Annotated in this window: 51 protein-coding genes and 1 riboswitch (1 of these 52 running past the window's edge); of the genes, 34 read left to right on the top strand and 17 right to left on the bottom strand. The window is 37.0% G+C overall.

The annotated features are described in order from the left end of the window. Both BK580_RS11080 and BK580_RS11085 read right to left on the bottom strand, forming a co-directional pair. On the bottom strand, positions 1–1,039 hold the 5' portion of the coding sequence (locus BK580_RS11080; RefSeq protein ID WP_078380381.1) for an ABC-F family ATP-binding cassette domain-containing protein. The gene continues 581 nt to the left of window position 1, outside the view; 1,039 of the gene's 1,620 nt are visible here — the first part of the coding sequence; its start codon is at positions 1,037–1,039; its stop codon lies beyond the left edge, outside the window. A 126-nt stretch (positions 1,040–1,165) separates the two neighbouring features. Next, positions 1,166–1,627 carry a cupredoxin domain-containing protein gene (locus tag BK580_RS11085; RefSeq protein ID WP_078380382.1) on the bottom strand — a complete coding sequence of 154 codons (462 nt, stop codon included), beginning with the start codon at positions 1,625–1,627 and terminating at the stop codon, positions 1,166–1,168. A gap of 153 nt (positions 1,628–1,780) precedes the next feature. On the opposite strand from BK580_RS11085, the gene BK580_RS11090 reads away from it, so the two are divergent. Further along, positions 1,781–2,605, top strand: a complete 825-nt coding sequence (locus BK580_RS11090; protein ID WP_078380383.1) for a DUF2935 domain-containing protein — start codon at positions 1,781–1,783, stop codon at positions 2,603–2,605. A gap of 101 nt (positions 2,606–2,706) precedes the next feature. On the opposite strand, the gene BK580_RS11095 is transcribed toward BK580_RS11090, so the two are convergent. Then, positions 2,707–3,036 carry a DUF779 domain-containing protein gene (locus BK580_RS11095; RefSeq protein WP_078380384.1) on the bottom strand — a complete coding sequence of 110 codons (330 nt, stop codon included), beginning with the start codon at positions 3,034–3,036 and terminating at the stop codon, positions 2,707–2,709. A 1-nt stretch (position 3,037) separates the two neighbouring features. After that, the gene (gene adh, locus BK580_RS11100; RefSeq protein ID WP_078380385.1) at positions 3,038–4,558 is read right to left on the bottom strand and encodes an aldehyde dehydrogenase; all 1,521 of its coding nucleotides are present in this window, start codon (positions 4,556–4,558) and stop codon (positions 3,038–3,040) included. A gap of 306 nt (positions 4,559–4,864) precedes the next feature. Between adh and recQ the strand changes: the two genes are divergently transcribed. Further along, entirely contained in the window at positions 4,865–7,003 is a 2,139-nt protein-coding gene (gene recQ / locus BK580_RS11105; RefSeq protein WP_078380386.1) for a DNA helicase RecQ, read from the top strand. Positions 7,004–7,099: 96 nt separating this feature from the next. Next, the gene (locus tag BK580_RS11110) at positions 7,100–7,366 is read left to right on the top strand and encodes a hypothetical protein (protein WP_235864034.1); all 267 of its coding nucleotides are present in this window, start codon (positions 7,100–7,102) and stop codon (positions 7,364–7,366) included. A 154-nt stretch (positions 7,367–7,520) separates the two neighbouring features. On the opposite strand, the gene BK580_RS11115 is transcribed toward BK580_RS11110, so the two are convergent. Next, positions 7,521–9,056 carry a hypothetical protein gene (locus tag BK580_RS11115; protein ID WP_078380388.1) on the bottom strand — a complete coding sequence of 512 codons (1,536 nt, stop codon included), beginning with the start codon at positions 9,054–9,056 and terminating at the stop codon, positions 7,521–7,523. Between the two features lie 235 nt (positions 9,057–9,291). On the opposite strand from BK580_RS11115, the gene msrA reads away from it, so the two are divergent. Genes msrA through BK580_RS11130 form a run of 3 tightly spaced genes read left to right on the top strand, consistent with a single transcriptional unit; the run spans position 9,292 to position 11,481 of the window. Next, positions 9,292–9,837 (top strand): peptide-methionine (S)-S-oxide reductase MsrA, encoded by a 546-nt coding sequence (msrA, locus tag BK580_RS11120; RefSeq protein ID WP_078380389.1) that lies wholly within the window; start codon positions 9,292–9,294, stop codon positions 9,835–9,837. A gap of 51 nt (positions 9,838–9,888) precedes the next feature. Then, positions 9,889–11,076, top strand: a complete 1,188-nt coding sequence (locus tag BK580_RS11125) for a DHH family phosphoesterase (protein ID WP_078382740.1) — start codon at positions 9,889–9,891, stop codon at positions 11,074–11,076. 21 nt (positions 11,077–11,097) lie between these two features. Next, the gene (locus BK580_RS11130) at positions 11,098–11,481 is read left to right on the top strand and encodes a VOC family protein (RefSeq protein ID WP_078380390.1); all 384 of its coding nucleotides are present in this window, start codon (positions 11,098–11,100) and stop codon (positions 11,479–11,481) included. A gap of 258 nt (positions 11,482–11,739) precedes the next feature. On the opposite strand, the gene BK580_RS11135 is transcribed toward BK580_RS11130, so the two are convergent. Together BK580_RS11135 and BK580_RS11140 are read right to left on the bottom strand one after the other, a co-directional pair. After that, positions 11,740–12,807, bottom strand: coding sequence for a DUF3900 domain-containing protein (locus tag BK580_RS11135; RefSeq protein ID WP_078380391.1), 1,068 nt, complete (start codon positions 12,805–12,807; stop codon positions 11,740–11,742). Positions 12,808–12,936: 129 nt separating this feature from the next. Then, the gene (locus BK580_RS11140; RefSeq protein ID WP_078380392.1) at positions 12,937–14,172 is read right to left on the bottom strand and encodes an MFS transporter; all 1,236 of its coding nucleotides are present in this window, start codon (positions 14,170–14,172) and stop codon (positions 12,937–12,939) included. A gap of 147 nt (positions 14,173–14,319) precedes the next feature. On the opposite strand from BK580_RS11140, the gene ltaE reads away from it, so the two are divergent. Beyond that, on the top strand, positions 14,320–15,360 hold the full coding sequence (gene ltaE / locus BK580_RS11145; RefSeq protein WP_078380393.1) for a low-specificity L-threonine aldolase: 1,041 nt from the start codon (positions 14,320–14,322) through the stop codon (positions 15,358–15,360). 147 nt (positions 15,361–15,507) lie between these two features. Here ltaE and BK580_RS11150 read toward each other — a convergent pair whose 3' ends face one another. The 6 genes from BK580_RS11150 to BK580_RS11175 all read right to left on the bottom strand — a co-directional run bounded on the left by BK580_RS11150 (position 15,508) and on the right by BK580_RS11175 (position 23,234). After that, the gene (locus tag BK580_RS11150) at positions 15,508–17,145 is read right to left on the bottom strand and encodes an AMP-binding protein (protein ID WP_078380394.1); all 1,638 of its coding nucleotides are present in this window, start codon (positions 17,143–17,145) and stop codon (positions 15,508–15,510) included. A 95-nt stretch (positions 17,146–17,240) separates the two neighbouring features. After that, positions 17,241–18,029 carry a hypothetical protein gene (locus tag BK580_RS11155; protein WP_078380395.1) on the bottom strand — a complete coding sequence of 263 codons (789 nt, stop codon included), beginning with the start codon at positions 18,027–18,029 and terminating at the stop codon, positions 17,241–17,243. Between the two features lie 307 nt (positions 18,030–18,336). Next, the gene (locus BK580_RS11160; RefSeq protein ID WP_078382741.1) at positions 18,337–20,499 is read right to left on the bottom strand and encodes an MMPL family transporter; all 2,163 of its coding nucleotides are present in this window, start codon (positions 20,497–20,499) and stop codon (positions 18,337–18,339) included. A gap of 727 nt (positions 20,500–21,226) precedes the next feature. After that, the gene (locus BK580_RS11165) at positions 21,227–21,706 is read right to left on the bottom strand and encodes a spore coat protein (protein ID WP_078380396.1); all 480 of its coding nucleotides are present in this window, start codon (positions 21,704–21,706) and stop codon (positions 21,227–21,229) included. Between the two features lie 26 nt (positions 21,707–21,732). Continuing rightward, positions 21,733–21,936: a hypothetical protein gene (locus BK580_RS11170; protein WP_078380397.1), complete on the bottom strand. Its 204-nt coding sequence runs from the start codon at positions 21,934–21,936 to the stop codon at positions 21,733–21,735. A gap of 314 nt (positions 21,937–22,250) precedes the next feature. Next, a complete protein-coding gene (locus BK580_RS11175) occupies positions 22,251–23,234 on the bottom strand; it encodes a Gfo/Idh/MocA family protein (protein ID WP_078380398.1) in 984 nt (327 codons plus the stop codon). Positions 23,235–23,605: 371 nt separating this feature from the next. On the opposite strand from BK580_RS11175, the gene BK580_RS11180 reads away from it, so the two are divergent. The 18 genes from BK580_RS11180 (at position 23,606) to BK580_RS11265 (ending at position 45,273) form a co-directional block, all read left to right on the top strand. After that, on the top strand, positions 23,606–24,742 hold the full coding sequence (locus BK580_RS11180; RefSeq protein ID WP_078380399.1) for a M20 family metallopeptidase: 1,137 nt from the start codon (positions 23,606–23,608) through the stop codon (positions 24,740–24,742). A gap of 110 nt (positions 24,743–24,852) precedes the next feature. Continuing rightward, positions 24,853–25,893: an N-acetyl-gamma-glutamyl-phosphate reductase gene (gene argC / locus BK580_RS11185; protein ID WP_078380400.1), complete on the top strand. Its 1,041-nt coding sequence runs from the start codon at positions 24,853–24,855 to the stop codon at positions 25,891–25,893. Between the two features lie 16 nt (positions 25,894–25,909). Beyond that, positions 25,910–27,151 carry a bifunctional glutamate N-acetyltransferase/amino-acid acetyltransferase ArgJ gene (argJ, locus tag BK580_RS11190; protein WP_078380401.1) on the top strand — a complete coding sequence of 414 codons (1,242 nt, stop codon included), beginning with the start codon at positions 25,910–25,912 and terminating at the stop codon, positions 27,149–27,151. 14 nt (positions 27,152–27,165) lie between these two features. Continuing rightward, on the top strand, positions 27,166–27,960 hold the full coding sequence (argB, locus tag BK580_RS11195; RefSeq protein WP_078380402.1) for an acetylglutamate kinase: 795 nt from the start codon (positions 27,166–27,168) through the stop codon (positions 27,958–27,960). A gap of 25 nt (positions 27,961–27,985) precedes the next feature. Further along, positions 27,986–29,140 (top strand): aspartate aminotransferase family protein, encoded by a 1,155-nt coding sequence (locus BK580_RS11200; RefSeq protein WP_078382742.1) that lies wholly within the window; start codon positions 27,986–27,988, stop codon positions 29,138–29,140. Between the two features lie 2 nt (positions 29,141–29,142). Continuing rightward, positions 29,143–30,219, top strand: coding sequence for a carbamoyl phosphate synthase small subunit (locus BK580_RS11205; RefSeq protein WP_078380403.1), 1,077 nt, complete (start codon positions 29,143–29,145; stop codon positions 30,217–30,219). After that, entirely contained in the window at positions 30,206–33,436 is a 3,231-nt protein-coding gene (gene carB / locus BK580_RS11210) for a carbamoyl-phosphate synthase (glutamine-hydrolyzing) large subunit (RefSeq protein ID WP_078380404.1), read from the top strand. The genes BK580_RS11205 and carB overlap by 14 nt, the downstream gene beginning before the upstream one ends. Further along, positions 33,421–34,395, top strand: coding sequence for an ornithine carbamoyltransferase (gene argF / locus BK580_RS11215; RefSeq protein WP_078380405.1), 975 nt, complete (start codon positions 33,421–33,423; stop codon positions 34,393–34,395). The genes carB and argF overlap by 16 nt, the downstream gene beginning before the upstream one ends. Before the next feature lie 67 nt (positions 34,396–34,462). Next, on the top strand, positions 34,463–35,677 hold the full coding sequence (locus BK580_RS11220) for an argininosuccinate synthase (protein WP_078380406.1): 1,215 nt from the start codon (positions 34,463–34,465) through the stop codon (positions 35,675–35,677). 31 nt (positions 35,678–35,708) lie between these two features. After that, the gene (gene argH / locus BK580_RS11225; RefSeq protein WP_078380407.1) at positions 35,709–37,079 is read left to right on the top strand and encodes an argininosuccinate lyase; all 1,371 of its coding nucleotides are present in this window, start codon (positions 35,709–35,711) and stop codon (positions 37,077–37,079) included. Between the two features lie 147 nt (positions 37,080–37,226). After that, positions 37,227–37,337, top strand: a riboswitch (SAM riboswitch). 427 nt (positions 37,338–37,764) lie between these two features. Next, positions 37,765–38,859 (top strand): iron-containing alcohol dehydrogenase family protein, encoded by a 1,095-nt coding sequence (locus BK580_RS11230; RefSeq protein ID WP_169864946.1) that lies wholly within the window; start codon positions 37,765–37,767, stop codon positions 38,857–38,859. Continuing rightward, complete coding sequence (locus BK580_RS11235; protein ID WP_078380409.1) at positions 38,859–39,668, top strand: MetQ/NlpA family ABC transporter substrate-binding protein; 810 nt, start codon at positions 38,859–38,861, stop codon at positions 39,666–39,668. The genes BK580_RS11230 and BK580_RS11235 overlap by 1 nt, the downstream gene beginning before the upstream one ends. Positions 39,669–39,795: 127 nt before the next feature. Continuing rightward, positions 39,796–40,836, top strand: coding sequence for a methionine ABC transporter ATP-binding protein (locus tag BK580_RS11240; RefSeq protein WP_078380410.1), 1,041 nt, complete (start codon positions 39,796–39,798; stop codon positions 40,834–40,836). After that, positions 40,808–41,482, top strand: a complete 675-nt coding sequence (locus BK580_RS11245; RefSeq protein ID WP_078380411.1) for a methionine ABC transporter permease — start codon at positions 40,808–40,810, stop codon at positions 41,480–41,482. The genes BK580_RS11240 and BK580_RS11245 overlap by 29 nt, the downstream gene beginning before the upstream one ends. A 64-nt stretch (positions 41,483–41,546) precedes the next feature. Beyond that, positions 41,547–42,068, top strand: a complete 522-nt coding sequence (locus BK580_RS11250; RefSeq protein ID WP_078380412.1) for a type 1 glutamine amidotransferase domain-containing protein — start codon at positions 41,547–41,549, stop codon at positions 42,066–42,068. A 68-nt stretch (positions 42,069–42,136) separates the two neighbouring features. Then, a complete protein-coding gene (locus BK580_RS11255) occupies positions 42,137–43,096 on the top strand; it encodes a Gfo/Idh/MocA family protein (RefSeq protein WP_078380413.1) in 960 nt (319 codons plus the stop codon). Positions 43,097–43,204: 108 nt separating this feature from the next. Next, positions 43,205–44,194 carry a CAP domain-containing protein gene (locus BK580_RS24110; protein WP_078380414.1) on the top strand — a complete coding sequence of 330 codons (990 nt, stop codon included), beginning with the start codon at positions 43,205–43,207 and terminating at the stop codon, positions 44,192–44,194. Between the two features lie 221 nt (positions 44,195–44,415). Beyond that, complete coding sequence (locus tag BK580_RS11265; RefSeq protein WP_078380415.1) at positions 44,416–45,273, top strand: YihY/virulence factor BrkB family protein; 858 nt, start codon at positions 44,416–44,418, stop codon at positions 45,271–45,273. A gap of 51 nt (positions 45,274–45,324) precedes the next feature. On the opposite strand, the gene BK580_RS11270 is transcribed toward BK580_RS11265, so the two are convergent. Both BK580_RS11270 and BK580_RS23595 read right to left on the bottom strand, forming a co-directional pair. Next, the gene (locus tag BK580_RS11270; RefSeq protein ID WP_078380416.1) at positions 45,325–45,645 is read right to left on the bottom strand and encodes a hypothetical protein; all 321 of its coding nucleotides are present in this window, start codon (positions 45,643–45,645) and stop codon (positions 45,325–45,327) included. Positions 45,646–45,920: 275 nt separating this feature from the next. Next, positions 45,921–46,091, bottom strand: a complete 171-nt coding sequence (locus BK580_RS23595) for a hypothetical protein (protein WP_169864949.1) — start codon at positions 46,089–46,091, stop codon at positions 45,921–45,923. Between the two features lie 245 nt (positions 46,092–46,336). On the opposite strand from BK580_RS23595, the gene BK580_RS11275 reads away from it, so the two are divergent. From BK580_RS11275 to BK580_RS11290, 4 genes are all read left to right on the top strand, one after another. Further along, positions 46,337–46,702, top strand: coding sequence for a hypothetical protein (locus BK580_RS11275; RefSeq protein WP_078380417.1), 366 nt, complete (start codon positions 46,337–46,339; stop codon positions 46,700–46,702). A gap of 234 nt (positions 46,703–46,936) precedes the next feature. Further along, a complete protein-coding gene (locus tag BK580_RS11280) occupies positions 46,937–47,326 on the top strand; it encodes a DoxX family protein (RefSeq protein ID WP_078380418.1) in 390 nt (129 codons plus the stop codon). 163 nt (positions 47,327–47,489) lie between these two features. Beyond that, positions 47,490–47,792 carry a hypothetical protein gene (locus tag BK580_RS11285; protein WP_078380419.1) on the top strand — a complete coding sequence of 101 codons (303 nt, stop codon included), beginning with the start codon at positions 47,490–47,492 and terminating at the stop codon, positions 47,790–47,792. 160 nt (positions 47,793–47,952) lie between these two features. Next, positions 47,953–50,199: an AAA domain-containing protein gene (locus tag BK580_RS11290; RefSeq protein ID WP_078380420.1), complete on the top strand. Its 2,247-nt coding sequence runs from the start codon at positions 47,953–47,955 to the stop codon at positions 50,197–50,199. Positions 50,200–50,342: 143 nt separating this feature from the next. On the opposite strand, the gene shc is transcribed toward BK580_RS11290, so the two are convergent. Then, positions 50,343–52,247: a squalene--hopene cyclase gene (shc, locus tag BK580_RS11295; protein ID WP_078380421.1), complete on the bottom strand. Its 1,905-nt coding sequence runs from the start codon at positions 52,245–52,247 to the stop codon at positions 50,343–50,345. A 188-nt stretch (positions 52,248–52,435) separates the two neighbouring features. On the opposite strand from shc, the gene BK580_RS11300 reads away from it, so the two are divergent. Beyond that, positions 52,436–53,143: a DsbA family oxidoreductase gene (locus BK580_RS11300; protein ID WP_078380422.1), complete on the top strand. Its 708-nt coding sequence runs from the start codon at positions 52,436–52,438 to the stop codon at positions 53,141–53,143. A gap of 140 nt (positions 53,144–53,283) precedes the next feature. Here the strand turns inward: BK580_RS11300 and BK580_RS11305 are convergent, their stop codons facing one another. Continuing rightward, positions 53,284–54,384, bottom strand: a complete 1,101-nt coding sequence (locus BK580_RS11305) for a citrate synthase/methylcitrate synthase (RefSeq protein ID WP_078380423.1) — start codon at positions 54,382–54,384, stop codon at positions 53,284–53,286. A gap of 303 nt (positions 54,385–54,687) precedes the next feature. On the opposite strand from BK580_RS11305, the gene BK580_RS11310 reads away from it, so the two are divergent. Genes BK580_RS11310 through BK580_RS11325 form a run of 4 tightly spaced genes read left to right on the top strand, consistent with a single transcriptional unit; the run spans position 54,688 to position 57,611 of the window. Continuing rightward, positions 54,688–55,566: a LysR family transcriptional regulator gene (locus BK580_RS11310; protein WP_078380424.1), complete on the top strand. Its 879-nt coding sequence runs from the start codon at positions 54,688–54,690 to the stop codon at positions 55,564–55,566. A gap of 60 nt (positions 55,567–55,626) precedes the next feature. Beyond that, positions 55,627–56,244, top strand: coding sequence for an NUDIX hydrolase (locus BK580_RS11315; RefSeq protein ID WP_078380425.1), 618 nt, complete (start codon positions 55,627–55,629; stop codon positions 56,242–56,244). Between the two features lie 27 nt (positions 56,245–56,271). After that, entirely contained in the window at positions 56,272–56,790 is a 519-nt protein-coding gene (locus BK580_RS11320; RefSeq protein ID WP_235864118.1) for an AAA family ATPase, read from the top strand. Between the two features lie 47 nt (positions 56,791–56,837). After that, positions 56,838–57,611 (top strand): NUDIX domain-containing protein, encoded by a 774-nt coding sequence (locus BK580_RS11325; protein ID WP_078380427.1) that lies wholly within the window; start codon positions 56,838–56,840, stop codon positions 57,609–57,611. Positions 57,612–57,671 lie beyond the last annotated feature (60 nt).

Here is a 57,671-nt window from a genome sequence, read left to right on the forward strand (position 1 = left end):
TATCGTCTTTGTTCATAATAAAGCTGACATTATTTAAAACTGTAACACCATCAATTGTCTTTGTTAGCCCTTCAACACGAAGTAAATCATTTCCGATTTCACGTTCTGGTGTGAAGTTAACATATGGGTATTTTCTAGAAGATGGTTTAATATCATCAATAGAAATTTTATCTAACAATTTCTTACGAGAAGTAGCCTGTTTTGATTTAGATGCATTGGCACTAAACCTTGCAATAAAGGCTTGTAAATCCTTGATTTTTTCTTCTTTTTTACGATTCGCATCTGATGCTAATCTAGAAGCAAGTTGACTAGACTCATACCAGAAGTCGTAGTTACCAACATAAATTTGGATTTTACTATAATCTAAGTCGGCAATATGTGTACAAACTTTATTTAAGAAGTGACGGTCATGGGATACAACTATAACGGTATTTTCAAAATTAATAAGGAATTCTTCTAGCCACTGAATAGCTTTTAAGTCCAAATGGTTCGTAGGCTCATCAAGTAATAGAACATCTGGTTTACCAAATAGTGCTTGAGCTAGTAAGACTTTAACTTTTTCTCCACCAGTTAGTTCAGACATTTTTTTATCATGAAGATCTACAGAAATCCCAAGACCTTTTAATAAAATTGCAGCTTCTGACTCTGCTTCCCAACCATTAAGTTCTGCGAATTCACCTTCTAATTCAGCAGCACGCATACCATCTTCATCCGAAAAATCTTCTTTCATATAGATGGCATCTTTTTCTTGCATTACTTGATAAAGGCGAGTATGACCCATAATTACAACCTTCATTACTTCATGCTCTTCATACTCAAAGTGGTTTTGCTTCAATATTGCCATACGTTCGCCTGGATTCATGTGTATGTCACCAGTTTGAGCTTCCACTTCACCAGATAGTATTTTTAGAAAAGTAGATTTACCAGCACCATTAGCTCCAATCAGACCATAACAGTTGCCAGGAATGAATTTTATATTAACATCTTCAAATAATTTTCGATCTCCAAAACGTAAACTTATATTTGTAACTGTTAGCATGTATGCATTTCCTCCAAAATTAATGTCGTTGAAATTATACCATTAATCTGAGGGCTTGCAAAAGGTTCATTTAAGAAGTTGCTTAAAATTGTTCAAAATAAAAAGCTAGGAACGAACCTAGCTCTCTTAATAAACATAAATATAAGCAATCATTGGTGGGGTTTTGTGATGACTGTGACTAGCATGATCGGAATGGGTGGTGCAGATTATTTGGTAGACACCAGGTTTATCAAAACGAGTATTAATTATCGTTTCTTCCCCTTTTTTAATTACGCCAGATATATCTGTTCCTTCAATGGTATAAGGATGTTCACTCCCATTTACTCCAATAATACTTATGGTAATATCCTTTCCTTTTGGTACCGTAATAGTACCTGGATCGAAACGGTATGCCTCAATTTCTGTCCCATCCGCTAAAGTAGTTTTAAATTCTGACGTTATCATATGATAAGTAAGTTTGTTTTCCTGTGTTGGTTTTCCTGTGGTTGGAATAATTCCAACATTTACAATGTACCAACCTCCTAAAGCAACGATAAAGCATAACATTACCGTTACAATCCAGCTTTTTTTCACAATAAAAAATCTCATTGAACAATCAGCTCCCCTTCATAGGCATGTCTATCTATTAATTTGTATGCGAAAAGAAGAGGAGGGTTGTCTGATTTATAAAAAAAACATCATATAATTTGGATGTTTTCTAGACAAATAGAAATAAATTACAAGCACTGGAATATATTTGGAATGAGTAGAAGGGGGGACGAAAATTTGAGCTATATCGAGGATGCTAGGTTTGAACAGCTTTTTTGGATGCAGGTTTTTGGAGATCATGCGCGCTTTTTTATAGATACATTAGCAGCTAAAGAAGAAGAAGACGTGAAAAAGGCTTTATACTTTAAGAAGGAATATGATAAGTGGTATGAAGCAAGTAAGCGGCTGACAGAAAGTAATGTCCAAGAACAACTGAAAGAAACGAAAAACCTCACCGATCAATTACGCGCTTTTAAACTTTCAATTATACGCAGACAATTAGAAGGGAAAATTAGTATCAATCTCCCACCGACCTTTATCAATCATATGGTAAATGAATTAGAAGAATATTTAAATGTCCACCAATATTTAGAAAAAGGCGAAAGTCCACCGATATTCCATGAGCTCCATCACCATCTAGTTTGGTTGTTAGATGCAGCAGGGCATGCACAAGGGATAAACGATAGTTTGGACATGGTTGAGCATAAAATAAAAATGAAATCCTTTGATTTTGTAAATGACTTCAAAGAGTTTTATGTCAAAGCAGTAGAGCTTGCGGGTTACTTACGAGCAAATGTGGAATCATTTCCTGCGTTAAATAGGATGAATAAAGAAGTGAAGTTAGAAATAGAACTTTTTATGGTTTTTTTAGATGAAATCAAAGAATTACAACTTACAGATCAATTATTAGGTACCTTCTCGGTCATTATGGCAGATCATATGGCAAGAGAAGAATGTTATTATTTAATGAAATTAGCACAATCTACGGCAACACATAAACCTGACTGCGATCCAACTCAACCTAGGATAGAGGGGTAAGAAGGTTCCCCAACCGATCAATTATTGGGCTACCTTGAAAATATAAGGTGCCCCCTTAAAACAAAAAAGGCAACCCACAATATAAGAGGGTTGCCTTCTTTTTATGTTGGAAACACTTTAGAACGAGTGAGAAATCTTACACCCTCAGGTCCTTCTAATGAAAACATTCCGCCTCTGCCCTGTACGACATCTATGATAAGCTGTGTATGCTTCCAGTACTCATATTGCTTTTTATTCATATAAAAAGGAGTACCACCGATTTCTCCTAAACATACATCAGAATCTCCAATTAAAAATTCATCTCGTGGATAGCACATTGGTGAACTACCGTCACAACATCCTCCAGACTGATGAAAGAGGAGGGGGCCGTGTTTAGAGACAAGTTTTTTAATGAGTTTAAGAGCTGACTCGGTTGCTAGTACTTTCTTCATTTTAAAAGAATCCTAATTTTTGAGGGCTATAACTTACTAGCATGTTTTTCGTTTGTTGATAATGAGACAACATCATCTTATGATTTTCGCGTCCAATTCCACTCATTTTATAGCCACCAAATGCTGCATTAGCAGGGTAGGCGTGGTAACAGTTAGTCCATACTCGTCCTGCCTCAATTTGACGTCCAAAGCGGTATGCTGTATTCACATCACGCGTCCAAACACCAGCGCCTAAACCATACAAGGAATTGTTGGCAATTTCTAACGCCTCTTCCGGAGTCTTAAAAGTCGTAACCGATACGACTGGGCCAAAGATTTCTTCTTGGAAAATTCGCATTTTATTATTGCCTTTGAAGACTGTTGGTTTTACATAATAACCATTCGCAAGATCTCCTGCAAGCATATTACGCTCTCCGCCAGCTAAAAGCTCTGCACCTTCTTCTTTCCCAATTTCTAAATAAGAAAGAATTTTCTCTAACTGCTCAGACGATGCTTGTGCACCAATCATTGTACTTGTATCAAGTGGGTTTCCTTGTTTAATCTGGGCAACGCGCTCTAATGCTCTTTCCATAAATTTATCATAAATAGACTCATGAATTAATGCGCGAGAAGGGCATGTACATACTTCTCCTTGATTAAGGGCAAACATAACAAACCCTTCAATTGCCTTATCGAAGAAATCATCATCGTGTGCAAGAACATCTTCAAAGAAAATGTTTGGAGATTTACCACCCAGTTCAAGTGTAACAGGGATAATATTTTGAGAAGCATATTGCATAATTAGACGGCCGGTAGTAGTCTCGCCAGTGAATGCAATTTTAGCAATTCGATCACTTGAAGCAAGGGGTTTACCTGCTTCTACGCCAAACCCATTAACAATATTTAAAACACCAGGTGGAAGCAAGTCGGCGATTAATTCCATTAAGACCATAATGGATGCAGGAGTTTGCTCCGCAGGTTTCAACACAACGCAATTTCCAGCTGCAAGGGCAGGAGCAAGCTTCCATGTCGCCATTAATAACGGGAAGTTCCAAGGAATAATTTGGCCAACGACACCAAGTGGCTCATGGAAATGATAGGCGATAGTGTCATTGTCAATTTCTCCTAATGAGCCTTCTTGTGCACGAATACACCCAGCAAAATAACGGAAATGATCAATGGCGAGTGGAAGATCAGCAGCCAATGTTTCTCGAACAGGTTTTCCGTTCTCCCAAGTTTCTGCCACTGCAAGCATTTCCAAATTTTCTTCCATTCTATCGGCAATTTTGTTTAATAGATTTGCTCTTTCAGCAACGGAAGTTTGCCCCCAAGCTACTCTTGCTTTATGTGCAGCATCAAGTGCTAATTCAATATCTTCAGAAGTAGATCTTGCAACTTCACAAAAAACTTGTCCAGTAATAGGAGTAACATTTTCAAAGTATTCTCCCTTTACAGGAGCAACCCATTCTCCACCAATGAAATTCTCATAACGACTCTTAAACGTAACTTTCGAATCTTTTTCACCTGGATTTGCGTAAATCATGGAAAACTCCCCCTAAAAATAACTAATAAGTATCGACTACCCACGTTATGTAAGCGTATACAATTTAATTTTAAAAAATATAGCAATCAGTAAGGTAGTAAACTTATTGTAAGGTAAATTTTAAACATTCTGAAATTAAAAAGCAAGTAAAAAGGGTTAATCGAAGGTGATAATAGGAGACTAGTTGAAGTTCCGTGTTAATTCAGGTAAAATGAGGGCGTACTAGCCACTTTTCTTCCTCGCGTCCTTTATCTACTAAAACAGAATTCTCCTTATTTTGAAAAAAATCCAAGAACGAGGTGTAACATGTACGAACAAGGCGTCCATTTATTACAACAATACTTTGGTTATCAAGATTTTAGACCTGGACAGAAAAAGATTATTTCTAGTATTCTAGCAAGACAAAATACTCTTGGGGTCATGCCTACTGGTGGAGGTAAATCGATTTGTTATCAAATACCTGCTCTTCTTATGGATGGTGTGAGCATTGTCATTTCACCCCTTATTTCCCTCATGAAAGATCAGGTAGATACACTACATAGCATGGGAATTAAGGCAACTTTTATAAATAGTTCACTTTCCCATAAGGAAGTCCAGGATCGCTTGAACAAAATAGAACAAGGTGAAATAAAGCTTGTTTACTTAGCTCCGGAGCGATTAGAATCTTATGACTTTATGAACCTTTTACAACACATCGATGTATCACTAATTGCGATTGACGAAGCGCATTGTATGTCACAATGGGGCCATGATTTTCGTCCGAGTTATCGAGAAGTCGGGTCTTTTATAAGAAAGATAGCAGGGAATCCTATTATCACAGCATTTACGGCAACTGCAACGGCAGAAGTCATTGAAGACATAAGAAGTATGTTGAATATTTCGGAGAGTAATACTCATGTCACCGGATTTGCAAGAGAGAACTTAACGTTTTCTGTACTAAGAGGCACGAACAAGGAGTCGTTTTTGTTACAATTTCTAAAGGCGAATAAAGAGGAATCTGGAATTATATATGCTTCCACTAGAAAAGAGGTAGATCAAATTCATGCTACCTTAACAAAAAAACACTACAAGGTCGGAAAGTATCATGCGGGTTTAGCAGAAGAGGAAAGAAAGCACTATCAGGAAGAATTTTTATTTGATCATCTAAAACTTATGGTAGCGACTAACGCGTTTGGGATGGGTATAGATAAATCGAATGTGAGATTTGTTATTCATTACAATATGCCAAAAAACGTTGAGTCCTATTATCAAGAGGCGGGAAGAGCTGGACGAGATGGAGAACAGAGTGAATGTATTCTATTATTTAATGCAAGAGATGTGCAAGTTCAAAAGTTTTTAATCGAGGAAAGTGTTCGCTCTCCCCAACGAAAAATGCAAGAATATCAAAAATTGCAAGCGATGATGGATTATTGTTATACACAACGCTGTTTGCAATCTTATATTGTGCATTATTTTGGGGAAGAAACAGAAATCAATTGTGGGAAATGTAGCAATTGCTCGCAAGATTTTGTTGAACGCGACATTACATTGGAGGCGCAAAAAATATTCTCTTGTATTCATAGAATGAACGAACGCTTTGGTGCAACTCTTGTAGCGAAGGTTTTAAAAGGCTCAAAGGATAAGAGAATACAGCAATTTCGATTTGATAAGTTACCTACTTACGGAATTATGAACACATATACAGAAAAGGATCTAGTAGACCTCATCAATAATCTTATTGCAGAAGGGTATCTTACACTTACAGAAGGGCAATACCCGATTGTTAAGATTGGAGCCCGTGCTGTACCTGTATTAAAAGGGCAAGAAAAGGTTCTCTTTAAACTGAAAAAAGAAGTAGAAGCTATCGTGGAAGATAATAATTTATTTGAAGTTCTAAGAGAGTTAAGAAGAGGAGTTGCATCAGAAGAAGCAGTACCACCTTATGTGATTTTTCCAGATAGTACTTTACGAGAAATGAGTAAACACTTCCCAATTGAAGAAGAAACGATGCTTGAAATTAAAGGTGTAGGGGTACATAAGTTTGAAAAATATGGTAAGGTCTTTTTAGAAGCAATAGTGAAGTACGTTGAGCAGAATAATGTAGAAATAAAGCCAGTTTTACAAGATACAACGGTTCGTGAAAAAAGAAGTTTGAAAGGTAATACAGGCGAACCTAGCCATCTTCAAACGTTGAAGCTATATAATGAAGGACTTACTACTAAAGAGATTGCAAAAGAACGAGAAATGAGTCTCATCACAGTTCAAAATCATCTATTTAAGTGTGCCGAAGAGGATGCAACGATGATTAATTTAGATGATTTTATTCCTAAAGAATATGAAAAGGAAATTATTCAAGCGGTGGAAGAGGTAGGAAATGAAAAGCTGAAGCCTATTAAAGAAGCATTACCTGAGAATGTGGACTATATGGCAATAAAGGCAGTAATGATAAAGCATGGTTTAAAATAGTCATGAGAGATTTATAAGATCAACGATGTTTTATCTTCCGACTAGAAGGGTATTTATAAAAGAATAATTATAAAACTTATTCAATAGGAGGATACCATGATGAATGTTCGTCCACTTAAATCATATTTATTAGTAGGTGCTGGTCTTACAAGCGTAGGCTTACTAGCATATAAGCCTAATAGAAATAAACTTCTAACCTTAACGAAAAAAATCAAAAATAAAATGATTCCATTGAAATACAGAAATACAAATTTACCATTAGAAAAAGCAGGTAATCCAGATCCTCAAGATATAGAAGATAACAATATGGTAAGTGAAGGTGCTATGTATTCTGTGAAATATTATAATAAGAAGATGCAGTAGAATAAAAGTATATATAAGAAAGAGGCTGTCCAGAAAAATCGTAAATTGACTTTCTGGCAACCTGGTTTTTTAAATAAATAGTAGGAGGGAAAAACGAATCGTTTTTCCCTCCTACTTCCATTTATAAGATTATTGAAGAAAGTGTTATAAAAACTTACATTCCAAAAATTGAGTATGCGACTCCTAATACACCAATAAACGCAAGTACATACACGGGCTTGATTGGCATTTCACCATTGTTTTCCATCGCTTTTCCGAACATAAAGAAAACTAATGGATGGACTAAAAATGGCATGGAAAAGATAAATGGAATTAATAAAGCTGCCTCACTGCCAAACATTTCACCCTGAATAGCTGCAAATAGACCGAAATGTGATATTGCAGATGATTGGGCCATAGCACTATACTCAAGGGACATTGTGCTTAAACTTAATAATGCTAAACCTCCAAATACTGCACACATTTGCCAACCAAAAGAGAATTGCATCAAAGCCTTTACTTCTTTTTTATCTTCTCCATTAGCTTTTCTTAAGTTAATTAAAGAAAGTACAGTTAATAGAACTCCGGCTCCTACAATAAGAAGAGATGGCCATACCCATAAACTCCCACGTTCAGCGCTAATAGCCAAAACAGAAAAGACAAAAATATGTCCGAAGAAAGGGATATTAATCATAATAGGAGCTCTCTTTGCAGCTGTAGAACCAAAGTCACCTGCTGTACAAGCACCAGTTAAGCCAGAATGAGATAAGGATCCTGCCATACCTGGCGCAAGATTCCTTGCATTGGCATTTTTAGCGAAGAACATTATTAGTGCTATACCGCCAAACATCCAAAATAATTGACCAAAAAAACCATAAGCTAAAACAGCGTTCATTCCAGTAATAGAAAAAGCATCTCCTATTCTTGAACCACCTATCATAAAATTTGCCGCTAATACAATTGGAATTCCGGCAAAAAGCAGGGCACGAATAGTAGGACCAAAAGTCCAGTTATAAAGAATAGCTCCAAGTCCTGCAGCAATCATCATTGCAAAAAATATTTGAGGTAGAGCTATTATAGGTTGAACAAGTTGCGCAATATGGTAAGAAAATACTAATACCAATGTAATTACAACCATTTCTATTAGTCCCTTACGAATATATTGGTGCTTGTTTTTAATTTGCGCTCGATTATCAATAAATAGAATTGCACCAACAATACCAACATAAGCAACAAGTGGATAATAACTACTAAAAACACTGTTATTATCTGACAACAGAAAACGAAATAATCCTTCAAGACCAAGCAATAAAAAGAATGCACGAACGATAAAAATGAACTGACTTCTACTTGTGCCTAGTATCGTTTCATCATCGGAAGGAACGATGATATCTTCGCTTTCTAAATCCTTGTTCCCAAGAATCTTTCTTAATTCCTGTCCACCAACAAAAAAGGAGACAGTTAAAGCAATAATTGTAGTTCTAGCCATTAAATCGACAAATGGAAACTCTACTAACCCAGGTGAAGAAACTCCAGTAGAGACTAATAGATACCCGAAAGATAAACCGAATATAACAATTATCAAGATTGGTGAAAACCTTGTCCCAGCTACTACGGTTCTAGATATTAAAACCATTGGAATGACAAAGAAAAGTAGTAACCAAAATTGGTTTAACAATTGCAAGTGTGTAATTTGTTCTAGTATTTCCATTATAATACTCCATTCGTTCAATTATTTTACCAAAAGATATCGTACAATACTCTAATGTGTTAGTAAACGTGTGTAAACGTAATCATTGAAATGTTTAATAATTAAGTTTATTTTTATATACTGTAATGTTATTATGTAAACTAAAATCATTACTACGCAAACTAATTGTAACAATTCTATTATTAGTGTAAAATTCCATCAAATACATATTCAGTTTTAGGAGAGGTGCGCTTTCATGTCTACAAAGAAAACAGAACGAGCTACTTTTGCAGGTGGGTGTTTTTGGTGCATGGTTAAACCGTTTGATGAAATGCCAGGTATTGAAAAAGTTGTTTCAGGATATACGGGAGGTAATATCACAAACCCTACTTATGAAATTATAAAAAAGGGTGATTCTGGACATTATGAAGCCGTGCAAATAGTATTTAATCCAGATGTATTTCCATATGAAAAATTATTAGAGCTATATTGGCCACAAATTGATCCTACCGATGATGGTGGACAATTCTTTGACAGAGGTACGCAATATAGAACAGCTATATTTTACCATAATGAGAACCAAAAAGAATTAGCGGAAAAATCTAAGGAGGAAGTTGTGTCAAGCGGTCGTTTTCAAAAGCCGATTGTCACAGAAATAAAACCAGCAGTAGATTTTTATCAAGCTGAAGATTACCATCAAGCCTTCTATAAAAAGAATCCTGAGAAATATAAACAAGAAAGAGTGGATTCAGGAAGAGATGCTCATATAAAAGAGCATTGGGGTGCAGAATATACTAAATAGAGAGGTCGATATCGTCGGCCTCTATTTCGTTGGGAAGAAAGGATGAAGGATTTGATTCATTTATTTACACATAATGATTTAGACGGCGTAGGCTGTGGTATTTTGGCCAAGCTGGCATTTAAGAATAAGGTGGATGTTAACTATAACTCGGTCGGGAGTTTAAATTACCAGGTTGCAGACCATTTAGAACATGCTAAAGTTCAAGATCAAATTTACATAACAGATTTATCAGTCCATGAAGAAAATGCCAAGAAACTAGATAGTCTCCATAAACAAGGTGGTAAAATCCAGTTTATTGACCATCACAAAACAGCTTTGCATTTAAATGGTTTTCCATGGGCAAAAGTAAAGGTGGAGTATGAAGATGGAAGATTAACAAGCGCAACATCTCTTTATTATGAATATTTAGTAGATAATCATTTCATCGAAGAAAATGATGCAATTCATGAATTTGTTGAATTAATTCGCCAGTATGATACTTGGGAATGGGATAAAAATCAAAATTTTAAAGCCAAAAGATTAAATGATTTATTGTATATGATGTCTATCGAAGAATTTGAAACCAGAATGCTCACTAAATTATCAACCACTGGAGATTTTTCATTTGATGATTTAGAAGATCAGTTATTAAATATGGAAGAAAAGAAGATGGTAAAGTATCTTCGTCGAAAAAAGCGAGAAATTATTCAAAAGCAAGTCGGCAAGTATTGGGCAGGAATTGTTTTTGCAGAATCATATTTGTCTGAACTTGGAAATGAATTAGGAAAAGAGAATCCACATCTTGATTATATTGCGATGATTAATATGGGAAATAGACGAATTAGTCTACGGACAATCCACAATAATGTCGACGTATCGGAGGTTGCTGGTAAATTTGAGGGTGGCGGACATGCAAAGGCCTCTGGGTGTAATTTAACACAAGAAGCTTACAAGTTATTTGTCGCGGAATCTTTCCCATTAGAGCCATTAAGAGAAGATGCGTCTAATAATGTTTTCAATATAAAAGAATCTCCAAATGGTGTGCTTTACGATTCCAAAAGCCTTGGGGTATTTTTCCTTGTTCCAACAGATAGTGGGAAGTGGCAAATTGAGAACAATGAAAAAATGAAAGATAAGCTTTTTTCATCCTTTACAGAAGTAGAAAAATACATAAAACGAACCCACGCCGCTTGGCTTGTTAAGGATGAGGAATATGTTTCTTTTTTAGCAGAAAACTTCCGAAAATTACGGACTAAATAAGCTTGAAGGGAGAGGGGTATAATGGCAGTCAAAAAACTTGAACATGTGGGGATTATGGTAAAGGATATAAAGAAGTCTATTACCTTTTATACAGAAATATTAGGTTTGTCATTAAAAGGAGAATTAGCTCATCCAAACGGAACGATAAAATTAGCTTTTTTAGGATTTCAACTGGAGGGCGAAACGGAAATCGAGTTAATCGAGGGCTATAATGATAACTTGCCGGCTGAAGGAAAGGTTCATCATCTTGCTTTAACCGTTGATGATGTAGTAGAAGAATATAAACGTCTTCAATTATTGGGAGTAACCTTTATCGAAAAAGAAATTACTACTCTCCCAAATGGTGCCAAATACATTTTCTTTACTGGTCCGGATGGAGAATGGATTGAGCTTTTCGAAAAATAATTAGGAGTAATTTAAGTGTTTATAAGTCTTTGTGGTGCTCTAAGTTTTCTTTTTTAAAGAGCCTCTAATCATATATGCATAAGTAAATCCTAAGCAAACAACACCAACTAGAGTGCATGTATACTTGACGATGTTCAGCCAATCCATGAAACCACCTCATTTAAAAGTTAGAGGTATTTTTCCTAATTACGAGTAAAATATACAAGAAATGGCGAAAGCGAAAAACCTCAGGACCATTTAATAATCCTGAGGTTATTTTTAGTATTTTCTTTCCAGTTTTTCTACAATCATTTTCAAATCACTCGGCTTAAGCATTTCAACCGGGGAGACATTTTTTTCGAATTGTAGAAAGTCACCTTCGAGTAGAACAACAAATCGGTTATTCACTTTCGCAATATGAACATTTTCACCGTAATCGGATAGAAGTGCTTTAATAGAGAGATGGTCTAGCTTGAATTTAAGCTCAATATCAGGCGTCTGCTCGATGATACTAGATGATGCCTCAATTACTTGTTCCTCTGACCAACGTTCCTGTAATTCTCTTTTAGGGCTTGTAGCCCAAGCTTCCATAGCTGATTCCACTTTTTCTCTTTCTTCACTATCATCATGATTCTGATAGGTTTCAGATAATTCTTGATGAACCATCCCCATCACCTGATTTTTGATAATCTCAGGCATCGATTCTCCATATTCCACATATTTCAAGAAATCCTCGAAATAGCGAGAATGTGAGGATTGATGAATTTTCAACTCTCCTTCTTCTACGATTCCTTCTTCGGGCATAAATGGATATTGAATCGATTTCATATTTTTTGTAGTAATCGCCATTTGCACATTATGAATTAACGTTTGCTCGTCAGTAATGGATGCTACCTTTTGCTCAAAGTCGCATTTTAATACAAAGACAAAGGGCTCATCGAAGTATTTATTTAGCTTTGCTCTGGCAATAATTAGTACACCACCCCGAACAGCGGTAGTATCTGTATAAGTGACCGCTATTTCCTCACTAGCCTTAGAAAACTCTTCAAGGGTTTGAGCGAATTTAATTCGATGAAACAAATTGTAATTCGGATTAGAACCAAGATCATATCCAGGCTCTACCGTAAAACGTCCTATCTTGGTTGGAACTTGTTCATTTTTTGGATGACGATCCACCTTGCGTTTGGATATTTTCATTAATTCTCCATCCAAAAAAGACTTTAAGGGACTTTCTTGGTATTGTTCTTCATCAAGTGTTGCCATTTGTTTGTATTTTTTGCTTGCATTATCTCCGCTTCCTTCTACTTCAATTACATAAAAGGACAGAGATTGAATATCAAAATCCACGAATAATCACCTAATTTATGTTTAATCTTTTTGAAAGGCTCTATTAAAAATACAGCCATATTTAACAGAGCTTTTTGAAATTACTTTACAAGTATAGGCAATAGCTTCGAATGGGTCAATTCTATAGTATTATTGGTTTATTTCTCTAAGCTTTTGGTCTGAAGGTAAGAAGAAGGTGAGTAGTCCAATCAACGGTAGTGCTACGGCAAACATAATCGTATTATTTAAGCCAATCCAATCGGCTAAAATCCCAAGAGCGACAGAACCAATCGCACCCATCCCAAATGCTAAACCAACAATTAAACCTGATACTAATCCAATTCTTCCAGGAACCAATTCTTGTGCATAGACAACTGTAACTGAAAAACTAGAAAGAATGATAAATCCAATAATCGCCATTAATACGTAGGATAGAATAGGACCAGAAAAAGGAAGTAGTAATGCGACAGGAGCAGAACCTAGCATACTAACTAGAATCATATTCCTTTTACCAAATCTGTCTGCTAAAGGACCCCCGAAGAAGGTACCAACGGCTCCAGCCCCTAAAAAGATAAAGATATAAATTTGTGACTCTGAAATGGAAATCCCATAATTTTGTATGAGATAGAAAGGATAGAAATTTGTCATTCCAGCATGAAACCAAGAACGTGCAAATACTAAAAAGATTAGTAAGCTGATAGAAAATAATACTAGATTTTTATTTTGTGTCTGCGTTTTAGTAGCTATGGCTTTCTTTTTAGATACTAGTTTTGATTTTGCAATTTCCACTTGCTCTTTGTACCATTTCGCAATATAAAATAATAGAAATATTCCTAAAGCTGCAACGAATGTAAACCAAATGGCGCCAAACTGTCCAAAAGGAATGAGCATATAAGCAGCTATTAATGGAGCTAACGCCTGACCAGAATTTCCGCCAACCTGATAAATGGATTGCGCTAATCCTCTACGGTTTCCAGCTGCCATATAGGCTACTCGTGACCCCTCAGGATGGAAGGTAGCGGAGCCAATACCTATAAACATAACAGAGACAATAATCACCCAATAAGAGGAAGCTACTGCCAAACCAATGATCCCAAAGAAGGAGAAGATAAGGCCCACAGGAAGAGCATATGGCGATGGCTTTTTATCTGTATATAGCCCAACTACTGGTTGAATGAGTGAGGAGGTCGCATTCAAAGCAAAACCAATTAGGCCGATTTGTGTGAATGTTAGTCCCATAGATTCCTGTAATACTGGAAATAAAGCCGGCACGATAGCTTGTATCGCGTCATTAAGTAGGTGGACTAAGCCTATGATAAAAAGAATCGAATAAACGGTTTTATTTTCTGGTTGCTCGGTCGCAACCTTTACTTTTTGTGCTAGCATATTTTTTCTCCCTTACTCAGAATTATGATTATAATATCATGGAAAGAAACCAATTTGTAACAAAAATTTACGGTATACGAAATAAATTGATAAATAACGTATAAATAAGATAGACTAAAATAAAAAATGATAGGGGAGATAAATAGAATGATAGATTTACGAAGTGATACAGTTACAAAGCCCACAGAAGAAATGAGAAGAGCGTCTTACGAGGCAGAAGTAGGGGACGATGTATATAGAGAAGATCCTTCTGTAAGGAAGCTTGAAGAAAAGGCAGCAGAAATTTTAGGAAAAGAAGCAGCTTTGTTTGTAACAAGTGGTACTCAAGGAAATCAAATTGCGGTATTGACGCATTGTCGCCCTGGAAATGAAATTCTATTAGAATCCGATTCTCATATCTTTTACTACGAATCTGGGGCAGTAGCGGCACTAGCAGGGGTGCAAACAAGAACGATAAAAGGGGATAAGGGCCAAATGAATCCAGCAGATGTGTTTGCAGCTATTAGGCCAGAGGATCAGCACTTTCCAGAAACGGGACTGATTTGTATTGAAAACACGCATAATCGTGCAGGTGGTGCTGTCGTTCAAGTCGCCAATATGAGAGAAATCTATCATCATGCCAACGCTCATTCGATCCCAGTTCATGTAGATGGAGCAAGATTATTTAATGCTGCAGTAAGTGCAAACTGTTCGGTTCAAGATTTTACCAAGTACAGTGATACTGTGCAAATATGTTTATCGAAAGGACTTGGAGCTCCAATAGGCTCGATTCTAGCAGGTTCAGAAGATTTCATTAGAAGAGCAAGAAAATGGAGAAAACGCTTAGGTGGGGGATTAAGACAAGTTGGTATTATTGCAGCACCAGGGCTTGTTGCTTTGACGAAAATGACTGAAAGACTTGCAGAAGATCACGAGAACGCTCAATACTTAGCGAAGTCTATCAGAGAAATAGAAGGTTTATCTATCCTAAATTCAGTTGATACAAACATTGTTGTAGTAGAGGTAGCAGATCTAGGTTGTACCGCTGATCAATTTGTAGAAGCACTAAAACAAAAAGGCGTACTTGCAGTAACCTTTGGTCCAACGTTAGTGCGGTTAACGACACATTATGATGTAACAAAAGCAAACATTACAACAGCAATTCAAGCAATAAATGAACTAACGAAAGAAGTAATAGGGGTAAACTAGTGACTTGTCTTCATTAGGTTAGGGATGGGTGTTGATATTAGTAGGATTTATTTACCAATTGGTGCCAGGCGCTTTTCTCCAGTAAATAACAAGACCCCTTCTACAATGAAGGGGTCACATTTTATGCATGCACGATGTAAAAAGTCTTTATTTCACCAATTCTTTAACCGCATATTCCTTTAACTTGAATTTCTGTATCTTACCAGAAGCTGTCATTGGGTATTCCTCGACAATTTCTACATAGAATGGAATTTTAAAGCGTGCTATTTTCCCCGTACAATATTCTTTGACTTCTACAGCTGATAAAACTTCACCAGGCTTTACTTTAATAAATGCCGCAACCTGTTCACCAAGCCTCTCATCAGGAACACCGACTATTTGAACATCAAAGATTTTAGGATGACTATATAAAAATTCTTCAATTTCTCTTGGATAAATATTTTCTCCACCACGAATTATCATGTCTTTCAATCTGCCTGTAATCACTAAATAGCCTTCTTCATCCATGGTGGCAAGATCACCAGTATGAAGCCATGCTTCTCCATCGAGCGCAGTAGCAGTTTGTTCATCCATCTTATAATACCCTTTCATCACATGGTAACCTCTTGTACAAAGCTCCCCTTGAACCCCATTAGGAACAGTTTCTCCAGTAGTTGGGTCAATGATTTTCACTTCCACATTTTCCAGCACTTTTCCAACAGTTGTAACTCTACGCTCAATGCTATCATCAGGACGAGTTTGTGTGATGACTGGCGAGGATTCAGTCTGTCCGTAAGCAATGGTAATCTCGGAAGCTCCCATATCATAGACAACCTTCTTCATCACCTCAGTTGGGCAAGTGGAACCTGCCATGATTCCTGTGCGCAAACTAGATAAATCATAATCATTAAAAGAAGGGTGATTTAGTTCTGCAATAAACATCGTAGGTACACCGTAAAGAGCAGTGCATTTTTCTTGTTCTATTGCTTTTAAAACGAGGGTAGGATCAAAGATAACTAGCGGTACCATTGTGGCACCTGTAGCGACGGCAGCAAGTGTGCCCATCACGCAACCAAAACAATGGAAAAAAGGAACAGGAATACAAATCTTGTCTTGCGAAGTTATTTGCTGACATTCTGCTACATTAATAGCATTATTGATAATATTTGAATGAGTAAGCATTACACCTTTTGGAAAGCCAGTGGTACCTGAAGTATACTGCATATTAATTACTTCATCTGGATTCAAAGTATCTTGTCGTTCTTTTAAAGCTTCATCAGATACCGATGAACCTAATCGTACTAAGTGATTCCAGTTAAACATCCCGGTTTTTTGCTCATCACCTAGGTAAACAATATTTTTTAACTTAGGAAAGCGTGCAGACGATAAATGTCCAGGTGCTTGTTCCGTTAATTCTGGACATAATCCATATAGCATATCAAGATAGCTTACGCCCTTAAACTCGTCCATCAATAAAAGAGTGGTAGAATCCGATTGACGTAATAAATAATCTAGTTCTTGAGACTGGTAGCTTGTATTTACTGTAACTAAAACAGCTCCAATTTTTGCGCTAGCGTATTGAGTAATCACCCACTCTGGCTTGTTGGAAGCCCAAACTGCTATATGATCACCTTTTTGAATACCTAAACTCATCAATCCTTTAGCTACAGTGTTACATATTTCTTGAAATTCCCTATATGTATAACGCAATTCATTCTCCACATAGACAACTGCTTCCTTGTCAGGATATTGTTTAGTGGTTTCATCAAGAAGATCACCAATTGTTTTATGTACCAAGTTTGCCATTTTTGCTACCTCCTAAATAAGCTGATAACTAAATATTAGTACGAATCTTCAGAAAAATCAAATGAAGAAGAAAGATTAGCTGCTATTTGCAACAGCTAATCTTTCTTCACTTCCTCATTTTCTGAGTGTTTTTTATCTACATTAATCGGAAATTTATGAACGACTCGTTCTTTACTGCTGAAAATAGTGCTGAAATAGTGCAGTGTTTGCTTATACTTTGTTTCAATAGATTGGATAGCAGATTCGAGTTTTTCTATCATCATACTACGTAGGCTATCCAGTTGTTTCGCCATTTGCTGCGAATTCACATCTTGCTTATCCATTCTTTCCATTACCGTTTTGTGGAACATGTCTTGTACTTCTAATTTATCGTTAATTTGTTGGTAAAAAGTTTCTTGTTCTTTCATTTTATTTTGAATATCAAGATAAAGTTTTTCGTAATCCTCGAGCTTATTGTGTATTTTTCTTGTTAAATCTTCTTGAAAAGATAGTTGATCAATGGTTGCTTGACTCATTAGTTTTTCTTCTTCTAAAATTCTGCTAACCTCTTCGCTAATGGTCTCTAAGTTATTTAACCGATGAATTACTTCCTTATTATTCAACTCATTTAATTGTACTTCGCCTCTAAATTGTTCATTTATCATTTCCTGGTCTTGCAATTTACTCAATAGGTGCAAATATTGGGTATGCTGCTCAGAACTAGCATCCTCCAATTTATCATTTATAGAGGTTACAGAATCTGAAAGAGCATGATTTGTTTGCTCTTGTATGGTTAAAAATTCTGCGAGATAATTTTTTTTCAGCATCGTTTGGTTAGTTGTTGTCATAGTAGAAGGGTCCAGGTAGATCTTGGGCTGAGGATGAATTTGTTTAGGTTCTGTCATGCTGCTACCACTCCTTAATATTGTAAAGCGGAAAGAGAAAGGGATAATGTATCATATGACAAAATAGCGGAATTGCTCTTTTTTAGATTGACTACCTGAAAAAGTATGGTTACCTGTGAAACTCCCTGATGATTTCCGTGCTAGGTGTTCGCTTCCCGTAATCAATATTTTGTAACATAGATAGCCCTTAAGTTATTAGTTAATATATGTAACAGTTTAGTAGCGGTATTGTTTGTCTTATTCCTTGAATTGAAAAAAGAAAGGGGAGTAAGAATCTATTGTAAGATTTTTACTCCCCTAGAACAACTTAATCTCTTGAAGCTTTAGTTATTTTTGTTTTTCCAAAAAACCACCAGTTCCAATCACCTAGAAGTTTCATAAAGGCAGGAACGAGTATCATCCGAACAATAGTTGCATCAATGAAAATTGCAAGCGCAATACCAACTCCTAATTGTTTGACAGGCATTACATCTGTAAAGGCAAATGCCCCAGTTACTACAATCATGATGGCAGCAGCAGATGTAATAATTTTACTTGTTACGGTTAAACCTTCTAGTGTAGCAGAATCATTATCACCGCTCTGTAAATAATTCTCATGAATTCGGGAAATAAGAAACACTTCATAATCCATACTTAACGAAAACACAATAGAGAAAACAAAGATAGGGAGGATAAGAGCTAAAGAAACGGGTTCCATCCCCAAATGGCCTTCTTGGAAGATCCAAACTACTATTCCGAAAGTTGCTGCTAAACTTAAAATGTTCATCAATATAGCTTTTATAGGTATTAACAGAGATTTAAAAGCTGCAAGTAAAATAAAGAATGTAGTTAACACAATAAACGCAAATCCATAAGGAGCCTTCTTGATGATTTCATCAAAAATCTCCTGTTCAAACTTAGGTGTTCCACCGATATGCAATGTCAAATCCGTATAGTTGGTTTCCCAATGTTTCACCCAACTCTGAGCAGCTTTTTCAGATTCGAAGTAAACATGAAAAAGCATCATATTAGAAGTTGTGAAATTATCCAATAACGGCATTAATGATGCCTTTGCTTCAGGTTGTTGGAGTGATTGATAGAACATTTCTGCACTTTCGAGTCCTGATAGGGAAAAGGGAGATTCAATCATTGTCACGTCATCAGATTTAGCGATTTCCTCCGTCAACGCTTCAGCTTGTAATAGATTTTCTTCTTTTAATATATCATCTTCTATCTCCATGATAATCACTGCTTTTACATCATCACTTTTATTCTCTTCCACAAAGTTTTCTGCAAATGTATCATAAGCTACTCGTGATTCATAGGAAAGGGGTAAGGCATCGATACCCGGCACTGTTAAATTCATATCTTTTACAGGAATAAGTGCACTTATTAAAAGAATAAGTGTCACAATAGCCATAATTACCGGTCGTTTCATTACAAAGGATGCAAAATTCCTCCATAGGGAAGACCTTTCTTTGGATACTTTTATGATGGAATAACGGTTAATGTTTTTGCCGATAAGTGAAAGCATGGCTGGTAGGAACGTAATAGCAGATAAAACAGAGACGAACACAACTGTCATTCCACCTAAAGCAACATTTCGAAAAATATCTATTTCGATAAACATTAGTCCTAATAACCCAATAAATACGCATAATCCAGAAAATATAATCGATCTTCCGGCTGTTAAAACCGTGACTTCAATAGCTTCTTTAATGGAACGCTTTTGAACTTCTTCTCTAAATCTGTCAATAAACAATAAAGCAAAGTCAATACTTAAAGCCAGACCAATCATCGGTACTATATTTAATATGAAAATCGTTAAATTCATTTGGTGGCTAAAGAAGTACATAATCCCCATGGTAGAAACGATCGAAACAATTCCAATTAGTAATGGTATTCCTGCGGCAATCAAACTCCCAAAGGCTAGTAATAAGATAATAAGTGCAATAGGTAAAGCTATCATTTCAGCTTTAGCTAAATCTTTTTGGCTAGCTACATTTAAATCTTCTTCGATTACAGGTCCACCCGTCATCGAAACTGTTAACCCATCTTCATTAGATAATGCTGAAGAGAGTTGTTCTAATTCTTTTCCGATATTTTCAGGATGCTCGTGGTAGGAAAGGATTCCATAAGCCAGATTATCACGCATCATGTTATCCTGAATAAAGGGGCTAATAATCGTACTCGCAGTACTTACGGTTTCTAATCTTTCAAAAGTAGCAGTTATGTATGATTCAAAGGATTCCATTGTCACTTCTGGCTCTTTCTCAAAAAGAACAATGATAGAAGATTGATCTTGCTTAAATTCCTCTGCTAATATGGCTTGCGTCTTTTGATAACTTCCATCAAATTCAAAACCGTTACCACTAAGTACAGATGGCAGTTTAGAAGCAAAGTATCCAAAAAATATAATAAAAATACACCATGCCACCACTACCCATTTTCTTTTCTCATAAATGAATCCACCAAAACCTCTCAATAACATCTCCTCCGAAATATGTATTAACACTAAACTAAAAATCCCCAATAAAAAACATTCCTGATTTTTCCATAGAATTGACCTAACTTCATAATTAACAATAAACTCTTTTCTTAATGGTAAGCCGCCCATACAAACAAAATTTGCAAATTTGCACCTTGGATAAGGAAAAAGTGAAGCGTCAAATATCCCCGTCTCCCCTGTAGATTGTAGTGCAAGGCGTGAGACTCCTGCGGGAATGCGAGTCGAAGGGAGACCCCGCAGGCGCTTTATCGCCGAGGAGGCTCCCGAGGCCGCCCGCGGAAAGCGATCGCCTGGCACGGAAATCTACAGGGCGTTCAAAGGGGTCACTTTATATTTTAAGGATAGCCAATCTAAAAGTTAATGAAAGATAGACTCAACTAAAAGTAAATATACGCTTAACATTATCATATCATCACTTAATATTGTATATAAAGAATACGCCTTTAATTCAAAGTATATTAAGTAGAAATTCATAATATAAGAAAAAGAAGAAGACTATAATTAAATGTCTTCTCCTTTTAATGCAGCTATTCACGGTGTGGTGGGCGTAACGTGTATTTCTTAAAAATGAAAGTGCTCGAATTTTGAAAAATTCCTATATGGAAGACCATTGGCGGTGGTCTTCGTTAAAATTAAGAAGGTGTGAGAAGGGCCTTAATCTTGGCTATGCAGGTGGCGGTAGAAAGGCTTTACGTTCCCAAAAGAAGTGTTACAGAATGTCTACTCTAACAACTAAAGCTAATAGAATTTGAAGAAGTAATTGAATGTTGATGACTAAATCAGTGTCTGTAGTTGTAACTCTTACACCACATGAGTTCTGAATATACGTTTGTTGGCGATTTACTTGTACAGTTTTTGATGATTGTAACAACTCTTGCGTTATTAGTTCTGCTTTTGAACTGTCAGCGATAGAGACACTAATTACTAAAACAATTGCCGCTTGAATTGCTGCCTGTAAAGATACTGCTATTTTTGTATCTGTTGTTGTTACTTCAACATCTTTTGAATCTTTAATTACGATCTGCTCATATGATTGTTGGATCATTTTGTTTACTTGAGCTGAATCTTGATAAACAGCACTGTCATCTAATGGATGTCTTCCACTAGGATCAAGTGCACTCCAGTTGCTTCCACAACCGCTGTTGCATGAACCTCTACTTCCGAATAACCAGTTATCAACTTGACTCATTTATAAATTCCCCCATTTTATCCCTTTTATTTTTTTTCTTGTTTTTGAAGCTTTTGAAAAGATTCCTGTAAATCCAGAACTAATTTTTTTAATTGTGATTTCTGCTCATTTGTGAAATTATCATTGCTAAGCTTAACATTGTGCTTTCTTAGTAAGTTATCTAATAAAAGATTTGTGCTAGTTTGAGAGAGCTTCGAAATCTCATCTTGCATATCATTACGATCTACCATTTACACACCTCCTTTTCCTTCCTCACAACATTCTATGTAAAAGTGAGAGAAGAGAGTGGACAAACAGCCTCTATCAAATGACCATTTTTCACTATTTTTAATAGAATGGGTGGAAAGAATAGAGAAACATCCATTTAATAGATGGGAATAGAATGGAAGCTTGTGGTGGGGAAGAAGTATTGATTTTTGGTAGAATCAACCGATATCGATAGCTAACAAAAAAACGCTAACCTCCTATTTGAGATTAGCGTTTTTTGACCAGTCTGATTATTGTTAAGTTTAGGTAATGTTTAGCTGCGCAGCCTCTGTCTTACTTATTGATCTGCAGGATAAACTAACCCGATTTGCTTTCTTATTTCATCCAATATCGTATGTGTTATTAGTGAGTGTTTATGTGAGTTTGCAGTGGATTCGAATTGGCCATTTTGTACAAGATTCATAAATTCCGCTGCTTCATAATACATAGAAGCGTGATTTTGTTCCACTGAAATATCTTCAATCGTTCCATCCTTATACAGAATTTGTACCTTTTCAGGAGTATGGATCTTATCAATGATAATCGTTCCATCTTCACCTTGAATTTCAGTTGATGTATAGGAGTTTGCTATTTTTGAGTGCGTTACAACCGCATCCATTTTATTGTATTGGAAAAGAACACTACCTTGGCCATCCACACCAGATTCTAACATAATAGCATTTCCCTTTATCGTATTAGGAGCCCCAAATAGTACGACCATTGGATAGATCGTATATATACCGATATCCATGAGAGAGCCATTCGAAAATTCAGGTTTGAATGCATTAAGTACAATACCTTCTTTGTATTTATCATAACGAGAGGAATATTGACAATAGCTTGCAATATATCTTCTAACTTCACCAATTTTATGTAAATTTTCTTGGATAGATATAAAGTTTGGCAATAAGGTCGATTTTAATGCTTCCATCAAAACAACATTATGTTTTTTAGCCACATCTACCATTTCTTGAAGGTCTTTTGCATTGGAAGTTATTGGTTTTTCACATAATACATGCTTGCCATTTTTCATGCAAAGAATGGCTTGTTCTTTATGTAATGAATTAGGAGTAGCGATGTAAACAGCTTCAAAATCTTTACTTGCTGCAAATGCTTCAAGATTTGTCTCGATATGTTCAACATTAAATTTTCTTGCAAATTCACTAGCCCGCTCTTCTGTTCGAGAATAGACTGTTGTGAGCGAAAATCCTTTAATCTCTTGTGCGGCTTCAATAAATCGTTCCGTTATCCAGTTGGTTCCAATAATACCGAATTTCAATATGGACGTCCCCTTTATCTAAATGATTGTTTTCATTATTATAGCAAAAAAAATAAAAAAAGAAGACACCTACAATAGGTGTCTTCCTTGCGTATTGAGGCGATAATCTGCATGACCACATTCATGCATTGCTTAAAAAGCGTGAAAATCGACTTACACAATTCAGCTCATCGCTCAATTACTATAACATAAGCGACATTATATTACAACAAAAAATTATAAATTAATCCTATTAATTCTAGCTAAAACAAGTGACAAATCTATAAAAAAAGTAAAAAATAAGAAATTCTCCTAATAATAAAGGTATAATGTATAAAGAGTTATGATAGTTACAACCATCAGAGTGATGATGAAATATGTCAGGAGAGAGTAAGATGCGTAAGTTTTTAACCGAAAATCAACAAGAAATGCTGCAACTATTAGAAAGGATTGTGAATGTTGATAGTGGCTCTTTTATTAAAGAAGGCGTGGATAAAGTAGGCTCTATTTTAATGAAAGAATATCGAGCTCTTGGTTTTTCCATTCAAGAAATACAAGAACAAGAATACGGAAATCATTTAATCATCCAACATCCACAAGCTAAAAATCCCCAAATCATTATTATTGCCCACATGGATACAGTATTTCCAGCAGGTACGGTGAAAGATCGTCCATTTAAAATGGTCGGCAACCGCGCATATGGACCAGGTGTTATTGATATGAAGGCAAGTCAGATTACTTTACTTTATGCAATGAAAGCTTTAATTAAAAGTCATACAAAAGCATACAGAAACGTAGTAATCGTTTTGAATAGTGACGAAGAAATTGGTTCGCCAACATCAAAAGATCTAATAGAGCAAAAAGCAAAGGGAATGAAATATGCGTTAATCATGGAGCCAGCAAGAAAAGATGGCTCGCTTGTAACCGCTAGAAGAGGAAAGGGGCATTATACCTTAAGCGTAAAAGGAAGAGCAGCTCATTCTGGAATTGAACCGGAAAAAGGAAGAAGTGCTATTGAGGAATTAGCATATAAAATTATCCGACTACATGATCTAACAGATCATGAACAGGGGATTAGTGTGAATGTCGGTTTAATTGAAGGCGGTTCATCTGTAAATACTGTTTCAGACACAGCGGTGGCGGAAGTCGATATTAGAATTTCAGAGCGTGAACAAGCAAGCCGTATGGAAGCAAGAATAGAAAAGATTTGTGCATCTACGGATGTAAAAGGAACCGAAATTCATTTAGAGGGGAAAATGAATCGTCTGCCAATGGAAAAGAATGCACAAACTACATCACTTCTTCATTTAATCGAAGATGTTGGAGAGAAAATAGGAATTGAAGTGACAGATACGGCAACAGGTGGGGGGTCAGATGCTTCATTTACTGCTGCGATGGGGGTAGCAACAATTGACGGCATGGGTCCAGTTGGAGGAAATGCTCATAGTGATGCTGAATATTTAGAAATCCCTTCTTTAACTGAACGTACGGAATTATTAGCAAAAACAATTGAAAAGCTAGCAACTACCTAATAAAAATGCCTCTCATTGCAGAGGCATTTTTTATTTGAAAATTTATATTGTATTTTTATTCATCCGAAGTTATAATAATTCATATTATAAAGAAACAGAAAGGATGGATGATGTTGAACGTTGGAATCATTGGAGCAAATGGATATAGTGGGGTGGAACTAATTAGGCTATTAATTCAACATCCCCATATTCAATTAAACTATCTTGCATCACATTCCTCGAGTGGAAAGCTTATGAAAGAGCAATACCCTCATTTACAAGGTGTTGTAGAACATAAAATTGAAGAAATTAATATAGAAGAAGCAGCTAAAGTAACAGAGTTAATGTTTTTTGCAACCCCATCTGGAATTTCAAAAGACTTAATTCCGAGATTAATAGACCAAGGTGTTACATGTATAGACCTTTCTGGTGATTTCAGATTAAAAAAGGAAGGTTTATACGAAAAGTGGTATAAACATACGCCAGCATCTACCTCATATTTAGAAAAAGCTACCTATGGCTTACCAGAACTTTTCCATAAAGAAATAAAAGGTGCTTCGTTAATTGCTAATCCCGGTTGTTATCCTACTGCATCCTTACTCGGGCTTGCACCAGTGTTAAAAAGCAAATGGATTCAATCGAAATCCATAGTAATTGACGGCAAATCAGGAGTATCCGGAGCGGGAAGAAAAGCCTCTTTAGGAACACACTACGGTGAGATAAATGAAAATTTGAAAGCTTATAAGTTAGGAGAACATCAACATATTCCAGAAATCGAACAAATCATTTCTGAACTTACATATTCTGATGATCCTATTACATTCACAACTCATCTCGTACCGATGACAAGAGGGATTATGTGTACGATTTATGCCGACCTAATCGAGCCAGTTTCAACAGAAGATGTGTTAACTATGTATCAAGAATTTTACCAAGATAACTATTTTGTGAGAATTAGACCATTGAATACATGGCCAGCAACGAAAGAAGTGTTCGGATCGAACTTTTGTGATATTGGTGTAAAGGTGGACGAAAGAACGAATAAACTTATTATCGTCTCTGTTATCGATAATGTTGTAAAGGGTGCAGCGGGGCAAGCAGTTCAAAATATGAACATATTAAAAGGCTGGTCAGAAGAAACAGGACTTACATTGAGTCCAGTATATCCATGACGAAAGGGCGGAAAATATGAACGCACATGTAATTACAAACATAAAGAATCAATGGGCAAAGGTGGAGGGTGGAAACATCTGCACCCCTAAAGGATTTACAGCTGGTGGATTACATTGTGGAATTAAGCGAAAAAGAAAGGACTTAGGATGGATCTATTGTACAGTTCCTGCCAATGCTGCGGCTGTTTATACGACAAATCTATTTCAAGCACCTCCATTAAAAGTAACGCAAGAAAGCCTAAAAAGTAATGGAATATTACAAGGGCTAATTGTTAATTCAGGAAATGCCAATTCTTGTACTGGTGAAGAAGGAATGCAACATGCTTATAACATGAGAAATACCTTTGCGGAACAATTCAATATTGCACAAGAAGATGTTGGCGTGATTTCTACAGGGGTAATTGGGGAGCAGCTACCAATTAACAAAATAATAGAAGGAATCCACAATATCTCCTATGTTCAGAAGGAAGTGGATGGTCTCGACTTTGAACAGTCCATTTTAACAACGGATACGTTTACAAAGAATGCATGTGTAAAGATGAAGATGAAAAACAAAGAAGTGACGATTGCTGGAGCAGCAAAAGGTTCAGGAATGGTTCATCCAAACATGGCTACGATGCTGGGCTTTATTACGACTGATGTGAATATTGATCAAGCAGTTCTGCAAACAGCTCTCAAATCAGTAACGAAGGAATCATTTAATATGATTACAGTAGACGGGGATACAAGTACCAATGATATGGTTGTTGTGATGGCAAGTGGATTAGCTGGGAATGAAGTCTTGATAGGGGAGGATGAAGAATATCAACTTTTTCTTGAAGGCTTAAAAGAAGTATCGCTACACTTAGCAAAACAAATTGCGCGGGACGGAGAAGGAGCTACGAAATTAATTGAAGTAACAGTAGATGGAGCTTTAACCGATACTGACGCACAAACTATCGCGAAAACTATCGTTGGCTCAAGTCTTGTAAAAACAGCAATATTTGGAGAAGACGCAAACTGGGGAAGAATTGTTTCGGCTGTTGGCTATAGTGGTGTTCAATTAAATCCCAATTTAATCACTGTGGCAATCGGCCCAATTAAGGTTGTGGAAAATGGGTTACCACTTGTTTTTTCAGAAGCAAATGCAAAAGTATATTTGGAAAATGAAGAGATTAAGATTTATGTCCACATTGGTGCAGGTAATGCAATGGCTACAGCGTGGGGCTGTGACTTATCTTATGATTACGTTCGTATCAATGCTTCTTATCGAACTTAAAAGGGGGAGAGGAATTGAACTATCTCATAGTTAAATGTGGAGGCAGTATTATTAGCAAACTACCTGCTTCTTTTTATACAGATCTAGTTGAAGTCAAACGAAAAGGTACAGTTCATCCGATTATCGTGCATGGTGGGGGTCCTAATATTTCTTCTTTATTACATGCAATGAATATTGAGACCACCTTTGTAAATGGACTAAGAAAAACTACGGAACAAGTGTTAGAGGTAGTAGAAATGGTATTATCAGGAAGTGTGAATAAGCAACTTGTTCGGCAAATCATGCAAGCTGGTGGTACTGGTTTCGGTCTAAGTGGAGTAGATGGAATGCTTTTGGAGGCAAAATCAGTTGAAAATGTAGCAGATCTTGGATTAGTGGGAGAGGTTGTTAATGTGAATAAAGACATACTTCTACAGATAATGGAAAAAGAAATGATTCCTGTCATATCTCCAGTAGCAGTAGATAAATTTGGTCAAAATTATAATATCAATGCGGATATGGCAGCCTCAGCAATTGCCAAAAGCTTACAAGGGTCGCTTTGTATGATTACAGACGTAGATGGAGTTTTATTGGATACGGAGATCGTTCATACTCTATCAGATAAAAAGGCGACTAGCTTAATAGAAAATAATAAAATTACAGGTGGAATGATACCAAAAGTGAAAGCAGCTTTTGATTGTTTAGCAGAAGGAGTCGCAGAAGTTGCAATTATTAATGGAGCGAAAGAGCATGCCCTATTGCAGTTTGTCGAAGGAAATTCAGTAGGTACTATCCTGTACTTAGAGGAGGCTATCGAGCAAATTGGCTAAATCAATCATAAGTCAACCCACTATTATGAATACATATCGACGGTTCCCGATTACATTTAAAAAAGGAAATGGGAGTAAAATTTGGGACGAAAATGAAACGGAATATCTTGATTTTACATCTGGTATTGCAACTTGTAATCTAGGGCATGTTCCGGAAAAGGTAAAGCAAGCAATCGAAGCTCAGCTTGCTAATCTCTGGCATACATCTAATCTATTTCATATAAAGAAACAGGAAGACCTTGGGGTTCTGTTGACAGAAAATTCGTGTTTTGATCAAGTGTTTTTCTGTAATAGTGGCGCCGAGGCGAACGAAGCAGCGATAAAGTTAGTGCGTGCTTATGTTGTCTCTCAAAACAAAACCAATCCTCTAATCGTAACTTTTCATCAATCTTTTCATGGCAGAACCCTCGCAACTGTTTCTGCTACAGGGCAAGAGAAGATAAAAGCGGGCTTTGAGCCATTACTACAGGGTTTTATTCATTTGGAGTTCAACGATTTCCACTCGCTGAAAATGCTAGCTGATATTTCACCAAGTGCAGTTATGTTGGAACTTGTCCAAGGTGAAGGTGGTGTGATACCTGCTGATCAGAAATGGGTCGATGAATTAGTGAAAATATGTAAACAAAAAGAGATTTTACTAGTCGTAGATGAGGTTCAAACTGGTATGGGGAGAACGGGTAGCTTGTTTGCGTATGAACAATATGGAATCAAACCTGACATTATGACGCTGGCAAAGGGCTTAGGCTCTGGTTTTCCGATAGGAGCAATGTTGGCAAAGGGAAATGTGGGAGATGCTTTTCAACCAGGAAGTCATGGAAGTACATTCGGCGGTAATCCATTAGCATCTACAGCGGGACTCGCCACTCTACAAGAAATGATTACTTCCACTGTTTTGGAAAATAGTGAGAAAATGAGTAGTATCTTGTTTGCTAAATTAAGAGAGTTACAAGAAAACTATTCGTTTATCAAAGCAGTTCGGGGGAAAGGTCTATTAATTGGTATGGAAATTAAGGGGGATGCCACAAAGGCTGTAGAATTAGCCTTACAAGAAAAACTCCTTATACTTACGGCAGGACCGAACGTCATCCGTTTCTTGCCACCATTAACGGTATCTAAGAATGAGATTGAAGAGTTTGAAGCTAAATTTATCAAGGTGTTAGAACAGTTAAAGGAGGATTGAACATGGAGAAAGGATACTTACTTCTAGAAACAGGCGAAGTTTTCCCAGGGATTTTAACAGGTAATAAAGAGGAGGTAATGGGAGAAGTTGTCTTTAATACGAGCATGACAGGGTATCAAGAGATTATGTCAGATCCTTCCTATGCAGGACAAATTATTGTATTTTGCTATCCTCTGATTGGAAATTACGGTGTGAACTCTCATGATTTTGAAGGAGAAAAAATACATGTACGTGGCATTGTAACAGGGGAATTGTGCACAACTCCAAATCATTATTCACTAGAAGACACTACCGAAAAGCTTATGCAGGAATACAAAGTTAGTGGACTTTCAGGGGTGGACACTAGAGAATTAGTTAAAACGATTCGAAAACATGGAACAGTGAAAGGAATAATTTCAAATGAAATAAAAGAGATTCCTACTGAAACCACTACACCTTTTTGGGTAAAAGAAGTATCTACTTTATCCAAAAGAACTTTTGCAAACATAGGACCTCATATTGCTTTACTGGATTATGGCTATAAAAAGTCGATCCTATCAGCCCTCCAGCAAGTAGGATGTAAAGTAACCTTACTACCTTACAATACTACCTTTGAAGAAGTGAAATCACTAAATCCTGCTGGAGTTGTCTTTAGCAATGGTCCAGGTAATCCAGAAGCACTAACAGCATACCTTCCAGAAATAAAGAAGATAACTGAAGTTTTCCCATCGTTAGGAATTTGTTTAGGCCATCAATTAATTGCACTCGCATACGGGGCATCAACGAATAAACTACGATTTGGACATCGGGGTGGAAATCATCCTGTCAAGGAATTATCTACAGGTAAAGTTTTTATTACATCACAAAATCATAGTTATGTTGTGAAAGAAGCGACAATTGATACTTCTCAATTTGACATACTCTATACGAATATCAATGACGGGACAATTGAAGGAATACGTCACAAATACTTACCTATTACTGCCGTTCAGTTTCATCCGGAAGCAAATCCTGGTCCACATGATACGACGCATTTATTTACAAATTTTATTGAAAGCATAAAAGAAAGCACAGAGGTTTTGACTTATGCCATTAATTAACGAAATTAAAAAAGTGCTAGTCATTGGGTCGGGGCCAATTGTGATTGGGCAAGCCGCTGAATTCGACTATGCAGGTACGCAAGCTTGTCTTGCCTTAAAAGAAGAAGGAATCCAAGTTATCCTGATTAATAATAACCCTGCGACCATTATGACGGATGCCAATATTGCAGATGTTGTTTATATGGAGCCGCTTACCATACATGCCATAGAAGAGATAATTAAAAAAGAAAAGCCAGATGGAGTTATCGGAACATTAGGAGGGCAAACTGCACTAAATCTAGTTGTCCAATTACATGAAAAGGGTATCTTTGAAAAATATGGAGTTCAAGTGCTAGGGACTTCTGTGAAATCCATTCAACAAGGGGAAGACAGAGAGAAATTTCGTCAGCTAATGCTTGATGAACAGGAACCTATTCCAGAATCGGAAATTGTACATTCTCTCGAAACAGGAATCAGTTTTGCTAAATCAATTGGATTTCCGATTATTATCCGTCCTGCTTACACTCTTGGAGGAGAAGGTGGCGGTTTTGCCAACAATCTAGCAGAACTAGAAACGATACTTGAGAATGCACTAAATCTTAGCCCAATCAATCAAGTACTAATTGAAAAGAGTATTAAAGGTTGGAAAGAGGTTGAGTATGAGGTAATGCGTGATCACAATGATACGTGCATTATTGTCTGTAATATGGAAAATTTCGATCCAGTTGGCGTCCATACAGGAGATTCCATCGTGGTCGCTCCATCTCAAACCTTAACAGACAGACAGTATCAAATCTTACGCAATGCTTCTCTAAAAATAATTCGTAAGTTGGAGATTGTAGGAGGTTGTAATATTCAATTTGCAATCGATCCCAATTCGGATGACTATTATATTATTGAAGTGAACCCTCGTGTGAGTCGCTCATCGGCTCTGGCATCGAAGGCAACAGGCTATCCCATTGCGAGAATAGCTGCAAAATGTGCAGTTGGCTATTATTTAGATGAGATAACAAATCCTATTACTGGTAACACATTTGCATCTTTTGAACCAGCACTTGATTATATTGTGGTAAAACTTCCAAGATTCCCATTTGATAAGTTTACAGAAGCTGATAAAACATTAAGTACTCAAATGAAAGCAACAGGAGAGGTATTAGCGATTGATCGAACTTTTGAAGGAGCATTGAACAAAGGAATCCGTTCTTTAGACAGTAAGATTGATGGTATTTTTCATCCTGGTTTAATCAATGTCAAGGAGGATGAAATTACTCAGCTTTTATTGAGTCCAACTGATTTACGATTATTCGCGATCGTCAAGGCTCTAGATTTAAAGATGAGCGTAGATAAAATCCATCAGCTAACAAATATCGATAACTGGTTCCTGAGAAAAATAAAAGCTATGGTTGAATTCGAACATTCCTTGCATTCTTTTAATCTAGAAACAATCTCTTTGGAACATCTGCAGCTTGCAAAATATCAGAATATCAGTAATAAGCGCTTAAGCTCCCTACTTTCGTCTACAGAGGATGCGGTAACAAACCATTTGAAGAAAAATCAAATCACACGGTCTTATAAGCAAGTAGACACTTGTGCTGCAGAATTTGAAGCAATTACGCCTTATTACTACTCTACCTATGTAGGAAAAGATGAAGTAGCAGTAAGTACTCGAAAAAAAGCACTTGTCATTGGCTCTGGTCCAATTAGAATTGGGCAAGGTATTGAGTTTGATTACGCCTCTGTTCATGCAGTTAAGGCACTAAAACTACAAGGCTACGAAACAATCGTTGTGAATAATAACCCAGAAACGGTTAGTACTGACTTTTCAGTAGCGGATAAATTATACTTTGAGCCATTAACGTCAGAGGATATCCTGCCAATTATTGAAAAAGAAGGGGTAGAACTTGTATTTATCCAATTTGGTGGTCAAACTGCTATCAATCTAGCAGAAGACTTGGAAAAAGAAGGAGTCTACATTGCAGGTACATCAATACAAGCAATTGATCAATTAGAGGATCGTGCATTATTTTACGAGTTTCTAGAACAGGTAAATATTCCTCATCTTAAAGGCAAGATTGTCTACAGTTTAGATGGATTGAAAGAAGCAGCAAAATCATTAGGTTATCCAGTACTCGTGCGTCCTTCCTATGTGATTGGTGGGCAATCGATGTTTACTTTTTATCAAGAAGAAGAGTTGGACGTTTATTTACAACAATTAGCTAGTCAGGATACAAGAAGTTGGCCACTATTAGTAGATGAATTTGTACCAGGTCTGGAATGTGAACTAGATGTTATTTCTGACGGGAAGAGTATTTTCGTTCCAGCAATATTTGAACATATTGAAAAAGCAGGAGTACATTCTGGGGATAGTATAGCTGTATTTCCTCCCATCACGCTAACAGAATCATTAAAAGCGACTATTCTAAATTACACCGAAAACATTTGTAAAGCCGTAGGAATTATTGGTATCGCAAATATCCAGTTTGTTATCAAAGAGGATCGAGTATTTGTTTTAGAGGTTAATCCGCGGGCATCCCGCACAGTACCTATTGTTAGCAAGGTAACAGGGATTCCGATGATAGAGCTTGCTGTGGCTGCTATGGTAGGAACTCCACTAACACAAATAGGGCTAGGGGAAGAACCAGCATTCTACACAGTAAAGGCACCAGTATTTTCTGCTACAAAATTGAAAGATGTTGATCACGTATTAGGACCAGAAATGAAGTCAACGGGTGAGGTTATCGGCTTAGGCACGACAATAGAAGAAGCGTTCTCAAAAGCGGTGTATGCAGGCGGAAAGAATCCGTTTCATCTAGATAATAAAGATAAATATGTTTTTTGTTCAATCGCAGATCGTGAAAAGCTGGTAGCACTTCCAATCATAAAGCGATTAGTGAGTATGGGCATTAAAGTTGCCGCTACAAAGGGCACTGCAGAGTTTTTAAAAGTAGCTGGTATAGAAAGTGTGAAGGAGCTGACAGAAGAAAATCTTACAGATTGGTTATCTGCCGAAAAGTGCATTGCTGCGATAATCGTTCCTACAAAAGGTCGAGATAAAAAACGAATAGGCTCACAATTTCGAGCGCTTTGTACGAGATATGGGGTTCGAACTTTTACTTGTTTAGAAACAGTGGAAATGGCCGTTTCGCTAAAGGATTTTTCTCAGCTTACCTACGCTCCAATGAAAAACTATTTAGAAAAGAAGAAAAAGGTGGTTGAATATTTATGCAAAATGTACTAAAATGGGAAACGAAAGATAAAACAAATAAAGTTCACGATCAACACTTTTTAACATTAAGTTCTTTTTCGTCCAATGAGATTTTCTCTCTATTGGAAGAGGCACAAAAACTAAAGAAGTTGCAGAAAAAAGGAATTCCACACCCCTACTTACAAGGTAAGGTTTTAGGAATGATTTTTGACAAAGCATCTACAAGAACTCGCGTCTCATTTGAGGTTGGAATGCTTCAGCTTGGCGGGCATGCAATATTCTTAAGTTCAAGAGACATTCAGATTGGTAGAGGAGAATCCATACAAGATACTGCTAAAGTACTTTCGCGATATGTTGATGGCATTATGATCCGAACCTTTGAGCATCAATCAATTGAAGAGTTTGCAGAGCATTCCACTGTACCGATTATTAATGGATTAACTGATTCTCATCATCCTGCACAAGTATTAGCGGATTTGCTCACGATCTTAGAACATAAAGGAAGTTTTAAAGGCTTGAAACTATGCTATCTTGGGGACGGGAATAACAATATGTGCCATTCTTTACTAGAAGGAGCAGTAAAGGTTGGAATGGATATTTCAATCGCTACTCCTAAGGGCTATGAGCCTAACGAGATTATTTTAGAAAACGTCTTAAAAGAAGCGAAAGTAACTGGTGTTAACGTTGAGTGTGGAACAGATCCACAGAAAATGATTGCAGGAGCAGATGTTGTAGTAACAGATGTCTGGACTAGCATGGGTCAGGAAGATGAAGCAGCTAAACGGCTTGAAGTTTTTGCATCCTATCAAGTAAATGATGGTCTTTGCCAGTTAGCAAAAGATGATTTTATTTTCCTTCATTGCTTACCTGCTCACCGCGAGGAGGAAGTGACTGCTACCATTATTGATGGACCACATTCAGTTGTGTTTGATGAAGCAGAAAACCGCCTTCATGCACAAAAGGCGATTTTGAAATTATTAATGGAAAGTTAATTTTTTTTACAAATGAATGCATAAAAATACAACAACGTAGATTTTTATTCTTAAGGAGGACGAGGAAATGGGGAAAGAAAAAGTTGTCTTAGCGTATTCTGGAGGTCTTGATACATCGGTATCAGTTAAGTGGTTACAAGAAAAGTATGGGTATGATGTAATTGCTTTAGGTTTAGACGTTGGAGAAGGCAAAGACTTGACTTCGATTCAACAAAAAGCGCTAGATGTCGGAGCGATAAAAGCAATTATGGTCGATGCGAAGGAATTATTAGCAAAGGATTATATCCTACCAGCATTAAAATCTAACGCGATGTATGAAGGAAAGTATCCATTATCTTCCGCACTATCTCGTCCCCTAATTTCAAAATTATTAGTGGAAGTTGCAGAACAAGAGGGAGCCGTTGCAGTAGCACATGGTTGTACTGGTAAAGGAAATGACCAAGTTCGCTTTGAGGTTTCCATCCAAGCATTAAATCCTAATTTAAAAGTTATTGCCCCCGTACGAGAGTGGGGAATGACGCGTGATGAAGAAATAGAGTATGCAGCAAAGCATAATATTCCGATTCCAGTAGATTTAGATAATCCTTTTTCAATCGATGCAAATATTTGGGGGCGAGCATGTGAGGCAGGTGTCCTTGAAAACCCTTGGAATGAAGCTCCAGAAGCGGCATTTGCTTGGACGAATCCAATTGAATTAACACCTGATATGCCAGAATACATCGAGATTTCCTTTGAAAAAGGAGTTCCAGTGGCTCTAAACGACAAAGAAATGGAGCTTGTACAGTTAATAGAAGAATTAAACCTTATTGGAGGTAAGCATGGAGTTGGGCGAATTGATCATATTGAAAATCGCTTAGTAGGGATTAAATCTCGTGAAGTATACGAAAATCCAGCTGCTCTAATACTCATCCAAGCACATAAAGAACTCGAGTTTCTAACATTACCAAGAGAAGTAACACAATTTAAAACGACCATCGATCAACAAATGGCAACAGTAATCTATGAAGGTCTTTGGTACTCACCACTTGTAAATGCATTGCTTGCGTTCGTGGAAGAATCACAAAAACATGTATCAGGAAAAATTCGAGTGAAATTACAAAAAGGAAATTATTCGGTAGTCGGCCGCCAATCCGCAAATAGCCTGTATAACGAAGAGCTTGCAACTTATTCAAAAGGCGACATGTTTGACCATAATGCTGCAGTGGGCTTTATTAAGCTTTGGGGCTTGCCAACTAAAGTATATGCAGAGATTCATGCGAAAGAAAAGGTTGGTAATTATTAAATTGATGATGAAACTACAAGGAGGTCACAGCATGACGAAACTATGGGGTGGAAGATTTACGAAACAAACAGACAAACTAGTAGAAGAATTTACTGCCTCGATTTCCTTTGATAAAATTTTAGCAAATGAAGATATTGAAGGAAGCTTGGCCCATGTAAAAATGTTAAGTAGTTGCGACATTATTTCAAAAAAAGATGCACAAACAATTATGGATGGCTTAATGGCCATCCAGCTGAAAATCCAGAATGATGAAGTAGAATTCTCTGTAGAGCATGAAGATGTTCATATGAATATAGAAAAACTACTAATTGATGAAATTGGTCCTGTAGGTGGTAAGCTACATACTGGAAGAAGTAGAAATGATCAAGTTGCGACAGATATGCATTTGTATTTGCGAAAACAAACTAAATCAATGATTGAATTAATATCAGAAGTTCAAAAAGCAATAATAGAACAAGCTAAAAAGAATATCCATACCATTATCCCTGGGTATACTCATTTACAAAGAGCGCAACCTGTATCTTTCGCCCATCATCTTCTTGCATATTTTTGGATGCTAGAACGCGATAAAGAGAGATTACAAGATAGTATTAAGCGAATCAATTGGTCTCCGTTAGGGGCAGGTGCGTTGGCTGGTACTACCTTTCCGATTGACCGCCAGCAGACTGCTGAACTATTAGGATTTACAAAGGTATACCCCAATAGTATGGATGCAGTAAGTGATCGTGACTTTATTGTAGAATTCTTGTCCCATGCATCCTTGATCATGACGCATATTTCTCGACTAGCAGAGGAACTCGTGATTTGGTCTAGTCAAGAATTTCAATTTATTGAGCTTGACGATGCCTTTTGTACTGGCTCCAGCATTATGCCACAAAAGAAAAATCCTGATGTGCCAGAATTACTGCGAGCAAAAACTGGTCGAGTTTATGGGAATCTAATTGGATTATTAACTGTTTTAAAAGGCTTACCTCTTGCTTACAACAAGGACATGCAGGAGGATAAAGAAGGAATGTTTGATACTGTTGCCACTTTGGATGGATCCTTACGTTTACTTGCCCCAATGATTGAAACGATGACAGTAAATCAGGATAAAATGTATGCGGCGGTTTCTCAGGACTTCTCCAATGCGACAGATATTGCCGACTATTTAGTAACAAAGGGCTTACCATTCAGACAAGCACATGAAATTATCGGGAAAATTGTGCTCTTTGCTATCAATCAAAAAAAATATCTTTTAGGAATTAGTTTAGAAGATTATCAGCAATTTTCTCCTTTATTTGAAGAAGATATTTATGAAATTCTCCAGCCGAAAAATGTAGTAGGAACTAGAAATAGCGAAGGCGGAACTGGTTTCAATCAAGTGAAAATACAGTTAGCATACGCTGAGCAGTTAGTATAATTTTGATAAAACTCAAGAGAACGGCTAACGAAAAAATTGTCTAAATATAAAAACGCTTACATTCCGAAATTTAAAAAAACGTTATTGACACCAATAAATATCACGCATATACTTGCTTTAATAATTTAATAGTTATAAAAATTAAAACTCTTATCAAGAGTGGCAGAGGGACTGGCCCTATGACGCCCGGCAACCTTTCTAACGAAAATAGAAAAGGTGCTAATTCCTACAAAACAATCATGTTTTGGTAGATAAGAGAGGACGATTTTACAATGCCATCCTCTCTTATTTTAAAAGGGAGGATTTTTTGTTTCAAAAAAGAGTTTTCCAAAAATGTATGGTTAACCTGTCTCCACTGTTACACGGAGATTAACAAGGATGTTTAAAGGGCTAAACTTATTTTCAGAGTAGACACCATTTAAAGAAGTTTGCACCATGAGTAATGAAATTAGAAGGCTTTAGACTGTTAACCTTAATTTTTATCCGTCTCCCCTGTAGATTGGAGTGCAGGGTGTGAGACTCCTGCGGGAGAAGCGTGTTTCGGGAGACCCCGCAGGAGCGACAGCGACGAGGAGGCTCCCGGACCGCCCGCGGAAAGCGAACACCCGGAACGGAAATCGAAAGGGAGTTTGACAGTTAACCCTTATTGTCAGGCTAGCCAAATAAAAGAGAAATGGGGGCTTTTATGATCAACGTACAAGGTGCACCGACTATCTATCAATCAGAGGTAGGTGTTCTAGCAAGACTACCAAGCTCCTTAGCGAGAGAAAATTATCAGCGATTATATATAGTCCATGGTACAAAATCACTTCATTCTGTTAAATCACATCTTCCTAAGTTTGACGGATTTCAAGTACATTTTGAACATTATAGTGGGGAATGTTCAAAAGCCGAGGTTCTTCGCTTGAAAGAGGAAGCAGAAAAATTTAATGCAGATATAATTATTGGCATCGGCGGAGGAAAAATAATGGATCTTTCCAAAGCCTTAGGATACGAGATGAAAAAGGAAGTTGTACTTATTCCAACCCTTGCTTCTACATGTGCTGCATGGACACCGCTAAGTGTTTTCTATACAGATAAAGGAAACTTTCTGCAATATATAATTTATCCTAAAAGTACCTATATGGTATTAGTGGAACCAGAAGTAATTCTAAAAGCACCAATAGAATTCTTTCGAGCAGGCATTGGAGATACACTTGCCAAATGGTATGAAGCAAAAAGTCTGATATATAAATTAGAAACAGTTCCAGTAGCTGTGCAAATCGGACTTCAAGCAGCGGAACTTTGTAAGAAGATTTTAATCAATGAGAGTGTGCAAGCTCTAACTGATATTTCAGAAGGGAAATTAACTCATAGTGTCCGTGCTGTAACGGATGCCACCATCATGCTAGGCGGGATGGTAGGCGGCTTTGCTGATTATTACGGCAGAATTGCTGGAGCACACTCCGTACATAACGCTTTAACTCATCTCCCATTTACACACCATTTACTACATGGGGAAAAAGTGGCATACGGAATTTTGATTCAACTGGCATTAGAAAGGGATTTTCAAGAAATAGAAGAGTTATTAGTTTTTTACGAAAAAATAGGACTTCCCAAAAAGCTAATTGATCTTGGCTTATCGACTACTTCAATACCTGTGTTAGAAACGATAGCCCAAAAAACACTTCATCCCTCTGAATCGATTCATTTTATGAAAGAGACTTTCTCAGAGAAAGACGTGGTGGAAGCATTACAAGAGCTAGAAAAAATAAACGAGAAGAAAAAGGAGCGAGTTTAATGAAAAAATTAGGATTACTTTTTAGTGCAATTATTTTAATTATCCTTACAGCTTGTGGAAGCAATGAATCAAGTGGAACGGCATTAAGTGAAGAAAAATTAAGAGTAGGAGTTACAGCAGGACCTCATGAGCAGATTTTAGAAAAGGTAAAAGAAGTAGCAGCGAAGGACGGACTAGAAATTGAAATCGAAGTATTTACTGAATATGTAATGCCAAACGTTGCATTAGATGAAAAAGAATTAGACGTAAATAGCTATCAGCATAAACCATTCTTAGAGCAATTTAAGGCTGACCGTGATTTGGACCTAACTGAAGTTGCTACAACTGTAAACTTTCCGATGGGAGTTTACTCAACAAGCATCGATAGTGTGGAAGCATTAAAAGATGGAGACAAAGTTGGACTACCGAATGATCCAACAAATGGAGCACGCGCCTTAATCCTGTTTGAACAGGCTGGTCTAATAAAGCTAAAAGAAGATGCGGGAGCGAATGCGACTGTGAGAGATATCGAAGTAAATGAGAAAAATCTTGAATTCATTGAACTTGAAGCATCTCAAATTCCACGTCAATTAGATGAACTTGCTGCTGCAGCAATCAACACAAACTTTGCCGTAGAATTTGGTTTCGTCCCAACAAAGGATTCAATTTTCATTGAGCCAGGAGATTCTCCATGGGTAAACCTACTAGTTGTACGCACAGAAAACAAAGATGACCCAGTACTAGAAAAACTAATCAAAGCCTACCAATCAGATGAAGTAAAACAATTCATCGACGAAACTTTCGAAGGATCCGTAGTACCTTCTTGGTAACAAGAAAAGTGGAGCCGGCAAAGCTAGACAACCCGAAAAGCGGAGCCGGCTCGATCAGCTCCGACAAACCAAGGAAGTCGCTAAGTAGCGGCTTCCTTCATTTTAATACAGAGATGGGGAATTACATTTGATTAAACTAGAAAATATCTCAAAAAGCTTTATCTCAAAAAAATCCAAAATTGATGCTTTGACCAATGTCTCTTTAGAAGTTAAACGAGGTGAGATTTTTGGTGTAATTGGTTATAGTGGTGCAGGAAAAAGTACACTGATTAGATGTGTGAATTTATTAGAAAAACCGACAAATGGTAAGGTCTATGTAGATAATATAGAGTTAACCACTCTTTCTTCAAGAAAATTATTAGCTTCACGCAGAAAAATCGGTATGATTTTCCAAGGCTTCAACCTACTTAAAACGGCAACAGTATTTGAAAATATTGCAATACCACTTCGTCTAACAGGTGTTTCAAAAAAAGAAATCAATGCTCGAGTAGACAAGTATTTAGATATTGTTGGTATTTTAGATAAAAAGGATGCTTATCCAAGTCAATTATCGGGTGGACAAAAGCAGCGTGTCGCTATTGCTCGTGCACTTTCTAATGAACCGAGTGTTTTGCTAAGCGATGAGGCGACAAGTGCACTCGATCCCGATACAACAGAAGCAATATTAGATTTATTATTAAAAATTAACAAAGAACTTGGTATAACGATTTTGCTAATTACGCATGAAATGCAAGTCATTCAACGAATATGTGATCGAGTAGCCGTAATGGAAAAAGGTGAAATAGTTGAGCAAGGTTTAACGAAAGATGTGTTTACTTCACCTAAACATCCAACAACCCAAAAATTCGTCAATAGTATTTTCAATCATAATTTAACTCCAGAGCTGCTGCAATCACTTGGAGGAACTGGTGAAATTGTGTCATTAAAGTTCCTTGGTCATTCATCTAAAGAACCAGCATTGGCTTTAGTAAGCAAGAAGTTTGATGTTTACCCGAATATATTATCTGGTAATATCACGCAACTAAAAGAAGAGCCATTTGGAAGCTTACTTGTTCATATTAAGGGCGAGCATGCAGAAGTACAAAAAGCCATTCAATATTTAAAAGAACAACATGTTCAAGTAGAGGGGGCGAGTAACCATGTTAACAGCAATAAGCGAATTTCATAACGATTGGGGCGATGCTGTTTGGAAAGCAATCTTAGAAACTCTCCAAATGGTAGGAATCGCTCTTTCCATATCCGTGCTTATAGGATTACCACTCGGGATTTTATTAGTTCTAACTCGACCAGGGAAAAATTTAGAGAACAAATATGTTTATGGACTTTTAAATATAGTTATTAATGTTGTACGTTCGATTCCTTTTATTATTTTGCTATTTTTCATTTTACCTTTTACTAAGTTATTAGTTGGAACCACCATGGGGGTTACTGGTGTAATGGTACCTTTAGTAGTGTATACAGCTCCTTATATTGCCAGGCTAATGGAGAACTCCTTATTAGAAGTCGATAAAGGAGTGATTGAAGCATATGAAGCAATGGGAATTAAAAGCAAGGACATTATATGGAATGTCATGATAAGAGAAGCTAGTCCTTCGATTGTCCTCGGATTAACCATCGCCACTATTGGATTAATCGGAGCGACAGCGATGGCTGGATTAGTTGGTGCAGGAGGTCTTGGAGATCTTGGATACCGCTATGGGCATTTGAGATATGTAGAAGAGGTAATGTATGTCACCGTGTTCTTATTAATCATACTTGTTCAAGGAATACAGTCATTAGGAAATGTTGTGGCTCGAACACTTAAAAAAGATTAAGGGGAATATTTGCAAAATTGATTTTCCTCCTTCACAATATACTTAAGACGAGGAGGTATGTCCGATGAAATTACATAATAGAAAAATCATTCAGCTTGTAAGCGATGATTTTGAAGATTTAGAGTTATGGTATCCAGTATTGCGACTTAGAGAAGAAGGAGCTACAGTCGTCATAGCTGGAGAGAAAGCAAAAGAAACGTATATTGGTAAATATGGAGTGCCAATCGAGTCGGATGTTTCCTTCCATGATATTGATCCAAACGAATATGATGGCATTTTAGTTCCAGGTGGATGGTCACCAGATAAACTAAGAAGGTATGAGGATATTCTCACTATGATTAGAGTGATGAATGAACAACAAAAACCGATTGGACAAATATGTCATGCCGGGTGGGTGCTTATCTCAGCAAAAATTTTAGAGGGTAAAAAGGTAACAAGTACACCTGGTATTAAGGATGACATGATCAATGCAGGTGCCATCTGGCTAAACGAAGCAGTAGTAGTGGATGGCAACCTTGTATCAAGCCGTCGACCACCAGATCTGCCAGATTATATGAGAGAATTTATCAAAGTATTAGCTAATTAGGGAGTAAAAGGTAGTTTTCTTTTTTTAGGGAACTATCTTTTCTTCATGTTTTCGAGGAGGATAAAAAAGTGGGGGATTTAAAAAAAGTTGGAATCGTTGGTTTGGGTGTTATTGGCCAGCGTTTAATTTCAGAATTTAAAAAATCATCACATATTGAAATAGCTGGAGTGTGTGATAGTAATGAAACATTAGCTGAAAAAACGGCAATTGAGTGTGGTGGAATAGCTCACTTCACTAGCTATGAAGAGTTAATGCAAAAAAAAGAAATCGATTTTATTTATGTTGCAGTACCACCTGCTATTCATTTTAAGATAGTTATGGCAGCGTTTTCGCACAATAAGCATGTGTTATGTGAGAAGCCTTTAGCGAATTCCGAACAAGAAGCAATTCTCATGCTACAAGAAGCAGAGCGAAAAGAACTTATACATGCGATGCACTTTCCTTTAGCATACCAACAAGCTTTTGCTTTTATGAAAAAATTAGTGGCTGAGAAAACATTAGGTGAAATAAGAAGAATTCATTTGAAAATGCATTTTCCGCAATGGCCAAGGGCTTGGCAACAAACAAATTGGATTGGATCAAGAGAACAAGGAGGATTTATTAGAGAAATCACTCCCCATTATCTACATATAATACAGCGTTTATTTGGCTCTATTAAGAAAGTTGAAAGTGCCGTGGAGTTTCCTGTTGATCCAAAATCAAGTGAACTGGGCGTAATTGCAACATTAGAATTAGAAAATGGAATAAAGATTCTAGTGGATGGGCTTGTTGGACAAGCCGAAAAAGAACATATTGCATTCGTCATCCATGGTACGAAACAATCGGTCTCCTTAGAGGATTGGAGAATCGTAAAAGTTGCTCAGCAAGAAGAGGAATGGGTGAGAATGGATTTAGCTAATATCGTACTTCCTCGATATGATTTAGTGGAGGAACTTGTAAAGAAATTAAATGGGAAAGATGCTTATATTATCAATTTCCAAGAAGGCTTAGAGGTTCAAAAAGTGTTAGAAAAAATCATAACTAGCTAATCTTATACTTGGCGATATTTCTCCTTTTTTCACGGTTATTACCAATAATACTTTTTCCTTAAAAAAGAGAAGCTATTAACGTAATAACTTTGTCAAAGGAGATGTCACATGAAAAAATTAGCTCAAATTGGTTTGGTCGCTGTTTTAACAACTTCAATCCTAGGTGGTTGTGGGAACAACAATCTTACAAGAGACCTAGATAATAATACGCAGCCAAGAAACACGACGTATGATGATCGAAATACAGCATTTAATGAAAGAGGCGGATTTTTCGGCAATAGAAATACCGCTCTAAATGAAAGAGATGGCTTTTTTGGCAACCGAAATACAACGGTAAACGACAGAAATGGGATTTTCAATGATAGAAGCAGAGTGGATAATACTGGTGTTAGAAATGTAGGAACACAAAGTAATGACGCAGGAAGTGGAGAAGTTCAAAGAGTTAAGCAGGGTTATTTAACTATAGATCAAAACTCATTTAGTACAACTATACCGAGTGAAAAATTCCCACACAGTCAAAAAATTGAACAACGTGGACCCTATGCTATTTATAAGTTCCAACAAGGGCAACCAAAGGGAGAACAACCAAGAGCAAACCAAGCGCAACCTGAAGCAGCACCCCAGCCAAAACAAGCACCACCTACACAAAATCAAGCTGGTGAACAACCTAGTGCTAATGAAAACAAACAGCAAGCTGCAGAACCTGGTAATACAGAAGGCATTTCTCAAACTGAGCAAAAAGTTATTGAGTTAACCAATGCAGAGCGTCGTAAAAATGGTTTATCTGACTTAAAAGCTGATGCTCCTTTAAGTAATGTAGCACGTGAAAAATCAAAAGATATGAAAGCGAAAAATTACTTCTCCCATCAAAGTCCAACTTATGGTTCACCATTCGATATGATGAGGGATTTTGGTATCTCCTATAATACTGCAGGTGAAAATATTGCAATGGGACAACGCAGTCCTGAGGAAGTAGTACAGGCTTGGATGAACAGTGAAGGACATCGTAAAAATATTTTGAACGGTAACTTCACACATATTGGCGTAGGTTATGTGCAAGATGGAAACTATTGGACACAAATGTTTATTGGAAAATAGATAAATAAAAGAGCAAATTTGATTCTTATGAATTGAATTTGCTCTTTTCAAATTCTTAATTAGGTTTAAAGAGCTTCAAATTTAGGGAATGTATGTATAAAATAAGTAACAATTATTAAGCGATTTTGAAAGACTGAAGTTAGTCTAGAATTGTACATGGTGCTACTAAATATTTTTGAAGAGTAAACAAACGGAAAGAACAGAAGAAGGAAGTGGTGGAGATGAGCAGGGTATTAAACTTTGGGAAAAAGCTCGGGAAAGAAATGAAGGAAGATCGTGCAACAGGATTAGCAGCGGAGCAAGCATATTATTATATGTTGTCAATTTTCCCACTATTAATACTTACACTAGCTATACTGCCGTATTTATCCATTGATCCAGTAAAAGCAATAGAATTCTTATCGACAATTATGCCACCACAAATTGTAGAACTTATGGAAGGCAGCGTGTATGAATTCGTAAGTAAACCAAATGGAGGATTGCTCACAGTCGGTATATTTGGTACCATTTGGTCGGCATCCAATGGAATGAATGCTTTTATTGGAGCAATGAACGAAGCATTTGATGTAAAAGAAACGAGGCCATTCTATTTAGTTAGACTATTATCCATTGGGTTAACTATTTGTTTGATTTTTGCATTTCTCATCGCATTTTTGCTTCCCATCTTTGGAGGAGTACTTATAAATAGCATAGCAAAAATGATTGAAATTCCTGGTGGAACAGAACTTATCCTAAATATTTTACGATTTCTAATTGCCTTTGTTGTTATATATACACTTATTAGCTTCCTATACAGATTTGCCCCAAATGTGAGTAAAAGTTATAAGGAGATTGTACCAGGAGCTCTAGTTGCAACAATTATTTGGCAAATAATCTCATTAGGCTTTTCCTTTTATGTAAGTAATTTCGGAAATTATTCTGCTACATATGGTAGTTTAGGCGGGGTTATCGTCTTAATGCTTTGGCTCTATTTAACGGGTCTTGCTCTAGTTATTGGAGGAGAAATAAATGCCATTTACCATAAAGATAAAATAAGTTCCAAACAGGAATTTCAGAATGAAACTTATAGAGCATTATAATGAAAAGTTGACTGAATACAAATAAAAGCGGAAGCAGTCTTTGCTTCCGCTTTACATTTCACGAGGATAATCTTCAATCTTTTGATTTGCACTTGTTTTAAATAAAATCTTCGGAGTTTTTTTCGCTTCTGAGGTAGTAAAAGAAAAAACAGCTTTTTTCCATTCGATATCATGTTTCATTGTTTGTTTCTTATTTGTTAATTGGTCGCTTTGAACCTTTATTTTATCATTTTCTTCTTGGAATCGATGACTCACTGATTGTAAACTAGTAATGCTTGGTTTAGTTGCCTTTCGAAAAGAAATCCAAGCGGCAATCAAAAATATGATGGAGATAACCAAAACCGCTCCGCTGATGTAAAGTAATAAAATCACATTTTCCCCTCCTTAAAACAGTTATCTTAATTACTACCCTGTTTTTACGTGAAAGTAACAATGGATTGTTAAATGAAACCTGTCGCCTAATAACAAACCCGCATAAAAAATCAGCTAACTAATCGCAAGGATAGTTAACTGATCTGAATATCTATATGTGTCAAAAGAAATTATGAAAGAATGAAGGTCACAAAATGATTTTTATATAGAGGGCGGGTTGAAAGAACGAGGGGCCACTATGTTTAATTCATCTGTAAACACAAGTTGTATTAAAATTATAATTGTTTGATTTCTTCCTCAAAGTAAAACGTTTTAGGATATTCTTTTAACGTGTAGGAATACCTTTTTAAATTAGGAACATAGTTAAACTTACTAATTGTAACTTCTTCGCCTGTGCATTTTAGAATTACCTTTTCGTTATCGTGGTATTTATTTTTTAGCTTCAAATCGATTCCTTCTTCCATTGTGAAGTTTTAATCATTCTTTCATTATCTCACATTACGTACAGCTTTCCCACTGAAACCTAAAAATATATTTTCTTCAGATGATTTTCATGTCGGTAAAAATATAATCGTGGTAGTAATTGGAATATAAGGGTATACTATAAGTAGAAGGTAACTTCCTTTGGTATTCTGGTGTTTAGCTCACCGTCTAAAGGTGTGAAACCGACATACAGAAAGGATGACCTAATATGTCTGTAACACTATATCAAGCAAGAGCTGGAGATGGGATTAAGAAACGCGGCTTAAAAAGAGCTGATACGTTCTTTTCTACCCCCCAAGAAGCTGTAATAGAAGCATTAGCACTTAAGGAACGAATGGATCATACTTATCAAAATGAAATTGATTGGGATTATAAGGCGATGCTAAAAGGCTCCACAAGTAAGCTTAAAATCCTTAAAGGTTACTTAGGCGGTAACCGAGAGTCCAATCCTTTCTATTTAGAAATTACCTCCACTGAAAACGATAAAGTAAAGCCTGTTTCTCCAATAAAGCCAAAAAACGTAAGTAAAGAAGATAAAAAAGTAGAAAAGACGGTCGTGAAGTTTTATAAATAATTATTTTTTACAATAAAATCGCTTCGTTACGAGTTTGTAATGTAAGCTAGTCTTTAACTAGTTTTACACGAAGTAAGAAGGCTATTGTATACTTGGGCGAGCGCTTTCCTTTAAAAAGGATGGTGCTTGTTTAATTTCTAGGTCTATAATAGAAAAAGTAGGTAATGGTGAACTCGAAAATCCGTAACAAGCAAATAAAGGAATGGAAGTACATAATAGGGAGGGGAATTAACCTTGAATAAAGATAAAATGAAGCTAATCGCTTATTGGGTTACAACGATAATTGGTCCAGCAAGCTTTGTTATTGGTGGTTTTGGCTACCTTACTCGTGGAGAACAAATGATTGAGATGATAAATCATTTAGGCTATCCAGTTTACTTTATGACGATTCTAGGTGTTGCGAAAATTTTAGGAGCAATTACAGTTGTCATCCCCGGCTTTCCACGGTTGAAGGAATGGGCTTATGCTGGATTTTTCTTCCTGCTTAGCAGCGCTGCTTTGTCACATGCCTTTACTGGTGATAGTATCACGCAAATTATACAACCGCTCTTCTTTCTGCTCATAGTCCTTGCTTCATGGGCACTACGACCATCTAACCGTAAGCTCGCTACTCATCATAGATGAAGCTTTAATGAGCAAAAAGAAAAAGTTTTTAAATGATTTTTGTCAAGTGATACATGAAGAAATACATAGGATATAGCAGGCAAGATCTCTTTATTTTTATCAGTCGTCAGTGTTTTCGAGAATATAGGTAAAGCGTTATGACAGAATGAAGGGAGAGCAAAGGATGGAAAAGCAAGTAAGAGAGAGTTTGCAAGTAACATTAGAGGACTGGAGTTGGATGCAAAAACTCGATGGAGATGACGGGGCTGCTTGGGCCGAGAAATTCGAACAAGACTTTTACACATTTATCGATACATTCGAAAAGTGGTTCGTCAACTTAGAAACAAAGCCAGTTCAATTGGACGAAGCCGAATCGTTGAAATTAGTGGTCGACATACAAGAACTACTACCAGGACCGCTTCAATTAAATTTTTTAACGGAATTAGAGCGAATCGTTGATGGAGAAACCTCCGAATGGTTTGATTAAAATGGAATGAACAAGGGTAGAAATAGAAAAAAAGCGACAAGCTATGCTATAGTGAAGCAACGAATAGATAAACTCTATCTGTCATGATGGGGTTTTTTCTTATGGAATGGCTCTGTTGAAGAACAGTATTTATCAGAGTCTATTGTAAAGGAAGAATAATATGAAAAAGAGTACATTAGGCTACATAAAAGAATGGCAAAAAGCCTTACAAATAGAAATCCATCACCTGAAAAAGTTTGGAAGTACGAAATATTTAGTGAGGAATGGTCATTTAATAGCAAAAGATAAATCCTACACCTATTTTTTTGAAGCTACTCAATCCATTCGTATTCCAACCGGGAGCATGATTAAGTTAGAGTGGGGCAGTCACATCAAAGAGGGGAAGATTCTTTCTTCGGAAGGAAAAAGCGTTATTCTCTCTTTTGAAGAATCGTTAGGCGATGAACTGTCAGAGGCCTATATTTATCATGATCCATGGGAATTATTGGATCAATTATTTGAAAGGCTAGAAGAGCTCAAGGAAAATAAGAAAAAACGTTCTCGAGTCAAAAAACTGATGACACTTACAATGGAAACAAAACATCCGACAGCAATTATCAAATCCAATGTTCATGAATTGATTCTTCGCTCGAAATATAATCCGATAACCTTTGTATGGGGTCCTCCTGGAACAGGAAAAACGTATACACTAGCACGTGTGGCTGCTAATAAATACTTTAAAAAGAAAAAAGTATTACTCCTTTCTCATAGTAACCAATCCGTTGATGTATTAGTAAAGGAAATTGCCCGTTTTGTTACGAAACAAGGACGATTTCATGAAGGGGATGTATTACGATATGGGGCGCAGAGTATTGAAATTCTAGCTCAATCCATTCCACTTACGACAACTCAGCTATTAGAAGAGCATGATCCGAAGCTTTCAAAAGAGAAAGAAGAATTATTCCAAGAAAGAGCTTTACTTAAGCAGGATTTATCCCATTCCTTCAGTAAAAGAGATTCAGATCGTTTGTTAGAATTAGAAATCAAAATTACTCGAAACCTTGAGAAAATCCGTCAAAAAGAGGTCGATTTTCTTAAAAGTGCGTTCATCGTAGGCACCACTTTAGCAAAAGCGGCAACTGATCCAGCTATTTATGAAAAAGAGTATGATGTCGTAATTGTAGACGAAGCAAGCATGGCCTATGTACCACAAGCAGCATTTGCCGTTTCGCTTGGAAAACATATCATCATTTGTGGAGATTTCAAACAGCTCCCACCGATTGCTTCAGCAAGACATGAGCTAGTTGATAAGTGGCTTCGTGAGGATATTTTTCATCGAACAGGTGTGGCAGACTCTGTGGAACAAGGTAAGCTTCATCCACATTTATTTTTATTAAAAGAGCAACGAAGAATGCATCCAGCAATTTCTGCTTTCACAAATAAATATATATATCATTCACTCGTAGGAGATCACGAAAGTGTAAAAGAAAACAGAGAGAACATCGCAAAGAAACGACCTTTTTCTAATTCGGCTTCCATTCTTGTTCATACAAGTAATACTGGGGAACATGGACTTATCGATCGAACGACACGCTCAAGAGTAAATTTATGGCATTTACTTACTGGGTTTCAGCTACTACATGAAGCATTTGTAGATGGTTCTCGTTCAATTGGCTATGTTTCACCATACCGGTCCCAAGCAGTATTAATGGATGATTTCCTAGGAGAAGTTTATCAGCAGGAAAAAATGGTAGGGGATATCATAGCTGCCACAGTACACCGTTTCCAGGGCAGTGAAAAAGATGTGATGATTTTTGACTCTGTCGATAGCTATCCGATCGAACGCCCAGGAATGCTGTTAATCGGAAAAGAAAGTGAACGATTATTAAATGTCGCCATCACAAGATCAAAAGGGAAGTTTATTCATATTAGTGATACCCAATTTATGAGAAGCAAAGTGGGAATGAAGAAAGCTATACGACAATTAATAGACTATCAAATAGAAAAGCAACGACAAGTTTTTCCGCAGGATATCGGAAAATGGGTAAAAAATCAGCATCCCTGCCTACAATGGATGCATGCGTTAAAGGTTGAACGAGTATTTCAAGATTTAGAACAAGCTAAATCATCTGTTGTAGTTGCGGTACCTGATTTTCAAAAGCTTTCACACCAATGGTTAGAAATGCTTGAACATCTAAAAGAACGAGTATCCCTTACGTTAATTTCGTCAAAAGGAATGGAAGATAATTTTCCGCACCCTATTAAAAATGTAGAAGCTCTCACTTTTCCTTTTGTGGTAGTTGATGAACAAATTTTATGGTTAGGTACGCCATATGAAGGAACAAGACGGGTAGTGCCACCTTATGTTTCTGTAAGAGTACAATCGACTGTCTTATCCCAGTATTTGTTGAGGCAGATGATTCTTTAGTATCTACTAAACAGGTGAATTAAGCTGTTCATCGTACCCTCCAAACTAGAAAAAAGAGAAAGGAGGGTACGAGAAAAGCGAAGTCGTACCCTCCAAACGGGGAAAAAACAAAAAGAGGGGACGAGCCGACCGAAACCGTACTGTTAAATGAATTTCCCGAACTTCCGTAAAAAAGTAGCTAATGTTTGAAGTGGCCATATATAGCGATAACTATGATAATGCACGTAAAAACTACCGGGAATTCCTGCCCCAGTTGGATAATGAATCGTCCAATCGTCTTTATCTTTAGAATTTAGTAAATAGTGAATCCCATCTATAATTTGTTCATTAGGTCTTTCTTCAAAAGAAATCAATGCTTCTAATGCCCAGGCTGTTTGAGACGGAGTGCTGGCATGAAGGGGAATATATCGTTTTTTATAATCGCTGACACAAGACTCCCCCCAGCCTCCATCTTTGTTTTGAATCGAATATAACCAGTCCATCGCTTTTTCAATGGCAGGATGATTAGCTGGAAGTTCCGTTGCTGCCATGCCAGTAAGAGCCGCCCATGTGCCATAAATAAAACAAATTCCCCAGCGACCATACCAAGATCCATCTTTCTCTTGGTTTTGTATGAGCCATTCCACTCCTTTTTTAATAGAGGAATGCGTGTTAGTTAAGTCTGTATATTCACCTAGAAAGTATAAGGTTCTCCCGGTCAAATCAGCAGTGGAAGGATCAAACAACACTCTATCTTCGTATCTAAAAGGGTAAAATGGAACCAAGTAATTCGCTGTATTTTTCTCAAATGCAGCCCAGCCGCCATCGTTATTTTGCATGGAGAGAAGCCAGTTTGTGCCTTTGTTCCAAGCCAATTCATAAGCAGGGTCTGTATGAACAAATTGTTGAATGGCTCTTAAAGCAGCTGTTGTATCATCAACATCAGGTATTCTTGTATTACAATCGGAAAAACCCCAGCCACCTGGCATTGTATCAGGATTTTTCACAGCCCAATCGCCATATTTGGTTTGTTGACGAGACAGTAAGTACTTAGCTGCGTTTGTGACCGTTGAATGAGTGGGACTTACCCCTGCATTTTGTAAGGCACTGCTTAATAAAGCCGTATCCCAAACTTCAGATGGTGAATTTTGCATGTGAAAAAAATTATTTTTTCCTTGATATAGATAAGACTTCATCCCATTGATAGCATTTGAAATAATCGGATCGTTCTTTTTATAACCTAGTGCTAGCAGCGCAAAAATCATAAAAAAAGTAGAACTAAAATAACTGAATAATGTTCCATTTGGCTCGATTCTTTCGATGATAAATTCTTCGGCAATCTTAAAGGAATCCTTCTTAACCTTACTAGGGCTAGCTGCTTTTAAAAGTTGATGTGCTTGTTGCTTTATCCCTTTGACTAACGGAGAAAATTCTTTTAGCAAACGTTCTGCCGATTCCGTTTCTCTAGTGGAATACAGCGAAGATAAATCTGGAGTAGTGTGATGAGTGAATGAAAAGTTAAGATTACTGCAAATCATGATGGGAACCCAATGAACGCGAGAATATCCAACAAAGTCATAAATATTTACAGGTGCCCACTTGGGTAAAGACATGATTTCAATTGGAAAAATTTTCGCAATAGAAGGCCAGGGAATGTTGGTTGTGAGAGACAACATCGTTCTAGTTAGTATTTCTGCTTTTGAAAGTCCGCCCATTTGTACAATTCTTCTTTTCGCATTTTGCATATTAGGTTCATTAGCAGTTACATAACCTGAATATAGTAATGCAAAATACGCCTCAATCGTAGCGGAAATATTCGTTTCTTGCTCATCGTGATAAATCTTCCAAGTGCCGTCGCTTTGTTGTTGTGTAAGAATTTCATTTACTAGTCCTTTGATCAACTCTTCCTCACCTTTTATATTTAACGCACGTAAGAGAATGATCATATAGGCATCTGTCATTAAGGTCCCTTGGAAACAAAACTCCCATCTTCCGTTTTTATGTTGTAAGGCGGAAATCTCTTCGATTAGTTGATTGACATATGATTGCACAGCTTCTTTATTGCTCATTGACAAAGCACCTCCATAAGCATGGAAAGACATTACATTGCTTATATATGTGCTAGCGCTCATGAATATGAAACAGCATTTAACTAGGACGAACACATATTATAAACTACCACTAAGCATAATAGGAGAGGATTATGCGACACTATGGTAAGATGTTTAAATACAACATTAGGAAATGAGGTGCCATAATGAAAATTGAAATATGGTCTGATTTTGTTTGTCCATTTTGTTATATAGGAAAGAGACGATTAGAGGAGGCTTTAGAACAGTTTCCCCATCAAGATAAAGTAGAAATTCAGTTCAAAAGTTTTGAACTGGACCCAAATGCTAAACGAGATACAGATTTAACGATTCATGAAATTTTAGCAAAAAAATACGGAATGTCAGTGGCAGAGGCAAAGAAAATGAGTAATGGGGTGGCTGAACAGGCGGCTGCAGTCGGGTTAGCATTCCATTTTGATACAAACATCCCAACGAACACATTTGATGCCCATCGCCTTGCGAAGTTTGCCGAAACAAAAGGCAAAGCGAAAGAAATGACGGAAGCATTATTAAAAGCCCATTTTACAGATTCTAAACATATTGGAAACGCTGATTTCTTAAGAGAACTGGCAGTAAGCCTCGGCTTAGATGAAGTAGAAGTAGCGGAAGTGCTTAGTGGATCAAAATTCGATAAAGACGTTCGCAATGATCAGGCAGAAGCGCGAGAAATTGGCGTTCAAGGTGTTCCGTTCTTTGTCTTAAATCGAAAATATGCGATTTCAGGCGCTCAACCAGTAGAAGTCTTTACCGAAGCACTTCAAAAGATATGGGAAGAAGAACAAGAAAAACCAACCTTACAAAAGTTTGAATCGAAAGATAAAACATCGTACTGCTCTGATGAGGGCTGTGATTGATCAAAAAACCTAGCACTTTCAAGCGTGCTAGGTTTTTTGATGGATTATATATACCATAAAAATATTATGTCAACAAAACGAAGGGAAAATAAAAGCAGCTGTCCCATAATAGCAACTGCTTCCCATCTAATCCCCAAAAATCATCGAACATCCACCGCACGTATTTTCCCTACATACTTCGATAAGGGACGGAAGATTGTATTATTTTCTGCTTGCTCTAACACATGTGCTGTCCAGCCAACCATTCTGCTAGCTGTAAAGGTCGGGGTGAAGAGCTCCGTTTCCATTTTTATCGCTTTCATAATTGCAGCTGCATAAAACTCGACATTCGTATACAATGCTCTTCCTGGCTTTTCCTCCTGTAAGACCTTTGTTGCTACTTCCTCCACATGTAAGGCAAGATCGAGCCAATCGTCCTTCCCAACCGACTGTAGTAATTGTTTCTTTAAAGCTACTGCTCGTGGATCATGTGTTTTATAAACACGGTGTCCAAATCCCATCAGTTTTTCTCCGCGTTGTATTTTTTCACGTAAATAAGATTCAAGATCTCGAACGGAAACGACTTCATCTAACAACGCAATAACTTCAGCAGGAGCGCCACCATGTAGTGGTCCTTTCATCGTTCCAATTGCGGATGTGATCGCCGAAACGATGTCTGACTCTGTAGAAGCCGTGACTCTCGCTGAAAAGGTGGAAGCATTCATCCCGTGCTCCATTGTTAATATCATATACGTCTCTAAGGCACTGACATGTTCAGATAGAGGAGGAGTACCATTGATCATATACAAATAATTGGCCACATGTCCTAATGCGTCATTAGAAGGTAGAAATGCTTTTCCTTCTTGCATTCTTTTACGATAGGCAATGATAGTAGGGACAAGAGCGGTTAATTGGATCGCCTGTTCAATCGTTGGTTTCCATCCGAATGCTGGGATGCCTGCTGCTGAAATCACCGTTCTAATCGTGCTCATCATGTTCATGTCTTTTGGTAAAACATCTAATACTTGTTTCATCTCTTTTGTTAACACTCTATTTTTATAAAATGTTTCTTTAAAGCTAGTTAGCTGCACTTGATTAGGTAGCTCACCATACCAGAGAAGATAGGCAACCTCTTCAAAGGATTTATCCTTAGTGAGTTCCCTTATTTCATAGCCACGGTAAATTAGTCTACCATTATTCCCATCGACTTCACCTATTTCTGTTTCAGCTGCGATTACACCTTTTAAACCTCGTTGTAACATAATAAATCTCTCCTTTCTTTCTATATTTAAATTGTATAAAATAAAATTGATTATGAATATTAAATATATTTAATTAAATTGATTATGTTTTTAAATCAAGGGTCTGTTAAACGCCGCTGTTGATTTCCGCACGGGGCTGCGCTTTCCGCGGGGCGCTTGTGGAGCCTCCTCGGCTATCGCCTGCGGGGTCTCCACAAAACGCTACTTCCCGCAGGAGTCTTCGCCCCGTGCTCCAATCAACAGCTAGGTACCTAAAAAACAATACTGTACATTCACACAAACTAAATCCAAAGGAGAATGCATATGGACTTTAATTGGTTACGTACGTTTGTCATTGCTGCGTCTAATGGGAATTTTAGAAAAACAGCTGAGCTACTATATATTTCACAACCAACGGTAACGGTGCATATTAAGCAACTAGAAAAGGAAATAGGTGCAACTCTCTTTCAACGAGATGGCCGAAACATTTTACTAACAGAGGAGGGGAGAAGGTATTTTCACCATGCAAAAAAATTACTGGAAGTGTACGAGTCAGGAGTGGCTGACTTACACTCCTATCAACAAGGGTATACTTCTAACCTAGCAATTGCGATCTCGCCACTGATTGCCGATACCATCTTACCTTATGTCCTGAAACGTTTTATTACGAAATACCCGCAAGTGGAAATTTCGGTAAAAATTATTGAATCTAAAGAAATTGAACAGGCCATTCTTCATGAGGAGGTGGATATCGGTCTATCGTGTTTACCAAATAAGGAATCCAATATTTTCTGTCAGCATCTGTATCATGATCCACTTGTACTAGTAGCACCGCATGATGGCTTTGATGCAGAAAGCGCCATTCCTTTAGACGAAGAGGAAATTCTCACATCCAACACTTTAATGACACACAATCACCCAGTATATTGGGACGAGCTTTGTCAGCAGTTAAAAGTGAAATATCCAACGATAAAAATGATGAAGGTATCACAAATTCATATTACGAAGCGTTTTATTATTGAGGGATTAGGTGTATCGATCCTACCGATGACTACTGTAAGAAGAGAATTACTCGAGGGCAGGCTACTTGAGGTACAATGCCACTCCATTACATTCCCAGAGGCAAAAACATATGCCTTAATGAAATATGAGCACTCCATTCAAAAAGAATTTCTCCAGTTTTTAGGGAATTTCCGTATCTAAGAGGAAATTTTAAGATGAATATAGAAAGTAAACGATAACTTAAAAGTTAGGAGTTTTTAGATGAGTCAAAAATGGTTAGATTGGGCAAAGGAAATACAGGCAATCGCACAAGCTGGATTGACCTACTCAAAGGATGTCTATGATTTGGAGCGCTTTCAACAGTTAAGAGAATTAAGTATCGAGATGATGGCAGAACAAACAGATATGAAAAAAGAGAAAATCCGTACCTTATTTGCTAATGAGACGGGCTATCAAACACCTAAAGTAGATGTGCGTGCTGTTATCTTTCAAGAGGATAAGATTTTGCTAGTTCAGGAACGAGAAGATGCTGGGTGGTCGCTTCCTGGTGGCTGGGGAGATATTGGCTACACTCCTTCTGAAGTTGCTGTGAAGGAAGTGAAGGAAGAAGCGGGATTTGATGTAAAAGCGGTCCGATTGCTTGCAGTATTTGATAAAAAGTGTCATCCACACCCACCTTCACCTTATCATGTCTATAAGCTTTTTATCCGTTGTGAAATTATCGGGGGAGAAGCCAAATCTGGCATAGAAACTACGAAAGTCGAATTCTTTCGTTTAAATGATCTACCTCCTTTATCTGTTGATAGAAATACAGAATCTCAATTACGTTGTATGTTTGAGTTTTTAGATAAGCCAGAGAAAGAAGTGTTAGTAGATTAATGGAGAGGAGGGATCGACTTGATTATCATGCTTAACGGTGCTTATGGAGTTGGAAAAACTTCAGTTGCAGAACGATTAGTGGAGATAATAGAAAATGCGATGATTTTTGATCCAGAAGAAGTAGGTTTTATGCTACGGCAGCTAATTCCTGAAAATGTGAAGCTAGATCAAGAGAAGACAGATAATTTTCAGGATTATATTTTGTGGAAAACTCTAACGGTTCAGGTAGCAGAACAAATAAAAGACACTTATCAGAAGCACCTGATCGTGCCCATGACTGTATTTAATAAGGAATATTTACAGTTTATTCGTAATGGATTTGAAAAAATTGATAAAGACACCTTTCATTTCTGTCTAACTGCTACGCAAGATACGATTCATGATCGATTGATTGAACGTGGGGAAACAGAGGGGAATTGGTGCTTTCAACAGACCACTAAATGCCTGCAAGCCTTTGATGATGAGATGAATGAAGTGAAAATAGATACAGAGAAGAAGAGTGTAGAAGAGTTAGTGCATGAAATACTTCTCACTTTGAATCAATGAGAGTATGGGAAAATCTATAATTAATAGTTTAAGGATGTGTAGTTAGAGTGATATTTAGGAGAAAAACGTACCGTGTAAATCCAGAAAAATTAGAGGTCTTTACAGATTTTTTTCATCAGTATTTATATCCAAATCAAATCAAGCATGGCGCAAAGCTTGTTGGTAGATGGGTAACAGAACAAAAGGATGAAGTAGTCGCAATATGGCAGTATGAAGATAGAGAACATTATGAAAGCATCGAACACGCAATCCGAAATAGTGAACTACATAAATTAGCACAAGCAAAAAGAAAGGAGTTAGGAGAACTATTCTTTGAAAGCCAGGAAGACTTTCTAAACGCTACAGGAAAGTACCAGCCACCAAAGCATATTGTTGCAGTAAGTGGACTAATTACCAATAGTAATGGTGAGATCTTGTTAGTCAAGAATCATCATCGTGATGATACCTATGAGATTCCTGGTGGACAATTAGAAGAAGGCGAATCGCTGGAGGAGGGAGTATTAAGAGAAATTCAGGAAGAAACAGGTGTAGAAGTAAAACTTTATGGAATCACTGGGATTTATCAAAATTTAACAAGTGGGATTGTTTGTGTAGTCTTTAGAGGTGAGTATCTATCAGGAACCCCAAGAGCAGATGAGATCGAGACGAAAGAAGTGTTTTTTCAGGAATTAAATGAAAATAATATCGATCAATTTATTAAGAGACCACACTTCAAAAAGCGAGTAATGGACGCATTAAATCCTAGCTATATCCCATACGATGCATACAAATTAAGACCATATGAGCTTATAAGTGAATTTGAAGTAGTAGTGGAAGTGTGAGCTAATTAAAAAAGAAAAATTTTGATCTTACCCTAAACTCCAGAATATAGTAATTATGGG

This window comes from Sutcliffiella halmapala (genome assembly GCF_002019665.1).
In the GTDB taxonomy this organism is placed as follows: domain Bacteria; phylum Bacillota; class Bacilli; order Bacillales; family Bacillaceae_I; genus Sutcliffiella_A; species Sutcliffiella_A halmapala.

Excerpts from the sequence above, each read along its gene's own strand:
- BK580_RS11085 (WP_078380382.1), bottom strand. The coding sequence starts at position 1,627 with ATGAGATTTTTTATTGTGAAAAAAAGCTGGATTGTAACGGTAATGTTA.
- BK580_RS11090 (WP_078380383.1), top strand. The coding sequence starts at position 1,781 with ATGAGTAGAAGGGGGGACGAAAATTTGAGCTATATCGAGGATGCTAGG.
- BK580_RS11095 (WP_078380384.1), bottom strand. The coding sequence starts at position 3,036 with ATGAAGAAAGTACTAGCAACCGAGTCAGCTCTTAAACTCATTAAAAAA.
- adh (WP_078380385.1), bottom strand. The coding sequence starts at position 4,558 with ATGATTTACGCAAATCCAGGTGAAAAAGATTCGAAAGTTACGTTTAAG.
- recQ (WP_078380386.1), top strand. The coding sequence starts at position 4,865 with ATGTACGAACAAGGCGTCCATTTATTACAACAATACTTTGGTTATCAA.
- BK580_RS11110 (WP_235864034.1), top strand. The coding sequence starts at position 7,100 with ATGATGAATGTTCGTCCACTTAAATCATATTTATTAGTAGGTGCTGGT.
- BK580_RS11115 (WP_078380388.1), bottom strand. The coding sequence starts at position 9,056 with ATGGAAATACTAGAACAAATTACACACTTGCAATTGTTAAACCAATTT.
- msrA (WP_078380389.1), top strand. The coding sequence starts at position 9,292 with ATGTCTACAAAGAAAACAGAACGAGCTACTTTTGCAGGTGGGTGTTTT.
- BK580_RS11130 (WP_078380390.1), top strand. The coding sequence starts at position 11,098 with ATGGCAGTCAAAAAACTTGAACATGTGGGGATTATGGTAAAGGATATA.
- BK580_RS11140 (WP_078380392.1), bottom strand. The coding sequence starts at position 14,172 with ATGCTAGCACAAAAAGTAAAGGTTGCGACCGAGCAACCAGAAAATAAA.
- ltaE (WP_078380393.1), top strand. The coding sequence starts at position 14,320 with ATGATAGATTTACGAAGTGATACAGTTACAAAGCCCACAGAAGAAATG.
- BK580_RS11150 (WP_078380394.1), bottom strand. The coding sequence starts at position 17,145 with ATGGCAAACTTGGTACATAAAACAATTGGTGATCTTCTTGATGAAACC.
- BK580_RS11155 (WP_078380395.1), bottom strand. The coding sequence starts at position 18,029 with ATGACAGAACCTAAACAAATTCATCCTCAGCCCAAGATCTACCTGGAC.
- BK580_RS11160 (WP_078382741.1), bottom strand. The coding sequence starts at position 20,499 with ATGTTATTGAGAGGTTTTGGTGGATTCATTTATGAGAAAAGAAAATGG.
- BK580_RS11165 (WP_078380396.1), bottom strand. The coding sequence starts at position 21,706 with ATGAGTCAAGTTGATAACTGGTTATTCGGAAGTAGAGGTTCATGCAAC.
- BK580_RS11170 (WP_078380397.1), bottom strand. The coding sequence starts at position 21,936 with ATGGTAGATCGTAATGATATGCAAGATGAGATTTCGAAGCTCTCTCAA.
- BK580_RS11180 (WP_078380399.1), top strand. The coding sequence starts at position 23,606 with ATGCGTAAGTTTTTAACCGAAAATCAACAAGAAATGCTGCAACTATTA.
- argC (WP_078380400.1), top strand. The coding sequence starts at position 24,853 with ATGTTGAACGTTGGAATCATTGGAGCAAATGGATATAGTGGGGTGGAA.
- argJ (WP_078380401.1), top strand. The coding sequence starts at position 25,910 with ATGAACGCACATGTAATTACAAACATAAAGAATCAATGGGCAAAGGTG.
- BK580_RS11200 (WP_078382742.1), top strand. The coding sequence starts at position 27,986 with ATGAATACATATCGACGGTTCCCGATTACATTTAAAAAAGGAAATGGG.
- BK580_RS11205 (WP_078380403.1), top strand. The coding sequence starts at position 29,143 with ATGGAGAAAGGATACTTACTTCTAGAAACAGGCGAAGTTTTCCCAGGG.
- carB (WP_078380404.1), top strand. The coding sequence starts at position 30,206 with ATGCCATTAATTAACGAAATTAAAAAAGTGCTAGTCATTGGGTCGGGG.
- argF (WP_078380405.1), top strand. The coding sequence starts at position 33,421 with ATGCAAAATGTACTAAAATGGGAAACGAAAGATAAAACAAATAAAGTT.
- BK580_RS11220 (WP_078380406.1), top strand. The coding sequence starts at position 34,463 with ATGGGGAAAGAAAAAGTTGTCTTAGCGTATTCTGGAGGTCTTGATACA.
- argH (WP_078380407.1), top strand. The coding sequence starts at position 35,709 with ATGACGAAACTATGGGGTGGAAGATTTACGAAACAAACAGACAAACTA.
- BK580_RS11230 (WP_169864946.1), top strand. The coding sequence starts at position 37,765 with ATGATCAACGTACAAGGTGCACCGACTATCTATCAATCAGAGGTAGGT.
- BK580_RS11235 (WP_078380409.1), top strand. The coding sequence starts at position 38,859 with ATGAAAAAATTAGGATTACTTTTTAGTGCAATTATTTTAATTATCCTT.
- BK580_RS11245 (WP_078380411.1), top strand. The coding sequence starts at position 40,808 with ATGTTAACAGCAATAAGCGAATTTCATAACGATTGGGGCGATGCTGTT.
- BK580_RS11250 (WP_078380412.1), top strand. The coding sequence starts at position 41,547 with ATGAAATTACATAATAGAAAAATCATTCAGCTTGTAAGCGATGATTTT.
- BK580_RS24110 (WP_078380414.1), top strand. The coding sequence starts at position 43,205 with ATGAAAAAATTAGCTCAAATTGGTTTGGTCGCTGTTTTAACAACTTCA.
- BK580_RS11265 (WP_078380415.1), top strand. The coding sequence starts at position 44,416 with ATGAGCAGGGTATTAAACTTTGGGAAAAAGCTCGGGAAAGAAATGAAG.
- BK580_RS11275 (WP_078380417.1), top strand. The coding sequence starts at position 46,337 with ATGTCTGTAACACTATATCAAGCAAGAGCTGGAGATGGGATTAAGAAA.
- BK580_RS11285 (WP_078380419.1), top strand. The coding sequence starts at position 47,490 with ATGGAAAAGCAAGTAAGAGAGAGTTTGCAAGTAACATTAGAGGACTGG.
- BK580_RS11290 (WP_078380420.1), top strand. The coding sequence starts at position 47,953 with ATGAAAAAGAGTACATTAGGCTACATAAAAGAATGGCAAAAAGCCTTA.
- shc (WP_078380421.1), bottom strand. The coding sequence starts at position 52,247 with ATGAGCAATAAAGAAGCTGTGCAATCATATGTCAATCAACTAATCGAA.
- BK580_RS11300 (WP_078380422.1), top strand. The coding sequence starts at position 52,436 with ATGAAAATTGAAATATGGTCTGATTTTGTTTGTCCATTTTGTTATATA.
- BK580_RS11305 (WP_078380423.1), bottom strand. The coding sequence starts at position 54,384 with ATGTTACAACGAGGTTTAAAAGGTGTAATCGCAGCTGAAACAGAAATA.
- BK580_RS11310 (WP_078380424.1), top strand. The coding sequence starts at position 54,688 with ATGGACTTTAATTGGTTACGTACGTTTGTCATTGCTGCGTCTAATGGG.
- BK580_RS11315 (WP_078380425.1), top strand. The coding sequence starts at position 55,627 with ATGAGTCAAAAATGGTTAGATTGGGCAAAGGAAATACAGGCAATCGCA.
- BK580_RS11320 (WP_235864118.1), top strand. The coding sequence starts at position 56,272 with ATGCTTAACGGTGCTTATGGAGTTGGAAAAACTTCAGTTGCAGAACGA.